57 protein-coding genes and 1 tRNA gene are annotated in these 54,534 nt (G+C 61.2%); 43 read left to right on the top strand and 15 right to left on the bottom strand.

Annotation, left to right across the window (positions count from 1 at the left end; genetic code table 11):
- Positions 1 to 191: 191 nt before the first annotated feature.
- Complete coding sequence (locus ABIB56_RS07790) at positions 192 to 452, bottom strand: hypothetical protein (RefSeq protein WP_354568576.1); 261 nt, start codon at positions 450 to 452, stop codon at positions 192 to 194.
- An 80-nt stretch (positions 453 to 532) separates the two neighbouring features.
- On the bottom strand, positions 533 to 1,255 hold the full coding sequence (locus tag ABIB56_RS07785; RefSeq protein ID WP_354568575.1) for a thioredoxin-like domain-containing protein: 723 nt from the start codon (positions 1,253 to 1,255) through the stop codon (positions 533 to 535).
- A gap of 151 nt (positions 1,256 to 1,406) precedes the next feature.
- On the opposite strand from ABIB56_RS07785, the gene ABIB56_RS07780 reads away from it, so the two are divergent.
- From ABIB56_RS07780 to ABIB56_RS07710, 15 genes are all read left to right on the top strand, one after another.
- Entirely contained in the window at positions 1,407 to 1,772 is a 366-nt protein-coding gene (locus ABIB56_RS07780) for a BlaI/MecI/CopY family transcriptional regulator (protein WP_354568574.1), read from the top strand.
- A complete protein-coding gene (locus ABIB56_RS07775) occupies positions 1,769 to 2,746 on the top strand; it encodes a M56 family metallopeptidase (protein WP_354568573.1) in 978 nt (325 codons plus the stop codon). The genes ABIB56_RS07780 and ABIB56_RS07775 overlap by 4 nt, the downstream gene beginning before the upstream one ends.
- A gap of 96 nt (positions 2,747 to 2,842) precedes the next feature.
- Positions 2,843 to 3,253: a hypothetical protein gene (locus ABIB56_RS07770; protein WP_354568572.1), complete on the top strand. Its 411-nt coding sequence runs from the start codon at positions 2,843 to 2,845 to the stop codon at positions 3,251 to 3,253.
- A gap of 21 nt (positions 3,254 to 3,274) precedes the next feature.
- Entirely contained in the window at positions 3,275 to 3,505 is a 231-nt protein-coding gene (locus ABIB56_RS07765; RefSeq protein WP_354568570.1) for a hypothetical protein, read from the top strand.
- Positions 3,502 to 3,792: a hypothetical protein gene (locus tag ABIB56_RS07760; RefSeq protein WP_354568568.1), complete on the top strand. Its 291-nt coding sequence runs from the start codon at positions 3,502 to 3,504 to the stop codon at positions 3,790 to 3,792. Before ABIB56_RS07765 ends, ABIB56_RS07760 begins: the two co-directional genes overlap by 4 nt.
- Entirely contained in the window at positions 3,789 to 4,715 is a 927-nt protein-coding gene (locus ABIB56_RS07755; RefSeq protein WP_354568567.1) for a F510_1955 family glycosylhydrolase, read from the top strand. Before ABIB56_RS07760 ends, ABIB56_RS07755 begins: the two co-directional genes overlap by 4 nt.
- Positions 4,712 to 5,311 (top strand): TlpA family protein disulfide reductase, encoded by a 600-nt coding sequence (locus ABIB56_RS07750; RefSeq protein WP_354568566.1) that lies wholly within the window; start codon positions 4,712 to 4,714, stop codon positions 5,309 to 5,311. The genes ABIB56_RS07755 and ABIB56_RS07750 overlap by 4 nt, the downstream gene beginning before the upstream one ends.
- Positions 5,312 to 5,372: 61 nt before the next feature.
- Complete coding sequence (gene resB, locus ABIB56_RS07745; RefSeq protein ID WP_354568565.1) at positions 5,373 to 7,046, top strand: cytochrome c biogenesis protein ResB; 1,674 nt, start codon at positions 5,373 to 5,375, stop codon at positions 7,044 to 7,046.
- Complete coding sequence (gene ccsB / locus ABIB56_RS07740; protein WP_354568564.1) at positions 7,043 to 8,062, top strand: c-type cytochrome biogenesis protein CcsB; 1,020 nt, start codon at positions 7,043 to 7,045, stop codon at positions 8,060 to 8,062. The genes resB and ccsB overlap by 4 nt, the downstream gene beginning before the upstream one ends.
- Positions 8,063 to 8,402: 340 nt before the next feature.
- Positions 8,403 to 9,146: a cytochrome c biogenesis CcdA family protein gene (locus ABIB56_RS07735; protein ID WP_354568563.1), complete on the top strand. Its 744-nt coding sequence runs from the start codon at positions 8,403 to 8,405 to the stop codon at positions 9,144 to 9,146.
- A 245-nt stretch (positions 9,147 to 9,391) separates the two neighbouring features.
- The gene (locus tag ABIB56_RS07730) at positions 9,392 to 10,426 is read left to right on the top strand and encodes a M23 family metallopeptidase (protein ID WP_354568562.1); all 1,035 of its coding nucleotides are present in this window, start codon (positions 9,392 to 9,394) and stop codon (positions 10,424 to 10,426) included.
- Between the two features lie 78 nt (positions 10,427 to 10,504).
- Positions 10,505 to 11,998, top strand: a complete 1,494-nt coding sequence (locus tag ABIB56_RS07725; protein WP_354568561.1) for a multicopper oxidase family protein — start codon at positions 10,505 to 10,507, stop codon at positions 11,996 to 11,998.
- A 179-nt stretch (positions 11,999 to 12,177) separates the two neighbouring features.
- Positions 12,178 to 12,504, top strand: a complete 327-nt coding sequence (locus tag ABIB56_RS07720) for a multicopper oxidase domain-containing protein (RefSeq protein ID WP_354568560.1) — start codon at positions 12,178 to 12,180, stop codon at positions 12,502 to 12,504.
- Positions 12,505 to 12,733: 229 nt separating this feature from the next.
- Entirely contained in the window at positions 12,734 to 13,570 is an 837-nt protein-coding gene (locus ABIB56_RS07715) for a M23 family metallopeptidase (protein WP_354568558.1), read from the top strand.
- A gap of 643 nt (positions 13,571 to 14,213) precedes the next feature.
- A complete protein-coding gene (locus tag ABIB56_RS07710) occupies positions 14,214 to 15,092 on the top strand; it encodes a hypothetical protein (protein ID WP_354568557.1) in 879 nt (292 codons plus the stop codon).
- 211 nt (positions 15,093 to 15,303) lie between these two features.
- On the opposite strand, the gene ABIB56_RS07705 is transcribed toward ABIB56_RS07710, so the two are convergent.
- From ABIB56_RS07705 to ABIB56_RS07695, 3 genes are all read right to left on the bottom strand, one after another.
- On the bottom strand, positions 15,304 to 15,600 hold the full coding sequence (locus tag ABIB56_RS07705) for a putative quinol monooxygenase (RefSeq protein ID WP_354568556.1): 297 nt from the start codon (positions 15,598 to 15,600) through the stop codon (positions 15,304 to 15,306).
- Positions 15,601 to 15,723: 123 nt separating this feature from the next.
- Complete coding sequence (locus tag ABIB56_RS07700; protein ID WP_354568555.1) at positions 15,724 to 16,683, bottom strand: NAD-dependent epimerase/dehydratase family protein; 960 nt, start codon at positions 16,681 to 16,683, stop codon at positions 15,724 to 15,726.
- The gene (locus ABIB56_RS07695) at positions 16,680 to 16,997 is read right to left on the bottom strand and encodes a DUF7882 family protein (RefSeq protein WP_354568554.1); all 318 of its coding nucleotides are present in this window, start codon (positions 16,995 to 16,997) and stop codon (positions 16,680 to 16,682) included. Before ABIB56_RS07695 ends, ABIB56_RS07700 begins: the two co-directional genes overlap by 4 nt.
- A gap of 184 nt (positions 16,998 to 17,181) precedes the next feature.
- On the opposite strand from ABIB56_RS07695, the gene ABIB56_RS07690 reads away from it, so the two are divergent.
- The 4 genes from ABIB56_RS07690 (at position 17,182) to ABIB56_RS07675 (ending at position 18,588) form a co-directional block, all read left to right on the top strand.
- Positions 17,182 to 17,472, top strand: a complete 291-nt coding sequence (locus tag ABIB56_RS07690; protein WP_354568553.1) for a hypothetical protein — start codon at positions 17,182 to 17,184, stop codon at positions 17,470 to 17,472.
- Positions 17,451 to 17,771 (top strand): hypothetical protein, encoded by a 321-nt coding sequence (locus ABIB56_RS07685; protein WP_354568552.1) that lies wholly within the window; start codon positions 17,451 to 17,453, stop codon positions 17,769 to 17,771. Before ABIB56_RS07690 ends, ABIB56_RS07685 begins: the two co-directional genes overlap by 22 nt.
- 75 nt (positions 17,772 to 17,846) lie before the next feature.
- The gene (locus ABIB56_RS07680) at positions 17,847 to 17,975 is read left to right on the top strand and encodes a hypothetical protein (RefSeq protein WP_354568551.1); all 129 of its coding nucleotides are present in this window, start codon (positions 17,847 to 17,849) and stop codon (positions 17,973 to 17,975) included.
- 178 nt (positions 17,976 to 18,153) lie between these two features.
- The gene (locus ABIB56_RS07675; RefSeq protein WP_354568550.1) at positions 18,154 to 18,588 is read left to right on the top strand and encodes a VOC family protein; all 435 of its coding nucleotides are present in this window, start codon (positions 18,154 to 18,156) and stop codon (positions 18,586 to 18,588) included.
- Between the two features lie 12 nt (positions 18,589 to 18,600).
- Here the strand turns inward: ABIB56_RS07675 and ABIB56_RS07670 are convergent, their stop codons facing one another.
- Positions 18,601 to 19,191 carry a GNAT family N-acetyltransferase gene (locus ABIB56_RS07670; protein ID WP_354568549.1) on the bottom strand — a complete coding sequence of 197 codons (591 nt, stop codon included), beginning with the start codon at positions 19,189 to 19,191 and terminating at the stop codon, positions 18,601 to 18,603.
- 146 nt (positions 19,192 to 19,337) lie between these two features.
- On the opposite strand from ABIB56_RS07670, the gene ABIB56_RS07665 reads away from it, so the two are divergent.
- From ABIB56_RS07665 to ABIB56_RS07655, 3 genes are read left to right on the top strand one after another with little or no spacing between them, the layout of a single operon-like run.
- Positions 19,338 to 20,396, top strand: coding sequence for a LolA family protein (locus tag ABIB56_RS07665; protein ID WP_354568548.1), 1,059 nt, complete (start codon positions 19,338 to 19,340; stop codon positions 20,394 to 20,396).
- A 13-nt stretch (positions 20,397 to 20,409) separates the two neighbouring features.
- Positions 20,410 to 21,363, top strand: a complete 954-nt coding sequence (locus ABIB56_RS07660) for an ABC transporter ATP-binding protein (RefSeq protein WP_354568546.1) — start codon at positions 20,410 to 20,412, stop codon at positions 21,361 to 21,363.
- Positions 21,353 to 22,219: an ABC transporter permease gene (locus ABIB56_RS07655; protein ID WP_354568545.1), complete on the top strand. Its 867-nt coding sequence runs from the start codon at positions 21,353 to 21,355 to the stop codon at positions 22,217 to 22,219. Before ABIB56_RS07660 ends, ABIB56_RS07655 begins: the two co-directional genes overlap by 11 nt.
- Positions 22,220 to 22,225: 6 nt before the next feature.
- On the opposite strand, the gene ABIB56_RS07650 is transcribed toward ABIB56_RS07655, so the two are convergent.
- Positions 22,226 to 22,864, bottom strand: coding sequence for an MBL fold metallo-hydrolase (locus ABIB56_RS07650; RefSeq protein ID WP_354568544.1), 639 nt, complete (start codon positions 22,862 to 22,864; stop codon positions 22,226 to 22,228).
- A 71-nt stretch (positions 22,865 to 22,935) separates the two neighbouring features.
- Between ABIB56_RS07650 and ABIB56_RS07645 the strand changes: the two genes are divergently transcribed.
- The 4 genes from ABIB56_RS07645 (at position 22,936) to ABIB56_RS07630 (ending at position 26,468) form a co-directional block, all read left to right on the top strand.
- Positions 22,936 to 23,223, top strand: coding sequence for a metal-sensitive transcriptional regulator (locus ABIB56_RS07645; protein WP_354568543.1), 288 nt, complete (start codon positions 22,936 to 22,938; stop codon positions 23,221 to 23,223).
- A complete protein-coding gene (locus tag ABIB56_RS07640; protein WP_354568541.1) occupies positions 23,220 to 25,373 on the top strand; it encodes a copper-translocating P-type ATPase in 2,154 nt (717 codons plus the stop codon). Before ABIB56_RS07645 ends, ABIB56_RS07640 begins: the two co-directional genes overlap by 4 nt.
- 40 nt (positions 25,374 to 25,413) lie before the next feature.
- Positions 25,414 to 26,328 carry a YegS/Rv2252/BmrU family lipid kinase gene (locus tag ABIB56_RS07635; protein WP_354568540.1) on the top strand — a complete coding sequence of 305 codons (915 nt, stop codon included), beginning with the start codon at positions 25,414 to 25,416 and terminating at the stop codon, positions 26,326 to 26,328.
- Positions 26,329 to 26,392: 64 nt separating this feature from the next.
- Positions 26,393 to 26,468: transfer RNA gene (locus ABIB56_RS07630), tRNA-Glu, on the top strand.
- A gap of 325 nt (positions 26,469 to 26,793) precedes the next feature.
- Here ABIB56_RS07630 and ABIB56_RS07625 read toward each other — a convergent pair.
- On the bottom strand, positions 26,794 to 27,156 hold the full coding sequence (locus ABIB56_RS07625) for a tyrosine-type recombinase/integrase (protein ID WP_354568677.1): 363 nt from the start codon (positions 27,154 to 27,156) through the stop codon (positions 26,794 to 26,796).
- Between the two features lie 468 nt (positions 27,157 to 27,624).
- On the opposite strand from ABIB56_RS07625, the gene ABIB56_RS07620 reads away from it, so the two are divergent.
- From ABIB56_RS07620 to ABIB56_RS07610, 3 genes are read left to right on the top strand one after another with little or no spacing between them, the layout of a single operon-like run.
- Positions 27,625 to 28,242: a flavin reductase family protein gene (locus ABIB56_RS07620; RefSeq protein WP_354568539.1), complete on the top strand. Its 618-nt coding sequence runs from the start codon at positions 27,625 to 27,627 to the stop codon at positions 28,240 to 28,242.
- The gene (locus ABIB56_RS07615; RefSeq protein WP_354568538.1) at positions 28,239 to 29,054 is read left to right on the top strand and encodes an alpha/beta hydrolase; all 816 of its coding nucleotides are present in this window, start codon (positions 28,239 to 28,241) and stop codon (positions 29,052 to 29,054) included. The genes ABIB56_RS07620 and ABIB56_RS07615 overlap by 4 nt, the downstream gene beginning before the upstream one ends.
- Entirely contained in the window at positions 29,051 to 30,553 is a 1,503-nt protein-coding gene (locus ABIB56_RS07610) for an FAD-dependent oxidoreductase (protein WP_354568537.1), read from the top strand. Before ABIB56_RS07615 ends, ABIB56_RS07610 begins: the two co-directional genes overlap by 4 nt.
- A 292-nt stretch (positions 30,554 to 30,845) precedes the next feature.
- Here the strand turns inward: ABIB56_RS07610 and ABIB56_RS07605 are convergent, their stop codons facing one another.
- Together ABIB56_RS07605 and ABIB56_RS07600 are read right to left on the bottom strand one after the other, a co-directional pair.
- Complete coding sequence (locus ABIB56_RS07605; RefSeq protein WP_354568536.1) at positions 30,846 to 31,604, bottom strand: SDR family NAD(P)-dependent oxidoreductase; 759 nt, start codon at positions 31,602 to 31,604, stop codon at positions 30,846 to 30,848.
- Between the two features lie 33 nt (positions 31,605 to 31,637).
- Positions 31,638 to 32,789: an acyl-CoA dehydrogenase family protein gene (locus tag ABIB56_RS07600; RefSeq protein ID WP_354568535.1), complete on the bottom strand. Its 1,152-nt coding sequence runs from the start codon at positions 32,787 to 32,789 to the stop codon at positions 31,638 to 31,640.
- 119 nt (positions 32,790 to 32,908) lie between these two features.
- Between ABIB56_RS07600 and ABIB56_RS07595 the strand changes: the two genes are divergently transcribed.
- Genes ABIB56_RS07595 through ABIB56_RS07585 form a run of 3 tightly spaced genes read left to right on the top strand, consistent with a single transcriptional unit; the run spans position 32,909 to position 35,198 of the window.
- Entirely contained in the window at positions 32,909 to 33,514 is a 606-nt protein-coding gene (locus tag ABIB56_RS07595) for a VOC family protein (RefSeq protein ID WP_354568534.1), read from the top strand.
- A gap of 44 nt (positions 33,515 to 33,558) precedes the next feature.
- Complete coding sequence (locus tag ABIB56_RS07590) at positions 33,559 to 34,434, top strand: fumarylacetoacetate hydrolase family protein (protein WP_354568533.1); 876 nt, start codon at positions 33,559 to 33,561, stop codon at positions 34,432 to 34,434.
- Entirely contained in the window at positions 34,431 to 35,198 is a 768-nt protein-coding gene (locus ABIB56_RS07585; RefSeq protein ID WP_354568532.1) for a GntR family transcriptional regulator, read from the top strand. Before ABIB56_RS07590 ends, ABIB56_RS07585 begins: the two co-directional genes overlap by 4 nt.
- Positions 35,199 to 35,209: 11 nt before the next feature.
- On the opposite strand, the gene ABIB56_RS07580 is transcribed toward ABIB56_RS07585, so the two are convergent.
- Complete coding sequence (locus ABIB56_RS07580; protein ID WP_354568531.1) at positions 35,210 to 36,298, bottom strand: quinone oxidoreductase family protein; 1,089 nt, start codon at positions 36,296 to 36,298, stop codon at positions 35,210 to 35,212.
- A 177-nt stretch (positions 36,299 to 36,475) separates the two neighbouring features.
- Here ABIB56_RS07580 and ABIB56_RS07575 point away from each other — a divergent pair, with 177 nt between their 5' ends.
- From ABIB56_RS07575 to ABIB56_RS07550, 6 genes are all read left to right on the top strand, one after another.
- Positions 36,476 to 37,387, top strand: coding sequence for a VOC family protein (locus ABIB56_RS07575; protein ID WP_354568529.1), 912 nt, complete (start codon positions 36,476 to 36,478; stop codon positions 37,385 to 37,387).
- A gap of 2 nt (positions 37,388 to 37,389) precedes the next feature.
- Complete coding sequence (locus tag ABIB56_RS07570) at positions 37,390 to 38,379, top strand: amidohydrolase family protein (RefSeq protein WP_354568528.1); 990 nt, start codon at positions 37,390 to 37,392, stop codon at positions 38,377 to 38,379.
- 35 nt (positions 38,380 to 38,414) lie between these two features.
- Complete coding sequence (locus ABIB56_RS07565) at positions 38,415 to 39,419, top strand: substrate-binding domain-containing protein (protein ID WP_354568527.1); 1,005 nt, start codon at positions 38,415 to 38,417, stop codon at positions 39,417 to 39,419.
- Between the two features lie 16 nt (positions 39,420 to 39,435).
- Positions 39,436 to 40,860 (top strand): FAD-binding oxidoreductase, encoded by a 1,425-nt coding sequence (locus ABIB56_RS07560; RefSeq protein ID WP_354568526.1) that lies wholly within the window; start codon positions 39,436 to 39,438, stop codon positions 40,858 to 40,860.
- A gap of 16 nt (positions 40,861 to 40,876) precedes the next feature.
- Positions 40,877 to 42,280, top strand: coding sequence for an amidohydrolase family protein (locus tag ABIB56_RS07555; protein ID WP_354568525.1), 1,404 nt, complete (start codon positions 40,877 to 40,879; stop codon positions 42,278 to 42,280).
- Positions 42,281 to 42,387: 107 nt separating this feature from the next.
- Positions 42,388 to 43,278, top strand: a complete 891-nt coding sequence (locus tag ABIB56_RS07550; RefSeq protein ID WP_354568524.1) for an MBL fold metallo-hydrolase — start codon at positions 42,388 to 42,390, stop codon at positions 43,276 to 43,278.
- Between the two features lie 3 nt (positions 43,279 to 43,281).
- Here ABIB56_RS07550 and ABIB56_RS07545 read toward each other — a convergent pair whose 3' ends face one another.
- Together ABIB56_RS07545 and ABIB56_RS07540 are read right to left on the bottom strand one after the other, a co-directional pair.
- Complete coding sequence (locus tag ABIB56_RS07545) at positions 43,282 to 44,184, bottom strand: MBL fold metallo-hydrolase (RefSeq protein WP_354568522.1); 903 nt, start codon at positions 44,182 to 44,184, stop codon at positions 43,282 to 43,284.
- 107 nt (positions 44,185 to 44,291) lie between these two features.
- Positions 44,292 to 45,152 (bottom strand): LysR family transcriptional regulator, encoded by an 861-nt coding sequence (locus ABIB56_RS07540; protein ID WP_354568520.1) that lies wholly within the window; start codon positions 45,150 to 45,152, stop codon positions 44,292 to 44,294.
- Between the two features lie 1,461 nt (positions 45,153 to 46,613).
- On the opposite strand from ABIB56_RS07540, the gene ABIB56_RS07535 reads away from it, so the two are divergent.
- From ABIB56_RS07535 to ABIB56_RS07520, 4 genes are all read left to right on the top strand, one after another.
- Positions 46,614 to 47,744, top strand: a complete 1,131-nt coding sequence (locus tag ABIB56_RS07535) for a sugar ABC transporter substrate-binding protein (RefSeq protein WP_354568519.1) — start codon at positions 46,614 to 46,616, stop codon at positions 47,742 to 47,744.
- A 118-nt stretch (positions 47,745 to 47,862) separates the two neighbouring features.
- Entirely contained in the window at positions 47,863 to 49,359 is a 1,497-nt protein-coding gene (locus ABIB56_RS07530; RefSeq protein ID WP_354568518.1) for a sugar ABC transporter ATP-binding protein, read from the top strand.
- A 27-nt stretch (positions 49,360 to 49,386) separates the two neighbouring features.
- On the top strand, positions 49,387 to 50,439 hold the full coding sequence (locus ABIB56_RS07525) for an ABC transporter permease (protein ID WP_354568517.1): 1,053 nt from the start codon (positions 49,387 to 49,389) through the stop codon (positions 50,437 to 50,439).
- Entirely contained in the window at positions 50,436 to 51,137 is a 702-nt protein-coding gene (locus ABIB56_RS07520; protein WP_354568516.1) for a dienelactone hydrolase family protein, read from the top strand. Before ABIB56_RS07525 ends, ABIB56_RS07520 begins: the two co-directional genes overlap by 4 nt.
- A gap of 215 nt (positions 51,138 to 51,352) precedes the next feature.
- Here ABIB56_RS07520 and ABIB56_RS07515 read toward each other — a convergent pair whose 3' ends face one another.
- Positions 51,353 to 51,901, bottom strand: coding sequence for a DoxX family protein (locus ABIB56_RS07515; RefSeq protein WP_354568515.1), 549 nt, complete (start codon positions 51,899 to 51,901; stop codon positions 51,353 to 51,355).
- A 60-nt stretch (positions 51,902 to 51,961) separates the two neighbouring features.
- Positions 51,962 to 53,221 carry an MFS transporter gene (locus tag ABIB56_RS07510; RefSeq protein WP_354568513.1) on the bottom strand — a complete coding sequence of 420 codons (1,260 nt, stop codon included), beginning with the start codon at positions 53,219 to 53,221 and terminating at the stop codon, positions 51,962 to 51,964.
- 81 nt (positions 53,222 to 53,302) lie between these two features.
- On the opposite strand from ABIB56_RS07510, the gene ABIB56_RS07505 reads away from it, so the two are divergent.
- The gene (locus ABIB56_RS07505; RefSeq protein ID WP_354568512.1) at positions 53,303 to 54,193 is read left to right on the top strand and encodes a LysR family transcriptional regulator; all 891 of its coding nucleotides are present in this window, start codon (positions 53,303 to 53,305) and stop codon (positions 54,191 to 54,193) included.
- Positions 54,194 to 54,534: the final 341 nt, after the last annotated feature.

Here is a 54,534-nt window from a genome sequence, read left to right as displayed (position 1 = left end):
TTCGCGCGCACAGTGCGGGTGTTTGCCGGGCTTCGCCACATTCGATCGGCATTCCCAATTTATAGCGCGGTCCACAGGCTTGGCCGTTGGATGGCCTGACCGCAGATCTGCAGCGCTGGCCGTTCCGCCCACGGAGATAGGGATTCGCCCGTTCTCTGAATTGTGGTGGCGCGACACGGCGGTTCCGGTACTCACCGGGCGTGCAACGACCTGCCCAATTTATAGATGAAGTAAGCCACGGCAAACAAACTCAGAATCCCCACAGCCCAGGCGCCCGCAATTCCGATGGCAGGCCCGCTCGAACAAATGCTTTCCGCTCCCGACCCCGCGGCGTAATCGATGCATTGGCCGCTTTGTGTACCGAGAGACAGCAGATTGACGAGGACCACGAACGCGATCGCGCCAATCCAACGCCATTTCGCGGGCGATCGGCGCGACACCGGGTTGGTCATTCGCCAAAGCCTACGACCCGGCGCCTGAATTCACTGTTAGGTCTGTCGCGGGCTGTATAGCGCGTAATTTGTTGGGAGTGCTATTGCAGTTTGCCGGGGCCGTCGATGCCGCCGGTGCAGGGGGCGCCGGGTTCGGGCGCGGTCTTCGCGAGCTTGTACTTCGCGACGAACTCGCTGATTCGCGGATCGGTCACCCTGTTGACTTTCAATTGTGCTCCCCATGCTGACGCGACGACAGGGGTGGGGAGCCCCGGGTAGGGGGAGAGAATCGCATAGGTAGCGGGGATCCGCTTCCGGAGCGTGTCGAGGTTGGCCCCGCTGATGACCGCGGGATCGTATGTGACCCAGACGGAACCGTGCTCGAGCGAATGGACAGCGTTCTCGTTGGGCACCGGGTCTGCGTACACGGCGCAGTTCAACGGCACGGAAGAGTGGTCGCCGCCGACCGGAGGTGTTTGTTGGTAGTTCACTGTCCCGTCCACGTGCTTGGCAGTGACACCAGTGAAAGTTTGAACCCCTTTAATCGAGGCGGTACTGGTCGGCCCGGCTGCGGTCCCGCCGAGGACCACAAACGCAATCACGGCAACAACGGCCGCTACAGCGACCGTCCCGCCCAGGACGATAGCGACACGGCGATTGCGATCGGCTTTGGCCTGCTGCCGTTTCAGAGCCGCGACTTTTCCCGCTCGCTTCATCTTGCGCTGCTCTTTGATGGTTGGCCGGGCAGTCGCGGAGGAACCGGCTTGGCGTTGCTCGGCCCGAGCCGGAGATCGACCCGCGCCCGTGCCGTTTGATCCGTCCATTCAGATCATTCCTCTCATCGCACCAGGACTGGAGTAGGCCATTGGCTTTCTGGTGAGAGTACACCTAACTTACTTAGGTGATTAGGTGCAAACGGTGCTTGGTGGCTTATCCTAAGGCTGCGAGGTGTTCCGATCGCGCGAAGGAGGAGACATGCCGAAGTTCGGTGATCTTGAAAACGCGATCATGACCACCGTTTGGCAAGCGGACCATTCTTTGCTAGTGCGCGAGGTGCTCGAGCGAGTAGACCGTGGCGCCGCCTACAACACCATCCAGACCGTGACCGAGATTCTGCGCCGCAAAGGCTGGTTGACCAAGGAACGGGATGGCCGGGCGTTCCGGTATAGTCCTGCCGCGAGTCGCGAAGACTATGTTGCAGGGCTGGTTCGTGAGGCCCTGTCTTCCACCGACGACCGTGCGGCCGCTCTGATCGGGTTTGTCGAGGGAATGCAACCGGAGGAAGCCGACGAACTCCATCGCCTTCTCAGCGCTGCGCGCGATCGGGGCGCTGACGCATGATCGTGGCCCTTGTGCTCATTGGTTATTCGGTTCTACTGGCTGTCGTTGGGCCACGCCTCCTGTTGCGGGCGGAATGGGTTGATCGGGCGCCACGGCTAGGCATTGCCGCTTGGCAAGCGCTCACCGTGACGGTGCTGGCCTCGGTCGTAATGGCGGGGCTTGCGCTGACCGTGCCGACGGTGCAGATCAGCGGCGACCTGGCGGCGCTATTGCGGTCCTGTGTCATGGCCCTTCGAGAGCAATATGCCTCTCCCTGGGGTGCGGCCGCGGGTGTCGCCGGAGCAATATTCGCCTTGGCGATCATCGGCCGGTTCCTCTGGTTTCTGGGCGCCGCGATTACTCGCATGGTGCGCGAGCGTACCCGGCACGGGAGCGTCCTGGACATGGTTGGTCGACGTGATGCCGGGCGGGGAATCGTCATTTTGGAGTGCGACGACCCGGCCGTGTATTGCCTTCCGGGACGCCATCGGCGCATCGTAGTCACCACCGCGGCGCTCCGCGCGCTCGACGAGGATCAGCTCGATGCTGTCTTGGCGCACGAACGTGCCCACCTTGGTGAGCGCCACGATCTGGTGTTGGCGCTCGCCACCGCCTTGGCGACAGCATTTTCTGGCCTGAAAGTGTTCGGGCAAGCCGCCGCGGAGACAGCACGGCTGGTAGAGCTGCGTGCGGACGACGTGGCAGCTGAACGCACCAACCGATTGACCGTCGCTGGTGCGCTTCTCGCCGTCGCAGCGACCGGAACGCTGCACCGGATACCGGCCGTCGCCCTGGCTGCCGGAGGCGCCGGGGCTGCAGCAAGGGTGCGCCGGCTTCTGCCACCGCACAACCCGCTGAGCCGGTTGCGAGCCGCTACGGGCTCCTTGGCAGTTGCCTTGCTCCTGGCCCTTCCTGTGCTCGTATTGGGTAGCCCGGCAGTGGCCTCAATGCAACACAGCATGTGCCCGGACGCGCCTATGTCCTCCCAAATGTAAGCCGCGCCCTTCGCGCCCGCTGGACATGCCTCTGCTTTTTACCTAATCTACTTAGGAGATTAGTTTTGGGAGTTCGCGGTAGCCGCGGCGTAACGAATGGCGAACAGGTCAAATGGCAAATCGGTTGTTCGGTGGGACGCTGCTCGCGGCGTTGCTCGCCTCGTGCTGAGTATCAGTGATGTCCCCGGCATATTTGGCGACAAGGTTCCGGCGCCACACCCGATCGCCGCACCTGCGATTCTGGCCGGGGGAGTGGCGATCTTATTGGGCTGGAAGCCACGCCCGTCGATGATCGGTCGCGCTCCGACCGGTCACGGCTTCGGTTCCGTATACGGGGTGGGCGCGTTTTCGGGTGCTGCCAATTCTCGCAGCGCACCCGTTCTCATCGGCGAAAACCATGTGCTTTCAGCCCCCTGCCGGATCACCGAAAACCGTCTGATCGCCGATAGCTGGCTGTCGAACCGTGCTCTCGGCCGCCACCTCCCTCGCCTCACCAATACGAACTGACCCTCGAAAAGAAATAACACAATGCAACAACTTCTCTACGTCCTACCCGTCGTGGTCTGCCCCATCGTGATGGGTCTGGTGATCTGGTTCATGATGCGCGGCACTGCCCAAGGCCACCAACAGAAACCAACGTCCGAACTGGAACAAGAGCTGGTCAAGCTGCGCGCGGAAGTGAACGCGCTGCGCCCGGTCGCGGCGCCGTTCGACGAACGGCACCCGGTATCCACCCTCGATGCGACTAAGCCGGCATGAGTGACTTGCTGATCCTTCTCGCAGCAGCCGCGCCGACCTGCTTCATCGGCGTCTACGTGGTCCTAGGTCATGTCATCGGTCGTCAGCGGGTAAGTGACCTTTACGGTCACGGGCTTCGCGGTTCGCTCAAGGTCTCCGTCGGTGAACACATAAAAAAGGTTCAGATCATTGGCAATGTCGAGCGCACCGGCGCGAGCTCTAGCGCACACCCGCACATCAGCATTTTCCTCGGAGGGGCTATCCCAATCGATCCGTCCGTCTACTTGAAAGCGAAGGTCGGCTTGTGAGTACGCCCTTTTTCAAACGTACCGGCTTTCACATTGTGGTTCTGGTCGGGAGCCTCCTGGGCGTTACGCTGCTCGCCGGCTGCGCTGCCAGCGGTCCCCCTCTTGTTCCGACGCCCTCCGCATCCGCGTCCTCTTTCGGCCACGTTCATGGCCTCGGAATTGATGGAACCACGGGCACGATCTACGTAGCCACCCACCGGGGGCTCTTCTCGGTTGCAGGCTCGACCACTTCTCCGCTCAGGCCCGAATCTTTGGGCGGACCTATTGCTGGTCTGCGCCAAGACACTATGGGTTTCACGATGGATGGTGGTCGCATGTACGCCTCCGGACATCCTGATCCCACAGTGTCGCCTGAAAGGAATCTCGGACTCATATCGAGCACAGACAATGGAAAGAATTGGGCGGTCATATCGCTAAACGGGACCTCCGACTTTCATGATGTTGAAGTCAGTCACATCAGCCCTGGCGAACCAACGATCTATGGATTCGACGGTGTTGACAATTCCATTCAGGTCAGCCGTGATGGCGGGGCAACCTGGACTTCGGGTGCCACATTGGAGCTTCGAGATTTGGCGGCAGATCGGGCAATTCCGGGGACAATTTACGCAACCACAAGCGGTGGGTTGAAAGTCAGCCACGACTTCGCCGCAACGTTTAATGCGATCTCCGACGCGCCATCGCTCTATCTTGTCGCCTCCGCGGGCACCATCGGACAGACAAAACTCGTCGGTGTCGACGTGTCTGGAGCAGTGTGGGTGAAATCCAACGACATGCCGTGGGAATCCACCGGAACAGTCGAAGGGGCGGCCGACGCGATCACCATATCTGCCACACCCATCCCAACGATTCTGGCGGCGGATCAGCGCGGAATTGTAGCCAGCTCCGATCTCGGGGCGACATGGCGAACCCTGGTGACCAAATGATGGGGCGCCTGATCGGTGTCGGCACCCTGTCGACGGCAATCGTCCTGCTCCTTTCGCTCTCGGGATGCACCTCCACCCTTACTCCTGGTGTCGGACCGTCGCCGAGCGACCCTCGGTACGTCACGAACGGTGCCGTGACAGAGATCGCTCCGGCAGATCGTGGGAAGGCAGTGACGTTGGCAGGGACCCTCGACACGGGGGAGGAGATCACCGCAGGCGAATGGACCGGCAAGGTCGTGGTGGCTAACTTTTGGTACGCAGGGTGCGGTCCTTGTCGGGCTGAAGCGCGCGACCTGGAAGCCGTGTACACCAAATATCAGAGCCAAGGGGTCATCTTTGTCGGCGTGAATGTTCGAGACCAGGCGGCAACGGCGAAAACATTCGCCGAGGAATTCGGTATCACCTATCCCACATTTCTCGACGTTGACAGTGGCGCCCAGCAACTCGCATTTGCCGGAAAAATCGCACCGAATGCCGTGCCAACCACCGTGGTCATCGACAAGAAGGGACGGGTCGCATCTCGTATTCTCGGCCAATTGGAGTCGCAGTCAATCCTTCAAACCCTCATCCGTGATGCTCTCGCGGAGGGATCATGAAAATGCTCTCGGTTAGCACCGGCACGCCTAGGCGCCCTGCCGCTGGTGAGGGAGCACTCTGATGGGGAAAGTTGATCTCACGCCCAGCCCGGCCACAAGTTCACGTCCCGAGGGTCACCTCGAAAACGTGGACCCCTCATCCGGTGCGGCGTCGATGCCCCGGCTTGGGCCACTCGAATGGGCGCGATGGGGATGGCGGCAATTAACCAGCATGCGAACTGCGTTGTTGCTGTTGCTGTTGCTTGCCCTTGGCGCGATTCCCGGCTCCCTGGTCCCGCAACGGACCGCAGATCCAAACGGAGTTACCCAGTATTTCACCGCGAACCCGGCGACCGCGAAAATTCTGGATACTTTCCAGTTCTTCGATGTCTACACCTCAGTGTGGTTTTCAGCGATTTACCTACTCCTGTTCGTGTCGCTCATCGGATGTGTGATTCCTCGAACCCGACATCATTGGCGCGCCTTAAGTCAACCACCCCCGCAGACGCCCAGCCGACTATCGCGTTTACCCGCCTACGAAAAACACGACATCGCTGCTGGCGAAGGGGACGCGACGCGCTCCACCCTTCTCATCGACGCGGAGCGACTTCTGAAAAAGCTCCGGTATCGGGTCCAACGATGCGACGATCCGGCAACATCGGGCACGTCGTCGTCGATCGCCGCGGAAAAAGGGTACCTGCGTGAAACCGGCAACCTGATTTTTCACATGTCGCTGATCGGAGTTCTGGCAACGATCCTTATCGGAGGCAGCTTCCAATACACCGGCCAACGGGTTGTCGTTGAAGGGCAAACGTTCGTCAACACGCGCTCAGCGTACGACTCCTTCAAGGCTGGACGTCTCTTCAGCGACGGGATGCTTGATCCTTACTCCCTCACCCTCAATAAATTTGCTGTCACCTATTCCCAGTCGGGAATGAAGGCTTTGGGGATGGTCACCGACTACAACGCGACCGTCACCACAGATCAGGCAAATCGACAAACACGATCCACCATTAAGGTCAACGACCCTCTCGGGGTCGGAGGAGAGACCGTCTATCTGCTCGGGAATGGTTACGCACCACAAATCACTGTTCGAAATCCGAAAGGCGTGGTGGTTTTCAACGACACGATTCCATTCCTTCCCCAGGATGCGAACCTGACCAGCCTGGGAGTGGTCAAGATTCCCGATGGGCTCTCTCGACAGGTCGGAATGATCGGCTTCTTCTATCCCACCCAGACTAAGCAGTCAACCGGTCTGCCTGCCTCGGTCTACCCTGACCTACTCAATCCCGTCCTAAGCCTGAACGTCTTTACTGGGGATCTCGGCATAAATTCCGGGGCAGCAAAGTCTGTCTACGTTCTCGACACGTCGCGGATGACACCGATTGCGGGACGTGGAACCAGCGAAAAAGCTCTCCAACTCACTCCCGGGGAGCGGGTGCCGCTGCCCAACGGGTTCGGCAGCGTGGAAATGACGGGAGTGAAAAGATTCGCTTCCTTCCAAGTCACTCATGACCCCACCCAAACGTGGATGCTCCTCTTCTCTCTCCTCATTTGGGGAGGGCTGTCCGCTGGTCTATTCGTTCCGCGACGCCGAGTGTGGGTACGGATCACCGACAACGGACACGGCGGGTGGGTCGTCGAATACGCGGGCCTTGCCCGTGGTGACGACCCACGACTCCAATCAATCATCGAGGCCCTAGCCCGACAGCATCGCACCGCGTCAAACATCGCAACGATTCAGGAACCAAAATGATCTTCTCTGCCTCAACCATCTCCATCGTGCTCATTTACTCGGCGATGGCTATATACGCGATCGCACTCGTGGCTTACACGCTCGATCTCGCGAAACGGGCCGCCCCCTTAAAAGCAACGGTGTCGGCCAAGGCGTCGCCTGCTTCTCGCGCGTCGGCGGGTGGTGATGCAGTCGGTTCATCATCGGGGACTGTGGATGTCCTGGTGGCCACCGAACCTCCCGCCTTGACTGTGCGCGAGTCCGGCAGTTCGCGGGCCGGACGAATAGCCCAAGCCCTCACAGTGCTTGCTTGGTTGATCCATCTCTGCGGAGTTGTGCTTCGTGGAGTGGCAGCTCACCGAGTCCCGTGGGCAAATATGTACGAGTTCTCAATCACATCGACCCTCATCATCGTCGGCGTTTTCTTGGTGATGCAAATCCGACTCAACATCCGCTACTTGGGCTCATTCGTTGTAGGACTTATGCTGGTGCTCCTCGGGGTCGGGTCCGTGGGCTTCTACGTGGACGTTGTGCCCTTGCCACCTGCGCTGCAGTCGGCCTGGCTAGTGATTCATGTTCTCGTCGCGATGACTGCAACTGCGTTCTTTGCCCTGAGCTTCGCGGTGTCAGCACTTCAGATCGCCCAGGGCCGTCCCGCTGCAAGTTCCAGTCGTGTGGGAGCCAGAGCCCGCGCGCAACTGCACCGACTAATGAAGACCGTACCGAACGCGGAAACGCTGGACACCATGGCGTACCGAATTATCATCGTCGCCTTCCTTCTGTGGACGTTCACCCTCATGGCGGGTGCGGTCTGGGCAAACCGGGCGTGGGGGCGCTACTGGGGCTGGGACGTTAAGGAAGTCTGGACCTTCATCATCTGGGTGATTTACGCGGCATACATTCACGCCAAAGCCACCCGGGGTTGGAACGGGACTCGCGCCGCGTGGCTGGCCATCGTCGGCTTTGCCGCGGTGATGTTCAACTTCGGTGTCGTCAACGTCTTCTTCAAAGGCTTGCACTCCTATTCCGGACTATGACGACCCCACGACAGCACAACGAGAGGAGAAGGCGATGACACCGACAGGTTCCCCAGCGGCGGGCGATTCACCCGACGAAAAGACGCGAAAATGGCGCCGACACCGGCGGTTCGTAAGAGCCGGCCAAGTGCTGATGATCGTCGGAGCTTTGGTGGCAATTGTGCATTGGTTGACTCACCTCGAAGCGTTCGGACCAGGTCAACCCCCCGGCTGGCTCGATCTCGTTGCCGGATACCCGGCTGCCGCGGTCCTCATTCTCGCGGGGGCAATCCTCACTGGCAAAAAATGACAGCACTCCCGAGACTCCTCTCCCATGCACTCCACGTGACCGGAGAACGAAATGGGCAATGATTTCGGGAACATCATCGCGAACGGACAATTTCTCATCGCGGTACCGATCGCGGTGCTCGCGGGCCTCGTTTCTTTTGCGTCGCCCTGCATCCTTCCTCTGGTGCCGGGCTACCTCGCCTACGTCGGGGGGATGGCGGGTTCCCACGGGAACCGGTCCCGAAGGCGAGTGATCGTCGGTGTCACCTTATTCATTCTCGGATTCGCGGCCGTCTTCATCGCCTACGGAGCAGCTTTCGGTTCGCTCGGATCTTGGCTGATCAGGTGGCAAGACCCGATCACGCGAATTATGGGAATTCTGCTCGTGGCGATGGGGCTGGTGTTTATCGGCGCGCTACCTCAATTGCAGCGGACAATTCGACTGCCCATCCGGCCGAACGTCGGACTTGCTGGAGCTCCGCTTCTCGGCCTCGTGTTCGGATTGGGTTGGACCCCATGCCTTGGCCCAACACTCGCTGCGATTTCGGCGCTCAGCCTCGGATCCGCGACCGTCGGCAGGGGAACCGCACTGGCGGCGTTTTACTGTATCGGCCTCGGCATTCCTTTTTTGCTCGTCGCCCTCGGATTCGAATGGGCATCTGGCGGGATCCGATGGCTCAAGGAGCATGTCCGCACCATTAACATTGCCGGTGGTGCCGCGCTTATCCTCATCGGCGTGCTCATGGTCAGCGGATTGTGGACCATGTGGCTTTACCAGCTGCAGGCGCTCATCGGTGGCGTTGTCCTTCCCATCTAATAACCGTTACACCAAGCAGGGGGAAAATAATGAGGGATGCGGTAGAAGAGGCCCGTCGGATCGACGGCCCGCAAAGGCACCGAATTCTCGCGACTCTGGGAATCGTGGTCCTTCTCACAACCTCGTTTGTTGTGCTACCAGGCGCGCGGGCTTCTGCGGTTGAATACCCGACCTGGGGCCAGGTGGCCGCAGCCCGTGCCTCGGAGGCTGCAGCACAAGCACTGGTCCTTCGAATCCAAGGACAATTGGCAACTCTTCGGACTCAATCGGAACAGACGGCCGCGCTGGCTGAGTCGCGCGGGGCAGAGTACGAGGCCGCCGACCAAAAATTCCAAGAGGCTGCGTTCAAGGCGACCGCTCTGGGGAAGCAGGCCGACACCGCCAATGCGCTTGCCGCTTCTTCTCGAGCGAAGGCCGGACAAACTGTGGCGCAACTTGCCCGAACTGGTGGGCAAAACCTCTCGATGAGGCTGTTTGCCGACAGTAAAGATTCTGGACAGCTACTCTCTCGGCTTGGATTTCAAACCAAGCTCGCACAACTCGCCGGCGGGGTGTATGCGAAAGCAACACGGGATCGCAACTCGGCGCAATCCCTTACAGACCAGGCGAATCGTGCCGCTAAGTCGCGCGAGCAGCTGAGAGCCGTTGCATCCCAAGCCTTAGACAGCGCCCGAATTGCGTCAGCGGCAGCCGATGCCGCTGTAGTGGAGCAGGTTCAGAACCAAGCCGACCTCCAGGCGCAATTGACCGTGTTGACCGAAAAACGGGCAGCGACCGAAACCGATTTCGCGGCAGGGGAGGCCGCCCGCGCGGCTGCGGCAGCTGCGGCAGCTGCGGCGAGGGTAGGTTCGGCAGGAAAGGTATCCCCGTCGGGCTGGGCAGATCCCACTTCAGGTCGCCTGGTCAGTCCCTATGGGTACCGTATCCATCCGATCTACAAGGACTGGAGACTCCACAACGGGGATGATCTCGCAGGCGGATGCAATGTGCCCATCTATGCTGCGACAAGCGGGCGGGTGAGCTTCTCCGGGCTGAACGGTGGGTATGGCAATTTCATCATTCTCGATCATCGTGACGGCATCCAGTCGGCCTATGCGCACATCATCGATGGCGGTCGCCTGGTGTCGAACGGGCAGACAGTCACCGCCGGCCAGCTGATCGCTCGGACCGGAAGCACGGGAGGCTCCACCGGGTGTCACCTTCATTTCGAACTCCGATCCGGAGGAGTGGCGTTCGACCCGGTTCCATTCATGCAACAGCGCGGAGTCAGGCTGGGATGAACGCCCAAGCCACCATCGGATCTGATGCTCACGCCTCCGGGGCCACCTCATCAGCACTACCTACGAAAGAGATCCACCATGAGCGAATTGCTTGCACGACGAACTTTTCTGGCGGCCGTCGCGGCAGCTGTCGCAGTATCGACCCTTGCGTCGTGTTCGTCGCCGGCCTCGGGTCGCCACCGAATATTGTCAACGGATCCCCTCGTCGCCACGAACGAAACACGACGTCACTGGAACGGAAACACCACCGCGGCGCAACTGGTTGCTGCACAATTCATGACCTCGGTTGCCGGGAAATCGATTTCAACCTGGGGATACAACGGGGCGCTCGTCGCCCCGACCCTCCGTGTGACGGCCGGCGACAAACTGAAAGTCGCGGTCACAAACTCGTTGACCGAGGCGACAAGTATCCATTGGCATGGAGTTGCTCTTCAGAACGCTGCCGACGGTGTTCCCGGGTTGACTCAGCAGGCAGTCAAGCCCGGTGCGGAATTCGCATATGAGTTTCGGGCGGCCACCCCGGGCACCTACTGGTATCACTCACACGTCGAGATGCAACGAGCCCGTGGCCTCTTTGGGGCACTCGTCATCGACGATCCCCAAGAGCCGCTCTCCTACGACCGGGAGTGGGTCGTGGTGCTCGACGATTGGCTCGACGGATTCGGCGGAACGCCCGACAGCGTTCTGACCGCGCTGACGGCGGGCATGGGAATGTCGGGGATGAAAATGGACAGTTCGTCGCCCGTACTCATGAATTCAACGAGCGCTTACCTTGGAGGCGATGCGGGCGATGTGAAGATACCCGTCCACCTGATGAACGGACGCTCCACCAGCGAACCGGAAACCTTTGCGGCCAAACCCGGTGACCGAATCCGTTTGAGAATCATCAACGCGGCCGCGGATACCGCCTACCGCATCGGCATCCCCGGGCAACAAATGCTTCTGACTCATGCGGACGGCTTTCCGACCACACCGAAAAGTGTTGATGCCGTAGTCCTGGGCATGGGCGAACGAATCGACGCACTCGTTACCGTGAAGGAGGGAACATCTGCGCTGCTGTCGTTGCCAGAGGGCAAGGTAGGCAACGCCGTCGGCTACATCTCCACCGGCCCGGCTTCCACTCCGCCGCTCAGTATGCCCACGCAGTTGACCGGGGTCGTCACGGACGGCGGTCGGCTGAAGGCCGACGCATCGGTCCTCCTTCCCGATGCCACAGTGGATCGCACACATCAGTTGGACCTCACCGGATCGATGGCGAAGTACAGCTGGGGCATCAACGGACGATCATTCGATATGAAGAATCCATTTGCGAGAGCGTTTGAGGTGCGGACCGGTGAACGAGTTCGAGTGGTCGTCACAAACTCGACCACCATGTGGCACCCCCTCCATCTGCACGGGCACAGTTTCCAACTGGCCAACGGAGGGGCACGTAAAGATACGGTCATCGTGCGTCCAAAGCAGCGAGTCACCTTCGAATTTGACGCCGACAATCCCGGGCAGTGGCTCACCCACTGTCACAACGCCTACCACGCGGCACGCGGAATGATGGGCGTCTTCTCCTATGTCTCCTGACCGGCGAAACTAAAACAGCAGGACTGCACCGCGACTGCAAAAAAATCCGTCGACCTAATCAGTGTCCCGAAGCGGGGAAACTTGCTCGACACCAGTGCCGGGTCCGAGAGGATGTTGTAGTCGTCTATTCGCGAGGCCCAATGTGTGTCCGCGTGATCGGCGGCTCGGGAATGGGCAGAATGATGCAATTCACTATCGATGGCCGGAGTTTCGATCTTGGCCGCGTCGACCAATCCGTTGCGGCGGGAAGCGTCGAGCAGCGGACCATCAGCAACACGAGCTCGATGGATCATCCCGTCCACCTGCATGTGTGGCCGATGCAGGTCATCGAGATCGGCAGTCGCGCAACCACCACTCCGATCTGGCAGGACGTCGTAAACGTCCCCGCTCGCAGTCGAACCCGCGGGCGCATCGCCTTCGACGAATTCATTAGCACGGCCGTCTATCACTGGCACATACTCGATCACGAAGACAACGGGATGATGGGCGTTGTCTCGGTCACCTGAGGAACGTTGACTTCTGCGCGGCTTGAGATAGGGCCCCTCGGGCCGCGAATCGTGTACACACGCAAGTTCGCAGGGGCGCGCGTTTACCAATTCGTTACTTTCCCGTCGCATCCAATACCATGGAGGTTGTAGGGACGGTTCCGATCACCCGACAAGAGCCCTTCCTTCTCCACCGCGATCGGTGTTGTGCAAACTAGAGAACCTTTAATGGTGGAACCACAAAATATCTATGACATATAAACACCCCCGAGTAATACCGTCGGCTCCTACGGGCGAGATGCGATCCTTGACGCGACGACAGTCTCGGCATGCCGAAAGATCGACGGCAAGTCTTGGGCTTCATCGATCGATTATCCGCAGCGCGACCTCGAAGCTCACCGCAGTAGCGGCCGTACTGGGAGTTTCCGCGCTAATCGTGTCAACCTCGTTGCCTGCTGCGGCCGTTTACAAGGTCCCTCCCGCAACGTCAGCCAGCCAAGACAGTCAAACGAGTTCACAGTCCTTTAGAGCCGTTGCGGCAGTCGCAATCTCCACCTCGGGACCGCTCGGCCGTGACGGTTATTCGGTGACATTGCCTCCTCCTACGGCCAAGCCAGTTCGGAGCTTTCGTTCCGTTGGCGCCTTCCTTTACACGAATAATCCGGCGGGGACGATTCAGTGGCCGTTTCCCAGCTACGTTCCAATTGCCAGTGGATTCGGACCGCGTATCGCGCCATGTGGTGCTTGCTCGTCCTTTCATGATGGGGTCGACTTTCTGCCTGGAGGCGGCGCTGCCATTGGTGCCATTGCCCCTGGCATCGTGAGCGCGGTAGTTGCAGACCGTGGCGGGTACGGCACTCATGTTGTAGTCGACCACGTGGTGAACGGGCAAAATGTGCAGAGTACCTATGCCCACATGATCGCCGGCTCGCCGACCGTGAAGGTCGGCCAGATCGTCACCGTGGCCCAGACTCTCGGATTGGTGGGGAACACCGGTGCCTCCACAGGCGCTCACCTCCACCTTGGTATTTCGATCCAAGGAACATTTGTGGATCCATTCGCGTGGTTGAAGGCGAACGCGAATTAGATACGAAGCAGACAGGTGTCTATCCGGTTCGCCAGCCCGCGGTCGCCCTGTGGGGATTTCATGTATCTGTAAAAATGGCACGGTATTGAAATCAGCCTCTCCCCGTCGGATTTCGGAACGCTGATGACAACCGATGGGGACTTCTGTGCTTCCGATGCTGACAATCAGTCGGCTGTGACCGCTCACTCGTTGGATGCCACAATCCCGCCGTTGGCGATTTGTGCTCTGGCGGACTGGTTGTCATCTCTTTGTGCAGATAGCAGAGGGTTTCGAGTTCGACAACGGTTCCAGGCGACGTGTGGCCAAGAACCTCTGACGGTGGCCAGAAACAGCCCGAAACCCTCGGAACCGTTCAGTACCGAGTGGTAAATTAGACCTTGACGGTGTCCTCTAAATAGCGAGAAATCAATAGTTTTAGATGCTGAGGTCAAGGGAAATCATATATTTCTTTTGTTCTTGGTTCGAGTCCAGGTACCCCAGCAACAATCTCGTCGCTCGCGTGAGTCCCGATTCCGCCGGACAAGGTCGTGGTCGGTCGCCTGATCTGCTGCGTCTAGCATGTCGGGATGGACCTGGATGAAGTCGACTTTCGCCCCTGACCTCGAAGCTTCCCAAACAACGGGTCGCGGCGTTGCGTGCGGAAGTGCTCGCCGGCGGTTTCGGCGCTAAGACCTCGACGATGCCGCACGAGCAGAAGCTCACGGCGATCGTTGTGACGGCGATAAGCGGCGGAGCGCTGACCCTGATATTCGCCATCACCACCATCGTGCAATGGGCGAGGGGCGAGAGCGCTGAAGACGTTCTCATCGATGTCCAAGCAACGGTAGTGATAGCTCTCGTCTCCGTCGGGATATATCTCATCGGGCGACGAGTCGTTCAACCTCGGGCCTGGCGCCATTTCACGCGCCGGATTACTTTCGCGCGTGCAAACGGCTTCACTGTGCGTCCGCTGGCAGACCCGAAGCGAACGCCCGGACCGCTCGGTCAACGAACGATCTCCTTTCGACGCGTTTCCGACTACCTGAGCGGGACACAGGATGGGGTGAACGCCGAAAGCGGTGTGTTCCAGGATCGTTCCGGTAACCGCTCGACCGTCGGGATCACTGTCCGGTACCTCGCGGTGCAGCTTCCTGAAAATCACGTCGCGGCATCGTTTCGAAGTGGGCGCAGTATTCCCTCGCCGCTCGACGTCTCGGCCGCGTGGATCAACATTCTGGATGCCAAACCTTTCGGTCGAGCGACGATCATGTGCGCTCGCGGGGACGCCGACCGCGTGCGCGCGATATATACCGACGGCCTCATCGCCGCACTGACCACACAGAAGCATCGGGCCGATGCCCAACTCGTCGATGGCTGGTTCATTGCTTACTATCCGCCGAAAGCATCGCTGGATCCGACTCTCTGGCGGAGTATGTTCAGCGTCGTCGGCACCATCGCCGCTCAACAAGAGACGGCGCGTCGGGCCTGGGTTCGTTGCGTGAACCGTGCGGCATCGCTCCGACTGACCGGAATCGACCGGTGAAAGGCGCGAGTCCGTGAGCCTGCGTGAGGCTTACCGGACTCGAGCAAGGATGGGAACGGGAACATTCGTGTCGACGTTGCTCACCAGACCTCGGGGAGGAAGATGTCCTCGGGAATCACCTCATGCTGCTCGAGGCGGCGGCGGCGGTCTCCCGCGAGCTCGGCGTCTCAGACGCCTCCACACGCTGAGGCAAGCCTTCCTCGTCAGCCGCCTACTTGACGGAGAGAATGTCGATAGGACGGATGTCGGGATCTTTCGCGAGCAACTCGGGTGTGACCTGGCCGAGTGCTTTCGGAATTTCACCGTTGATGTGGGCCTGGCGGGCATCCTCGGTCTCGAAAGTGTCGAAGATGCCGTAGCTGGTATCGCTCAATTTGAAGGCGTACCAGGTGACGGTTCCCTCCTCGGCGACAGCGAGAGCCCTGCCAGCTGCCAGGAAGGCGGCGAGTTCCTCGCCTTTGCCGGGCTTGGCCTCGAGAAGGGCGAGTAGTCCGAGTTTGACGGTCATGATGGTTCTCCATTCGTGTGGGTGTTGCAAATGATTGATCTTGCGGTGCATCTCTTATGGTTTGGCTTCGGGCAGTCCGCCCCGCAGCGCGACGATGATCACCCGGCCCCTGAAGCCGGAATATCACGCCAGCGTGAGCTGTCCATCCTGTCGCAGCCACTCCACAGCTTCGGCGACGGCCTCAAGCGACGTGTAGCGCGGTGAATAGCCGAGCAGCCGACGAGCCTTATCGATACTCGCCGACGGGCTGCGCGAGATGTGGTCCAGGGTGGCTGCGGCTGACTCGGCGGATGTCTGGTCTCGGAACTCGTCGAAAGGCACGAACCGCAGAGCGGCTTCCCGTCCGAACCAGCCCGCGACACCCTCCGCGAAACCGCGGAGGGTGAGCGCGCGGTCGGAGACCACGTGGAAGCTGTTTCCGACGGCTTCGCTCTGTCGCTCGATCGCCAGCTGGAAGGCCTGGGCCACGTCGTCGGCATGTACGTGGTGCACTGTCTCCAACCCGAAGTTGGGCAACACCACCTCCCGACCCGTGGCCAGTTTTTCCCAGACGTCGAGGTCGAGGTTGCCCGCCGGGTTGATCACCTTCCAGCCAGGGCCGCTGATGTGACCGGGATGCAGCACCACCGAACGCAGGCCACCGGCACGCCGGGACTCGTGCAGCAGCAATTCTTCGATCTCCGCCTTGCCGACGCCATACTCACCCCACGGCCGGCGGGCCGCATCCTCGGTGGTGGGCACTTCGGTCGCGGTGCCGTGCACCCAGATCGTGCCGCAGCTCACCAGCAGCTCCACGCGTCCACGCAGCGCCTCAACGAGTTGCTCCGCCGCCGACCGGGTAAAGCAGACGAGGTCGACGACCGCATCGGCGTTCAGGTCTGCGATGCGCGCCGCGAAGGTGCCTGCGGCATCCTCTGCGCTGCGATCCGCGGTGATGCGTTCGACGCTGTTCCAGGCTGGGTGTGGGCGGTAGGGCGCTCGCAGGCCGCGACTGATCGCCACCACCTCATGACCTGCCGCCACCAGCCGGGGAACCAGGTATCCGCCGATGTGTCCGGTGGCACCGATGACGACGATTTTCATGTGTGTTTCTCCTGGCCGAGAGGGTGAGAGCGGATAATCATGCGACCGCGATCGCTCGCCTGCCCGAGCAGATCATCCAGCGACTTCCTGTCGATCTTCGGATGCGCGGCAGAGCCGTAACGGAAGACGAACGGCATCGCGTCGTCGACCCAGATCACGTCTCGTCTGCCGCCTCTGCCCGCGTCGTGCACGAACTCGATCCAGAAACTCTCGCTACGCCGCAGTTTGCTGGCGATCACGGCCTGGATGTGTGCAAGGGTGCGGTCGTCGAGATCGATGTGTTCCGCCGAGATGCCATAAACCAGGTGACCCATGAACCCTCAATCGACAGTGCGGGCTGAATGTGCGCCGACGAATGTGCCTACGCCGGGACTTCTCATTGTGCCCCTCGACCATGATCGTTGTCGAACGATAGGCGCATCCACGCTAGCGGTTAAAGTCAATCCCTTGTCTAGAGCTTTCCTGCGGGGTTTTACTTACTGCATAGGGGAGAAGCAGATGAAAAGGGCCACTCGCACCCGCCAGCCAGCTGATGCCATCGAGATCGTCGCACTGTCGAATGGCGAATGGCGCGTCTGTGATTCACGCCTGCCCAACGACGACGCGCGGCGGGTGCTCGGTTTCATCGAGTCGAAGAACGGCGCCTATGAGGTGTTTCAGCTCGGGCGGGCTTTCGAATGGTTCGTGTTCGACTCCCTGGCTGAAGCGACGGCCCATTTCACCGGAGTATCGGCGAAGCAGGTCCGCCCCGAAGAGCACGTGCTGTCATGGACCAGGTCCGCGCGATGAGTCGGCGTCGGACGATGTACACGCGAACGGTCCGCCATGGTGGTCGCAACTACGCGGCAACAGAGGCGATGGCGGAGATCTTCGCCAGGCGGGCCTCGGAGGTAGTCGCGAGAGGCGCGACGGAACTGGTACCGCTCCTGCATAAGAACGGCGTCGACCTGCTGCTTGTCGGCCCCACGACACTCATCTCGATCGTCGAGATCGTCGGCGATAGAACAACAGTCGAACGCAGCGACTCCACGTCGGTGCGTCTCCTCGGCCGACGCCAGTCTGCCCCAGAGGCCAGATCGGCTTCCTGAGTCTGGTGGCGCGTGACTGTACGAAGCCGTCGAGGCGGACTAACGTTCGCAGCATCATTGAACAGAGGGGCAGATATGGCCGACAACGACCCGGTCAAGGCGGCGAAGAAGATTCTGAAGAAGGAACAGAAGACGATCGCGAAATCCCAGAAAACCCATGAGAAGCTGGAAGAGGCGAGGGCGGAGAAGTCGGGCGACAAGTGATTCAGCGCGGCGACGAGGACGAAGCCGTGCGGAGTGGCCAGGTCATCCATTGGTTCGGCTCCGAGGGCCAAGGCGACATCCGATTCCGGAGGCTCCTCACGAATCAGAATGGTGGAAGTCATGACCATCGATTCTAGGGACGCTTGATCGTGCCGGGTGCCGCTGCCAGACTTCGCGAATGGATCCTCGCCTTCACTTTATTACCTTCGCTACCACCGACCTGGATGCCGCGCGCTCCTTCTACCGGGACGGCTTCGGTTGGCAACCTCTCCTCGATGTACCGGGAGAGATCGTCTTCTTCCAGGTGGGACCGGGACTCGTTCTCGGGCTCTTCGATGCAGAGAAGTTCCGCGAGGACCTCGGCGTGGCGTCGGCCGAGGCGATTTCCGGGATCACGCTGTCTCACAATGTCGACGGTCCGGCCGCCGTCGATGAAGCCATCGCGGCGGCGATCACTGCCGGGGCGACGATCGTCAAGGAGCCGCAGGCGGCTGCTTTTGGCGGGTACCACGGTCATTTCCGCGACCCCAACGGCATCATCTGGGAGATCGCGCACAACCCGGGCTGGCGCGTCGACGAAATCGGGACCGTGAGCCTCGGCGAACTGCCTTAGCCGAACAACGAACTAGTCCAGGACCATCCTGACCACGGCTCTGCCGTGCAAGGGTCGAGACACGATCTCGAAGCCCGCATTCTGGAAGAGCGAGAGAGGGCCGTGATACAGGTCCGCCGAACTGGCCTTCCTCTCGGCGGTGTCGATTGGGTAGCCCTCGATCACCCGAGCTCCAAGACGCCTGGCCTGCGCGATGGCCGCATTCAGGAGTTCGACGCTCACTCCACGCCGACGGTAACCCGTGCGCACGACGAAGCAGCTGACCGCCCAGACCGTGCCGTCCTCTGGCGACTCCTGGCTGCCGCCGGTCACCACCTTCGAACGCAGGATGCGTGGATACTTCGAACGAGGCTCGACCGCACACCACCCGACCGGCTTGCCATCGAGATAGGCGATCACTCCCGGCGGAACATCCTGGTCTTTCACCTGGTTGCAGAGGAGCGCCTCCAGGTGTTGCGCTGGGCTGCCACTGAACTCGGCACTGCCGATCTTGAAGAACTGGCACCAGCACCCGGCAGGGTCACCGCGCGTTCCGAAGACAGCGCGGACATCAGCCCACGGCACATCGGAGACGGAGCGAGTGGTGATGGACTCGGTGGCCATGGCACGAAGATACCCGTGATGACCGACGAAATCAGCCCTTCGCGGTCACCCGGTGATCCGGTGTCAGAAAGTCCAGCAAACTGTGAGCATCGAGGCGTAGCGTCACACCATCGCGTTCCTCGTCGCGATGCTGGAGGCCAATAATCATGAATCGTTCCGTAGTCCGCTGGGTGCCAGCCGTCGTTGCAGCTGTGGCCATCGCATCCGTCGCGATCGCCGTACCCGTGGCCGCAAATGCCGCAGCCAACCTGCCGACCAAGACTCCGCAGCAGGTGCTCGAACTGGTCGGCCAGAGTTCCGTCAAGGACTTCTCCGGTACCCTCGAACAGTCGTCGAAGCTCGGCCTCCCCGAACTGCCGTCGACCGGGGCCGGATCGAGTTCCTCCGCCTCGTCCGCACTCAGTGTGCTCGTCGGCTCGTACACCGCTCGGGTGTATGTCGACGGCGCGACGAAGACGCGATTCCAGATCATGGACAAGCTTGCTGAGCGCGACGTTATCAAGAACGGCAGCGATGTCTGGCTTTACGACTCCAGCGCCAAGACGGCCACCCACGCGACGCTCCCGGCACACCAGGGATCGAAGCCCGGCGCCGCAACCCCCGGCACCGAACAGACTCCTGGTGAGTTGGCGAAGCGCTTCCTCGCCGCCGTCGATTCGTCCACCACAGTCAGCGTCGGCCCCGATGCCAGGATCGCTGGCCGCACCGCGTATGACCTCGTGCTCAAGCCGCGTGCATCCGACACCCTCATCTCGTCGGTGTCGATCGCCGTCGACTCGCAGACCGGTCTTCCTTTGAGCATCGACCTGTTCGCCCGTGGACAGAAGGATGCCGCGTTCAGCCTCGCCTTTTCCGCGCTGACCCTTCAGGCGCCATCCGCCAATCTCTTCGACTTCACGCCACCGAAGGGCGTCACGGTGAAACAGCAGGCTGTTCCGCAGCAGAGTGAGCTGAAGAAGCCGACGGGTTCCGCCCCGCAGCACGGCGTGGTCGGTACGGGATGGGACGCTGTGCTCGCGGTGCCCGCATCCACCGAGATCACCAAGCTCACGAGTTCATCGATGTTCGCCCAGCTCACTACGGCCACCGCCGGTGGTCGCCTGCTGCACACCGCGCTGGTGAACGTCTACTTCGCGAGTGACGGACGGGTGTTCGCAGGATCGGTTCCCGCCGCTCGACTCGAAGCCGTCGCAGCGGCCAAGTAGACACCGACGAACTGTGACCGATGATGCCGCGTCGGCCATCGAGACGCGTGGGCTGACCAAGCGTTTCGGCAGCCATGCGGCGGTGGAAGATATCGACATCACGGTGCCGAGGGGCTCCGTATTCGGATTCCTCGGCCCGAACGGTTCTGGCAAGACCACCACGATCCGCATGATGCTGGGACTCGCCACTCCCACCAGCGGCACGATCCGCCTGCTTGGCCGTGACATGCCGGGGGAGTTGCGCGCTGTCCTGCCACGAGTGGGTGCGCTCGTGGAGGGACCGGGTTTCTATCCCTACCTGTCCGGGGAGGCGAACCTGCGGAGGCTCGACACCGCTGACCGGTACGCGCCATCCGCCACCCGCGGTGCGAGGGTCGAGCGGGCGCTCGAGCGCGTCGGGCTCACCCACGCCGCCCGCAAGAAGGTGCACGCCTATTCGCTGGGCATGAAGCAGCGTCTCGGCATTGCCAACGCCCTGCTCACGCCGCGCGAACTTCTGGCGCTCGATGAGCCGACCAACGGACTCGACCCGCAGGGCACGCGCGAGGTGCGCAACCTCATTCGCTCACTGGCCGCCGAGGGCACGACGATCTTCGTCTCCAGCCACCTGCTGGCGGAGATCGAGCAGGTCTGCACGCACGCCGCCGTCATGAGCGCGGGACGACTGGTCGCGCAGGGCACCCTCAACGAACTGCGCGAGGTCGGCTTGCCGGAACTGCGACTGCTCACCCCGGATGCCGGCCTCGCCGTCGGTGTGCTGTCAGGTCTCGGGTTGTCGGCGCAGCAGGCGGCGGATGACTCCACCCTCGTCACCGCGACCCTCCATGATCACTCGGCAGAACCCGACACCATCGTCGCGGCGCTCGTCGGCGGAGGCGTACGCGTGCGTGGCTTCTCGGTGCAGCAGCCGAGCCTCGAGGATCGTTTCGTGCAGCTCACCGGGGACGGATTCGACGTTGTCCAGTAGCGCGACGCCCGAGGAGACGAACGCCGTGCGAAGCCGCCCGTCGCTCGGATGGGCGCTGCTCGGCTCGGAGATCTCGGTACTCTTCCGTCGGCGGCGCACCTGGGCGATGCTCGCAGTGCTCGCCCTCGTGCCGATCCTGATCGCGGTCGCCGTGCGGTTGTCGCGGTCACCGAGTGGCGGGCGCGGTCCGGCATTTCTCGACCAGGTCACTCAGAACGGACTCTTCGTCGGAGTGGTAGGCGTGCTCATCTCGATCCCGCTCTTCCTCCCGCTGACCGTGGGCGTCGTCGCGGGAGATGCGATCGCGGGCGAAGCCAGCGCCGGCACGCTGCGCTACCTGCTGATTGGCCCAGCAGGGCGAGTGCGCCTGCTCGTGGTCAAGTACCTGGCCTCGGCGGTGTTCTGTCTCGCGTCGACGCTTACGGTCGTCGTCGCCGGCACCCTGATCGGCGTGGCCCTCTTCCCTGTCGGCCCGACCACACTGCTCTCGGGTGATGTCATCGCGGTGCCGGAATCGCTGGTGCGATCACTCCTTGTCGCGGTCTACGTCACGATCTCGCTGCTCGGCCTGTCGGCGATCGGGCTGTTCATCTCCACCCTCACCGACGTGCCGGTGGGCGCGATGGCCGCCACCGTCGTGCTCTCGATCGTGTCGCAGGTGCTGGACTCGCTCCCGCAACTGGACTGGCTGCATCCGTGGCTGTTCACCCACTACTGGCTTGGCGTCGGCGACCTGCTGCGCCAACCGATCTCCTGGGACTCGTTCGGCAGCAACGCGATATTGCAGGCGGCCTACATTGTGCTGTTCGGTGCGCTGGCCTACGGGCGGTTCAGCACGAAAGACGTGCTCTCCTGAAGCTGATCAGAGGTCGATCGAATTTCCGGGCTCCAGCGGGAAGAACTCTCCGCCGTTCTGCTCTGTGGCCCACTGGATGCGAGCGTTGCCCATCGACTTTCCCGCTGTCGACAGCACCATCTCGTGGGTGGGGAAGCTGCGTCGGGGCTTGACCTCGAGCACGTAATCGATCGCTTCGCCGATCTTCATCCACGGAGCCCCCACCGGCACGGCAAGGGTGTCGACAACCACGCCCTCCGGCACAGTGAAGGAATCGCCGGGGTAGTAAAGGGTGTCGTTGATGAGCACGCCAACGTTATCGACGACGGGGATCGAGCCGTGGATGACGGCGTGCTTCTCGCCGAAGAATCGCAGGTCGAACGGCTCGACCTGCGTGCTGTCCCCGCCGTTCACCACGGTGATGTCATAGGACGGAGCGGCGGCGGCGACGCCTGCCGGGGCGAAGATCACGGCATCCGGATTGCGGTCGAGGATGCGGTCGAGCTGGTCGTCTGTCCAGTGGTCGGCATGCTCGTGGGTGATTACGATCGCGACCACGTTGCTGAGGCCAACGAGCGCCGTGGTGAAGGATCCGGGATCGATTACGAGGGTCTTGCCGGAGGCTTCGATAATGAGGCAGGCGTGCTCTTGTTTGGTTACTCGCATGCGATGAGCTTACTCCGCGGCGGATGTCGAGCCGACTGGTGATCAATACCCCTAGGGGGTATTACGGTTGCATGATCGAAGACCTGAAAAAGCGTGCCATGCATCGCAGTCGCATCCTGGAGGGCCAGATGCGCGGACTGCAGAAGATGATCGACAACGAGGACTACTGCATGGACATCATCACGCAGTCGCTCGCCATCCAGAAGTCGCTCGGCAGCCTCAACAAGCTGCTCGTGGAGAACCATCTGCGCACGCACGTCACCGACATGTTCGCGGCGGGCGGCGACCAGAAAGACCTGGCAGTCGCCGAACTTCTCAAGGTGTTCGAACTCAGCAACAACCGTGGAGGCAAGTCATGACCGACCACACGCACCTGTATCCTGCGGGCTCCGAAAACGCAGGAGATCATGCTGAAACGGATGCCTCGCGCACTGTCTCGACGGCGTCCAAGCACGATTCTCCTGCGTTTTCGGCGGAGCATTCGCACGAGATGCACGACCACGACGAGCGCGCGGGCCACGACCACGGCGGCCACGACCACTCCGGTCATGAGGGCCACGACCCGGCGATCTTCAAGCGCAAGTTCTGGCTGAGCCTGGCGCTCACCATCCCGACCCTGGTCTTCTCCACCGGTCTGCAGGACATCCTGGGCCTCACCGGCCCGCGCTTCGCCGGCAGCCAGTTCATTCCGGCTGTCTTCGGTATCGTGCTCTTCCTCTACGGTGGTCTCGTCTTCATCCGCGGTGGTGTGATGGAGTTGCGGTCCCGCCAGCCGGGCATGATGACCCTCATCTCGCTCGGTATCGTGGTTGCCCTCGGCTATAGCCTCGCCGTGACGCCCGGTCTCGACGGCATGGACTTCTGGTGGGAGCTCGCCACCCTCATCACGATCATGCTGCTCGGTCACTGGATCGAGATGTCGGCCGTCATGGGAGCGCAGAACGCGCTCGGCGAGCTGGCCAGGCTGCTCCCGGATGAGGCGGATGTCGTCCACGGCGACCAGGCGCTGACAATCCCCGTCGCCGACCTCTCCCTTGACGACCTCGTGCTGGTGCGCCCCGGGGCAGCGATCCCCGCGGACGGCGAGATTACGGATGGCGAGTCAGAGGTGAACGAGTCGCTGCTGACGGGGGAGTCGCGCCCGGTTGGCAAGACCGTTGGCGCGGAGGTGATCGCCGGCAGCATCAACGGCGGCGGCGCGCTCACCGTGCGGGTCACCAGGCTCGGCGGTGATACTGCGCTCGCCGGAATCATGAAACTGGTCGCCGATGCTCAGGCCAGCAAGTCCGGTGCGCAGGTGCTTGCCGACCGGGCCGCCGCCCTCCTCTTCTATGTCGCCCTCGGGGCTGCCGTGATCACCATGGTGGTCTGGTTCCTGCTGAAGCCCGACGACCCGGGCTTCGTGCTCGAGCGTGTGGTCAGCGTGCTCGTGATCGCCTGCCCGCACGCGCTCGGGCTCGCCATCCCGCTGGTGTCGCTCATCGCGACCACGAAGGGGGCCCATGCCGGAATTCTGGTCAAGGACAAGCTCGCCCTCGAAGACGCGCGTCGCATCGATGTGGTGCTCTTCGACAAGACCGGAACCCTCACCGAGGGGCGTCAGGGCGTCGCCGAGATCGTGCCGGCCGACGGCGTGAGTATCGACGAGGTGCTGGGGCTCGCGGCATCCGTCGAGGCGAGGTCGGAGCATTCGATCGCCAGGGCCATCGTCGACCGTGCCGACGAATTGACTGTGACGCCAGCGAGCGGATTCCAGTCGCTGGCCGGTCGCGGCGCGGAGGCGACGGTCGACGGCCGGGTCGTCACGGTCGCGAGCCAGCGCGTGGTAACCGAACGGGGAATCTCGCTGCCGGTGCAACTGGTGCACGCCAACCGTGAGCGGAGCGCCGAGGGCAAGACCGTCGTCTTCGTGCTGGCCGGCGGCGAGGTGCTCGGCCTGATCGCTCTCGCCGACGTGATCCGCCCCGAATCTCGCGGAGCCGTGGAGGCCCTCAGCAAGCGTGGGGTGCGCGTGGCCATGCTCACCGGTGATTCGCACGAGGTCGGCAACTGGGTCGCCGGCCAGTTGGGCATCGAGACCGTCTTCGCCGAGGTGCTCCCCGGCCAGAAGTCGGAGGTGGTGCGTGGCCTGCAGAAGGACGGCAGCCGCGTCGCGATGGTGGGCGACGGCGTCAACGACGCTCCCGCCCTCACCCAGGCGGATGTGGGCATCGCCATCGGCGCGGGATCGGATGTCGCGATCGAGTCGGCCGGCATCGTGCTGGCCTCCAGCGACCCTCGCGCCGTCGCACATGTTCTCACACTGAGCCGCGCCACCTACCGCAAAGAGTTGCAGAACCTGTGGTGGGCGGCCGGATACAACGTGCTCGGCATTCCTCTCGCGGCTGGCGTGCTCGTCGGTGTCGGTATCCTGATGCCCCCGGCGCTCGCGGCGGTGTTCATGTCTGTCTCCACCATCGTCGTGGCGCTCAATGCGCAACTGCTGCGTCGCGTGCGCCTTGCCGCCTGAGCGATCGTCGCGGTGAGCCCTGACCCGTCATAATGAGCGGATGACGACGAAGCCGAAGCGAATCATCGTCGCCATCAACCCCACAGCCTCGTTCGGCAAGGGAAGCACGGTGGGGCCTGCCGTCGTGCAGACTCTGCGGGCAGCGGGGCACGAGGTTACCGCGCTCACCGAACCGACCTACCAGGATCTCATCGACGCGGCGAGACGTGCACTGGCCACCAAGCCCGACGCGTTGGTGGTCGTCGGCGGCGACGGAATGGTCAACCTCGGCACCAACCTGGTGGCCGGCACGAAGGTGCCGCTCGGTATCGTGCCGTCGGGAACGGGCAACGATATGGCCCGCGCGCTCGGCATCCCGCATGACAACACCGAGGGTGCCATCCGTGCACTGCTCGAGGCTCTCACGCGGTCCGCTCGGGTCATCGATGCCGGCAGAGTCACCCGCTCCGACGGCGGTATGACCTGGTTCGCCTGCATGGTCTCCGCCGGCTTCGATGCCGTGGTCAACGAGCGCGCGAACCGTATGAGCTGGCCGAAAGGCCCCAGCCGCTACAACCTGGCGATGCTCATCGAACTGACGGTGCTGAGGCCCATCACCTACCGGCTGACACTCGACGGCGTCGAGTCGATGACGACGGGCGTGCTCATCTCGGTCGGCAACGGCGTCTCACTCGGGGGCGGCATGAAAGTCACACCTAACGCACTCCTCGACGACGGGATGCTGGACGTACTGGTCGTGCAGCGGCTCACCCGCGTGCGGTTTCTGCGCATCTTCCCGCGCGTCTTCAAGGGCACGCATCTCAGTGATCCGCGCGTCGCTGTGCACCGGGTTCGCCGAGTGACGATCGATGCGGATGACGTGGTCGCCTACGCGGACGGCGAGCGGGTTGGGCCTCTCCCGGTCGACATCGAGGTCGTTCCGGGTGCTCTTCGGGTTCTGGCACCGCTGCCCTGACAGCTGGGAGGCTACGTTTGGCTACCCTTGCTGCGGTGTGGCATACTCGATGAGTTGTCCATACGGCCCCATCGTATAGCGGCCTAGTACGCTGCCCTCTCACGGCGGTAACACCGGTTCGAATCCGGTTGGGGTCACCAAAACAAAACCCCCGGTCAGCCGGGGGTTTTGCGTTTCTACCGAACGGTGCCGTAAGGCCTGAAATCGGGTTTTGGCTACACAATGGCTACAAACGGTGCAGCCGAACTGCCGCCCGGACACCCGCCGCGGGTTTCTAGGACTCCTGAACCGTGCCCGATGATGCCCAGAGTGGAGACCCCTTGAGAGTCGCCCAGAGTGCAGAGGTTCAGAGACCGGGTCCGGGTGTGTTCATTTGCAAACTCGGCAGCGCGGGCAGATGGTCCCAGGAGGGGCTTCGCTGATCGGCGAGTACATCCGCGATGGAGGTCTGCATTGCGACGCGGTTCAGTGATTCCCCGACCGTGTCGAGGGCCACGTCGAACAGGTCCGCGTAGACGTCGAGGTCACCGCGGAGGAGGCGTGCCCGAGGATCCTCTGCACCGCTTTCGCGTGAGCGCCCGCCGAGACTGCGAGGCTTGCGGCGGTGTGCCGCAGCTCGTGAGGGGTGAGACCCTTGAGGGCGACTTCGGTCGCGGCTCGGTCGAACCAGCCGACGCGGAAAAGGTGGTTGCGCAGCCAGGTCTTGGTGCGGATGCCGTAGAACACCGGCGCGTCGGGCTGGCGGCCCGCGATCTGGCGGCCGAGTGGCTCGCAGAGGAACTGCGGGAACGGGACCGAACGCTGCTCGTAGTCCTTCGGCGGCTCGATGCGTTACGACACCACCACACAGCAGCAACTACGCGACAGCAGCAACAACTTCCTCGACGGCGCGTGACCGCAGTAACTTCGTGAATCAGCATCGTTCAACTGGCCACGTACCGGGGCGGTGTTGTTGCTGCCAGGTAGACAACGTGCTCGGCCTAGTCGTGCAGTGGAGAAATCGATCTCGAACATAAATGGTTCGATCAATCCGCCGATTCGGCGATTGGTGAGCCGGCTCCTCTGCATTTGGCACGGCTAAGTGGTGTGCGACTGGTCGCGAGCGAATTAACGGGCACTCTCCTCCCGCTATGCGCCAGTGGCACGGATTCACGGCCTCTTCGGTTTCGGCTGCTCGCCGAGGCGGCCTGAATCAATTTGAACGATATTCCACGAATATGTAGACAGAACCAAATATTCTGTCTACAGTTTGTAAATCGCCTCGAGCGATCACTGACCTCCAAAGAAGGAAGAATCATGGAGAGCTTCGGCAACAGGAGCACCAAGTCGCCCGAGACGCGGAACTTTGGGGTCCAGTCTGGTGACACCAGCTCCCTCATATCAGGTTTCACGCCCGCGAGCAGCGTCACCCCTGACGAGTTCAAGTCAGCGTTTCGCAACCACCCTGGGGGCGTAGCAGTCATCACCGCAGATGCAGGGCACGGGCCGGTGGGCCTCACCGCCACCTCGGTCATCTCGGTCAGCGCGGTGCCCCCACTATTGGTCTTCTCCGTATCCGACCTATCGTCGAGTACTCCGACAATCCTTGCCGCCGAAACCGTCGTCGTCCACCTTCTAAGCGCCGATCAAATTGACATCGCCAAGCTCTGCGCGACCAGCGGCATCGATCGTTTCTCGGACACGTCCCGGTGGACTCGTACCCCGACGGGTGAACCATACTTCCCCTCCGCCCCGGTCTGGATCCGGGGCAGGATCGTGAACCGGATGAACGCCGGAGCTTCAACAGTGATCGCCGTCGAAGCGCTTGAAGCCATCTCGCCAGACCAGAACAATCTCCAGCAAGAAATTGCCCCTCCTCTCGTTTACCACAATCGCACCTGGCACACTCTCGGCGAACATTCCAAGATCCAATGACCACAACTGCGGAATTTGTCATCCACGGCGACACGCACCTTGCCCTCGACGTGCACAGCGCCTCACCGGGGGCGCCAGTGGTCTTGTACCTGCACGGGGGAGCCTGGGTGGTCGGTTCACGCGCCGACCACCAAGAACGCCTTGCTGGCCTGGTGGCACAAGGGATCACCGTTGTCTCGGCCGACTACCGCCTAGTCTCCGAGACACCGTATCCGGGGCAGCGTGATGACATCGAGGCTGCTGTTGATTGGATTATTCGGGAGGGGCTCGCGCCCGATTCGCGACACATTGTCATCATGGGGGCCTCCGCGGGCGCGCATCTCGGGGCCCTCGTCTGCTTCACATCCGACTTCCAGTTCGCCGGCTTCGTCGGCCTGTTCGGCCGCTACGACCTCTCCTCGTCCGTCGACCATCTTCGGCCACCGGCCGGTCTAACGATTCCGGATGAGATTATCGCGAATGTCCTTCCCAAGGGGCTCGAGTCGCCACGAGCTCGCGCCGCAGCACTCGCAGGAGTGCCGCAGGAGCGACTCACCGAGGAGGCGTTGCTGGCATTGAGCCCGGTGAGTTACCTCGCGCCGACGACGCCGCCACTACTGCTTCTACACGGACTCTCCGATGCTCTCGCTCACCATGATCACGCGCAGACGTTCGCGGAACGAGCGAGGAACATCGGGATTCGCTGCGAGGTAGTCCTTATTCCCGAGGCCAACCATGAGGACCCACTCTTCGATGACCCGCGGTATCTCAGTCAAATCGCTCGCTTCGTCGAAAGAGTCACCTCCACCTCTGAAAGGGAGGAATCGAAATGAGTAAGGATGCGCAAGTTATCGTGGTCGGCGCCGGACCTGCCGGTCTGACGTTAGCGACGGAACTAGCGCTTGCTGGATGTGACGTTCTCGTCATTGAGCGACGTGAAGAGGGGGTGCAATCCCGAGCTGGAACTGTACTGCCGAGGGTATTGGAACTGCTCGACTACCGGGGGCTCGCCCAAAAATTCATTGCGCGTGCTCGCCAGATCCGTGACAACCCCCTCATTCCGTTCCATATCTGGGCGGGCCTACAGCCGATCCACTGGTCGAACCTGCGGTCAGCGTTCGGGTACCGGTTGGTACTTCAACAAAACGTCACCGAAGAACTTCTGATGGAGCGCGCACAGGGACTCGGCGCGCGCATCATTCGCGGCCGGACCGTGGTAGGCCTCGATCAAAATGCGAGCCAAGTCACCGTGAATGCGGAAACGCCCGACGGGGTACGGGAGAGTTACACCGCAGACTATGTCGTCGGAGCCGACGGCGGTCGCAGCGCGGTCCGCAAACTCGCGGAGATCCCCTTCCCCGGTCACGATGGCACCTTCACTGGAATCATCGCTGACGTTCCGGTCAATATGCACTGGGAACACGGGCGGGCGATGGTCGACAACGAGAAGGGCTGGGCAGCCTCATTCCCCTTCAGCGACGGTGGCGAGATCACACGATTCAACTTCGTACACGCCGACCGGCGATTCGCCGACAAGTCCGAGCCGGTGACAGCTGCCGAAGTTCGACAATGTCTAAAAGACATCTTTCAGTTGGACATCGAGTTCGACGAATTGGTGTGGGCGTCACGTTTCACCGATGCAATGCGGCTGGCCGATAGTCTGCGCTCGGGTCGCGTGTTCCTGGTGGGCGAGAGCGCCCGAATCCACTACCCAGCGTCGGGTGTAGGAATGAACTTCTGCATCCAGGATGCATTCAACCTCGGATGGAAACTCGCTCTCGTGGTTCAGGGGCGCGCAAGCGATCGCATCCTAGACAGCTACCAGTCAGAACGAATGCCCGTCGCGGTCGATCTTCTGGAAAGCGTCCGCGCGCAATGCGCGGTGCAGTTCGACTTCTCCTCTGAGGGCATTGCGTTCAAACGGATGTTTAGTCGTGAGATTCTGCCATTGCCCGAAGTCAACAGAGCCATCGGATTGCAACTCAATGGACTGACCAACCCTTACCCCGCGGCGTCAGGAAACCACCCACTGCTCGGGCGGCCGGTACCCGAAGCGACCCTGCAGACGCGTGACGGACTGGTGCGAATTGCCGAACTGCTCGCAAGCGGACGCTTCCTCCTTCTCGACATGACCGGGGACGAAGCGTTCTCTGAACTTGCGTCGGACGCAGTCGTCGTGACCTCGGGAGTCGTCAGTGGGGCACGCGCGGAATTTTCCGGGGTTCGCGCAATACTTGTGCGCCCCGACGGTTATGTCCACTGGGTGAGCACCGACGCCTCCTCCTCTATCGCCGAGGCGGAGGGAGCTATTCTCGACTGGCTTATCGCCTAGTCTCGCACCCCACAGCGTCTCATCCTCGGGCGAGCCCGGGCGAGCTCCAGTCAATCAAAATCGGGGACAAGGTTGTCGGTCTCGCCCTGGACACACCCGGTGTTCGCGTGGACTTCGTCTTGACCAGTGCACGCCAGATAGCGGGGGACAAGTTTAGCGGCGCCCACCTGCTGGAATCCCCGTCCAGCAGTTCGCACCCGTCGCACGAGCGCGAACCGGCACTCCGCATCGATCACAAGAGAGCGAAGTAAGAAAGAGGGGCGGCACAGATTGGCGTGGCCCCCTCACGAGGTCAGTGACGAACCTGGCCACCATCGACGACGATCGACTGGCCCGTAATCCAGGCGGCGTCGTCCGTTGCGAGAAACGAGATCGTACCCTCAATGTCCGACGGTACCGCGATCCGCTTGATGGCCTGCATCGACGCCACCTGATCAAGGACCGGGGTGCCTTCCCACTGCGCCGCGATTGAGGCTGTTTTGGTGAGGCCCGGCAGCACGGCGTTGACAGTCACCCCGTAAGGGCCAAGTTCGGTGGCGAGAGCCCGGGTGAAGCCCACCACACCTGCTTTGCTGGCAATGTAGTGCACGAAACCAGGCTGCACAAGGTCCACCGTCGTGGATGAAATGTTGATGATGCGGCCAAATTCCTTCGATTGCATGCCCGGCGCGAAAGCCTTGGATGCGATGAACATGCTGTCGAGGTTTATTGTCATCACCCGCCTCCACTCGTCAAAATCGAGTTCGTCCCAAGTGACATGGGGATGAACTCCCGCATTGTTGACGAGAATGTCGCACCGTCCAAACTCACTGTAGGTGAAGTCGCGAAGCGCGGTCATCGACTCAACCGACGTCACGTCTCCCGGGGCGTACACGGCAAGCCCGCCGGCCGCGGTAATTGTGTCAACAGTGGCCGCACCATCGCTGACGTCCGCAACGACGACTTGGGCGCCGTCGCGAGCTAAACGCTCCGCGTAGGCGCGCCCGAGTCCGGCGGCAGCCCCGGTGACTAGGGCAACACGACCTGCGTGCGCTCCGGGAAATCCCGACATGGTTTTACTCCTGTTCCTCGGTTGTGCGATGGCCTACTTGAGCGAGTGATGGACCCAGCGCTTACCCTCTGCGAGACCCGCGAGCTCCTGCCCAGCCGACTGCATAATGAGACGCGACGAAGAGATGTGCTGGGTTCCGCCGTGAGTGTCTCGGAAGAACCGCTGGATCGTCCCGCGCCGCAGTGCGGTGGTGCCGCTCGACGCGTACACGAAGGTGGCAATCTCCTGGGTTCGCCAGGTGGCGTTGTTCAGGGCGGCTCGTGTGAGGGTCTCGAGCCGCACCGGAATGGGATCTCCGGATTCCAGCACCTCTTCGATTTCACCCCAGGATTCATAGAGGAACGCCTTCGCGGCGCGCAGTTTGACCTCGGCGTTCCCGAAGTCTTCGATGAAGGCGTCGTTCGACGCCAGAGATCCGGGCTGGCCCGCCTTGGCGCGGATCGACGCCGCTAGTTCGTCGAGCAACCGGCGGCCGACTCCGAGCACCCAGCCTCCATGGTTAATTGTCGCGAAGTTGCCGACCCCAATGCGGTAGAGGTGACCGCCGGTGATCGGAGTCGTACTTGCCACCGAGAAACTGTAGTTAGAAGGGACGAAGATATCGCTGAGGGTGTAGTCGATACTCCCGGTTCCTCTCAGGCCCATCACGTCCCAGTTGTCGTCAAAGGTGACCTGGTCGACTGGGAGGACGAAGCCCCTGACCTCGCCTGTTTCAGTGTCCAGCGCTGTGGTGAGCAAATGCGTGGAGTGCTTGATTCCGGAAGCAAAACTCCACGCACCGCTAAGGAGATACCCGCCCTTGGTGGGTGCAGCTTTTCCGGGCCGGGTGCCCTGTCCCGCGACTGCGAGGCGAGGAGTCGCGAAGAGCTCGTCCGCGGTGTCGCGATCCAGAAACGCGCCAGGAAGCCCCGTACCGAACCCAATCGCAAATGATACCCAGCCGGCGGCAGCATCCGCGTAAGCGAGCGTACTGAAGAGATCCATCGCCTCGCGTGGCGTCAACTCGGAGCCCCCAAGGTCACGAGGAACGAATGCGCCGAATGCACCGATGTCGTGAAGTGCATCGACTACCGGGTCAGCCAGCCGTCCCTCGCGATCGTGCTGGTCGCCGTGAGTCGCGAGCAGCTCATAGAGGCCCTGTGCATCAGTGACGACCTTCGGGACGCTGAGGGTTCCTCTGGACATGTGAGTGACACTCCTTCGTGTAATGTTGCACTGTCCATCGAGTGTAGACAGACTTGCAAAATCTGTCTACAGTTTATTTGACCGCAAGACGCAGACCTACCTCCAACGAAGGAGACAACATGGCTAGCGACCGCCGACCTCGCCCCATCGTCCGCCCGAAGTTCCATCACACAACTTTTGCCACTCTCAAGCTCGATGAGATGGTGTCTTTCTACGAGAAGATCGCTGGGCTCGAGCCGGTGTATTACTCCGAGAACGGCGCATGGCTCACCAACGATGAAGCCAATCACCGCATCGCGCTCCTAGCGCTTCCCGGCCTCAAAGCGCCTAGCGACAAAGGCCATACCGCTGGCTTGCACCACACGGCGTTTGAATACGCAAACTTCGACCAGTGGCTCGACAACTACCTTCGTCTTAAGGATGAGGGCATCGTGCCCTTCCTGAACCTCGACCATGGCATGACGATGTCGATGTACTACCAGGATCCAGAAGGAAATGGGGTCGAGATCCAAGTCGACGCCTTTGGCGATTGGGCTGCAGGGCGCGAATGGATGTGGGCTTCCGACGAATTCGGCGCGAATCCGATCGGTGTGTACTTCGATCCAGACAAAATCGTTGCAGCACGCACCGCCGGTCTTGGGTTCTCCGAGATTCACAAGCGCACCCGCAACGCGGAGTACGAGCCCGCCGTCAAACCCGAGGTTTTCCTGCCCGAAATGTGGTGATCCGCATGGACTCGCCTATCGCTTACTGAAACTGGAGCACCACCTTGCGCATTGCAAACCTGTCCGGTCGAGCCGTCTTGCTTGGCGCGACCAAAGCCCTAGATATCGCTGTGGCGAGCGAAGGAGCATTCGGCCCCGACTCCCAATCGGTCTGGGATTCATGGTCCGCTTTCATCGCGTGGGCGATGCCGATCGAGGTCGACTCCAATCCAGCGGCGGAGGGCTACTCCCAGTCAGACCTTGCCGCCCCCGTTGCGAGACCGTCGCAGATCTTCGCTGTGGGACTCAACTATGCCGACCACGCCTCAGAGGCAGACATGGTTCTTCCCGAGAACCCGTTGGTCTTCACCAAGTTCCCGTCGAGCCTCACCGGTCCAAACGCAACCGTGACGCTCTCCAGCGACCACGTCGACTGGGAGGCCGAACTTGTCGTTGTCATCGGCAACGGCGGCCGAAACATCCCCAAGTCCGACGGCTGGTCTGCGGTCGCAGGACTCACGGTCGGACAAGATCTCTCCGACCGGACAGTGCAGAGCTGGGGGGCGCCGGCCGCACAGTTCGCGCTCGGAAAGTCGTTCGCCGGGTATTCGCCCACCGGACCCGCCGTCGTAACCACTGATGAGATCGGCGCGACAGGCCACCTGAACTCTCTCGATATCACGTGTTCGGTCGTCGACCCCGAAGGCGGCGAGCCCCGCATCCTGCAGAACGGAAACACCCGAGACCTGATCTTCTCCGTACCCGACCTTGTGGCGCGACTTTCGGCCGTCGTCGAGCTACGACCCGGCGACCTTATCTTCACCGGAACTCCCTCTGGCGTGGGGATGGGGCACAAACCGCCACAGTTCCTGAAGGTGGGCCAGCGACTGACGACTACAATCGAGGGCGTGGGCACGATCACTCAGACCCTGAAGGCATGAGCTTGCCCGGCTCGACTTCAGAAACCGCCGCCGCTGACCGGCTTGAAGACAGCGTCGAGTTCGCCTATCGCGCTCTCCGGGCAGAGATCCTTTCCGGCGCGCTTGCGCCCGGCGCCATCCTCTCGCAGGTGCAGCTCGCATCCCGTTTCGACATCAGTCGTACACCGTTGCGCGAGGCCCTCCGTCGTCTTCTAGCCGAGAATCTCGTCGTCGGGGACTTCAACCGACGAATGCGCGTTTCTGAGTTGAACCTCGATGACTTCGACCAAATCTACGCGATCCGGATCGCGCTCGAGCCAGTCGCCATCGCATCAACAATTGCTCACCTGACAGCACCGTCACGAGCGGTGCTAGAGAACCACGTCACGGCGATGGACGAAGCGATCGCCGTGCTCGATATCGACCGGTTCCGCGACGAGCACAGGGCGTTTCATCTCGGGTTGACCGTCGGTGGGGGAGCGCGGGTGGCGCGACTCCTCGAGGATCTCTGGGATAACAGCGAACGGTATCGCCTCACCTACCTTCATCACGACTACAACGACCCGGCGAGCGAGGCGACAAGAGCTCTCACCATCTCGCAGGTGGAGCATCGAAACATGTTGAATGCGGCGCTTGCCGGCGACGCCACGACGTGTATCGCGGCCCTCCTTCATCACCTGCAGCGTGCGCTGGACATTGTGTACGCGGAGGCCGCTGCGCAGCCGCGGGCACGAGTCACTGCTGAGGCGCTGCGTTTCGCACCTCAGCAGAGCATGCCGGCGTGAGACGATTCGCGTCAGATTTCGGGCGATACGCGCAGAATAGTGTGTCCGATGGACGTGCCTTCGAGGATTGCCTGGTGCGTCGCCGATGCCCGCTCGAGTGGATATTCGTGGATGAGATAGCCGGGTAGCCGGAATCCGTCCAGGACAAGCTGCCAGAATTCTGCCGTAATCGGTACCGTATGGCTGCGAACCCCCATCAGGGCAATGCTCTTGCTGTAGAGCGTTCGAGCAGGCACCGGCAGAACCGGCATCTCGGGAGTGCCAATAGCACCTGAGACTACAATTCGGGCACCGTTGGCGAGCGTCGGAAAATAGCTCTCGAAGACGTCAGGAGCGCATACGTTGTCAATGACGGCGGTGGGCTTTCGGCCCCCCGAGGCCGTGAGAATCGCTTCGGCAAGATCGGGACGTGCGGAGTCCAGCACAATATGACCACCGCGGGGAGCGTTGGAGGCCCGCCGGCTGAGACCGATCATCGTCGCGCCAAGTGTCGATCCGAGGGAAGCGACGACGCTTGCAAGAGCGCCCGTCATTCCGGTCACGAGAATCACCGAATCGGGGCCGGCCAATGCCGTGCGCAATTGTGTGAGCCCGATCGGGCCGGTCGCCGCTAGCGCCGCTGCTTCGGCGAGGTCGATGCCGGCCGGGAGACGGTGAACCTGGTCAGCGTGCACCGATGTGTACTCAGCGTATGAGCCCCAGCGATGGATACCAATCATCTCCAGCTCCGCGCACTCGTTGTCGTTACCCGATCGGCACGCCGCGCACACCCCGCACACATGGTGGTTCATCACGGCAACGCGTGCGCCGACGAGAGATCCGGCGACTCCGTCCCCCACCGCAACGATCACGCCCCCGAAGTCTCCACCGAGAACATGAGGCAAGGTCACTTCTCGTGAAAACGGGTGCTTGCCTGACCGAGTGCCGCCGTCGCGCGTGCGCGACACCTCAACCGCTCCAACTCGAACCACAACCTCACCAGGCAACACGGCCGGGGACGCGACCGTCTCAAGCTGCATCACATCGGGGCCCCCAAAATCACGGATGACGATTGCGCTCATCGTGGGCGGAAGCAGGGTTCGTTCTGTGTCGATTGTCACGGCATTCTCCATTGACTGCGTTCCGCTCGCACGAGGGTGGATAGGGGATTTAGAAGGCGCGGTCAAACTTAGTGTAGACAGATCGAAATCTTCTGTCTACAGTTTGCAGAACGGCTCCCCACACGCGGGGAGCTGGTCACCGCGCAACGAGGCACAGTAAAGAGGAAGAGGTCAGTGATGACTACCGCCCCAGACCAGGCTCCCGCGATGGTGTCGAAGATCGGATATGTCGGCTTCGAAACCACCGATGTCGACCGGATGGTGGATCACTATACGAACACCCTCGATTTCGTACTTGTGGAGGGCGACAGTAAGCGTGCCTTTCTCACGACGTCGTTCGATCACCATTCGATGGTGATCGAGAAAGCACCCGATGCCAAGGCTCGCAGTTTTGTCGGTTTCCAGATCCAGGGCGACCTCGACAGCGCAGAGAACGGCTTGAAAGACAAGGGATACGCGGTCGAACGTCGCAGCGACATCGGGCCCGCGACGCCGGACGTCCTCGTCGTGCTCGAGCCGATGACGGGCACACCCATCCATCTATACGACGAACAGTCAGGCAGTAGGGTCAGTGCCTTCGACGCCCTGACCCCTACCAAGCTGGGCCACGTCGCTGCTTTCACTCCGGATCTGGCCCCTATGCAGGCTTTCTATCAGGACCTTCTCGGTTTCAAGTGGTCAGACACAGTGAGCGACTTTTTCGTGTTCATGAGGTGCAACTCTGACCATCACGCCGCCAACTTTATGGCCTCAACTAAGTTCAGCGGAATGCACCATGTCGCGTTCGAGACTCGGGACTCGACTCATCTCCAACTGCTACTTGACCACATGGCGAGCCGCGACGTTCGACTGGAGTGGGGCCCCGGTCGTCACGGGCCAGGCCATAACATCTTCACCTACCACCGTGACCCTGACGGCAACAATATCGAGCTATTCACCCAGCTCGACACGATCGTAAGCGAGGAGCTCGGCTATTTCGAGCCGCGACCGTGGCATTCCGATTTCCCGCAGCGACCCAAGACCTGGGAGGCCGACCTGGCGACGATGAACAGCTGGGGCCCGATCAACTTTGAACATTTGGAGCGATAGCGATGAAACTCATCGGCCTTGAGGAGCATGTGGTGACGGCCGACGTTCTCGCCGCCTGGCAGGCACTTGAGCCGCAGTGGCAGGATCTGGCGCTGGCCCCGTCGTCCGTCGGCGACAATGCCCGACGTCTCGCCGAAGTCGGACCTGAGCGTATCGCGGCGATGGACGCCACGGGCCTCGATGTGCAGGTGCTGTCTCTAAGCACTCCCGGTGTGCAGAATCTCGAAAGCGGGGACGCGGTGCGCCTTCAGTCCGCTACCAACGACACCATTGCCGAGGCCGTGCGCCGCAATCCTGACCGCTTCCAGGGGTTCGCGACACTTGCGACGTCGTCGCCGGCCGACGCAGCCCGCGAGCTCGAACGCGCCATCACCCAGCTTGGGCTGAACGGCGCGATGGTTTTCGGGCGAACACGCGAGAAGTCGATTGACCATCCAGACTTCCTCCCGATTTTCGAGACCGCTGCTGCCCTTCATGCTCCGCTCTATCTGCACCCGCAGTCGCCACTCCCCAGTGTGCGCGAAGCGTACTACAGCGGTTTCACACCTCCGGTCGAGGCGGCTTTCGCATCTCACCGGATTGGGTGGCACTATGACGCGGGAGTGCAGCTGCTGCGTCTGATTCTGAGCGGTGTCTTCGACAGGTTCCCCGAGCTTCAGGTGGTCGTGGGTCACTGGGGCGAGGTTGTCATGTTCTATCTCGAACGAATCGACCTCCTCTCTCAGTTCGCTAACCTCCCACGACCACTGTCGGACTATCTGCGCACTAACGTGTACGTCACCGCGAGCGGGATGCTCAGCCAGCGCTACCTCGGTTGGTCGAAAGAGATTATCGGCGTCGACCGGATCCTGTTCTCTACGGACTATCCCTTCGAGCCCGCCTCCCGGGGCGGTGCACGTCAATTCCTTGAGGACGCAGATCTCAGCCCTGAGGAGAAGGAGGGCATCGCCTCAGGGAATTGGGATCGCCTCTGCTCAGGCATCCTCAGGTAGAAATCGCTTCATCCAACCCCAGAAAGGAACCCCTCATGAGCAATCTAGAGTTGAGCGTAGGCCTATGGCACTACGACCACGCGCGTTCACTCTTCGATGGCACCGTCGCCATCGAGGGCGCGGATGCCACATTCGAGAGCGGACGAATCGTCTCTGACATCTTCGAGAACATGGTGCGAAACCGCAAATACGACGTGTCTGAACTCGGCCTCACGTTCTACCTCCGTACGCTCGAGTGGGGCAAGGAATCCCCGTTCGTGGCGATCCCGGTATTTCCCAACCGCCGATTCCGTCACACCGCGATCTACGTCAACACGAACAGCGGGATTACGAAGCCCGAGGACCTCGCAGGAAAGACGATCGGCGAGTTCGCCACCTACGGCCACGATGCGGGAATCTGGCCCAAAGGCATCCTTTCCGACGACTACGGGGTGACACCCGAGCAGTCCAAATGGGTCATCGGCGGTGTTGACTGGCCAATGAAACCGTTCGACTTCATCCCATTCATCCATCCTGACAGCGTCGACGTGAAACTCGCACCGGACGGTAAGGGTCTTGGTCCCATGCTCGAAGCCGGTGAGATCGATGCACTCATCACAGCTCTCGTCCCGAGAGCGTTCACCGACGGTTCTCCGAATGTGGCGCGCCTGTTCCCGAACGCCGAAGAGGTTGAGCGCGAGTATTTCAAACGCACCGGGATATACCCGATCATGCACACCGTGGTGATCCGTCGTGACCTCCTCGACACGCACCCCGGTTTGGCTCGCCGCGTCTTCGACGCATTCTGCGCCTCACGGGATGTGGAGATGGCTCGCCTCGAGCACGGACTGATGGACCACCACATCGATGTCACCTCACCCTGGTTCGACCACCTCTACGAACGCAACCGGAAGCTACTCGGTGACAACTGGTGGCCCTACGGGATAGACGCGAACCGTAAAAACATCGATACATTCCTGCGTTACACGTATGAACAGGGGCTGTCCAAGCGTCGTCTTACTGTCGACGAGATTTTCGCCCCCGAGCTTCTTGACACCTGATCGCCTCGGAGAAACCATGAGCACTGACACTATCCCCATCCGCTTCACCGATTTCCCGCCGACGTTCCGAGGCCCCACCCTGCGCCCTGGGGATCACGATTACCCTGAGGCGCGGCAGATCTGGAACATGCGCCGCGACGACGAGTTGCCGGCACTGATCGTGCAACCACTCGACGTCGACGACGTCGTCACCGCGATGAAATATGCGGCAAGTCACAACATTCCGGTCGCGGTCTGCGGTGGTGGGCATGGTATCGACGGCAATGCCATGCCCGAGGGTGCCCTAGTTGTCGATACCGCCAAGCTTCAGGACGTCACGATCGATCCGTCGACGAACCGAGTGACAATTCAATCGGGCGTCAAGCTTGGGCGGATGGACGCCGCCACCCAGGAGTACGGACTGATCGTCCCTGCTGGCGTCGTTTCCGACACCGGCGCGGCGGGCCTCACCCTAGGCGGAGGAATCGGACACAACGCCCGACGCTTCGGAGCGACAGTCGACAACCTAATCTCAATCGAGCTCGTCACCGCAGATGGGAGCGCCATCACAGCGTCTGCCGACAGCAACGCAGAATTGTTTTGGGGCATGAAGGGAGCGGGCCATAACCTCGGCATCGCTACTTCGTTGACGTATCAAGGGCACGAAGTGGGTCCGAAGGTAGTCAGCGGTCTCATCATTTTTTCGGCCGACGACGCGCCCCGTATCTTCGATGGTATCGATTCGGTAATGGCGGATGCTCCCCGTTCGCTCTCCTGCAACTTCCTAGTTCTGTTGGCCCCACCGCTACCTGGACTTCCCGACTTCATCGTCGGCACACCTATCCTTGTCGCGCTCGTGGTCTACACGGGGAGTGTGGAGAGCTATCCGGCCGCGATCAGCGGCCTAATCGGGTTGGCTTCTCCGATGGCGGATATGGTCGCTCCATCAACCTGGCTGGAAGCGAACTCGATCGTCGATGCGTTCGAGCCGCCCGGGCGCCGACAGTACATGGTAGGGGGCTACCTCTCCGGGTTGAATGGCGATATTGCTCGCAAGGCTGTGGCTGCGATCACAAACTCTCCACGCCCCAAATCCCCATTGCCCAGCTGTTTGATCACCTTCCCAGTGCTGGGCGGTGCGCTGCTTGACGCCGATGAGGATTCCGCCGCGTTCTCACGAATCGGCGCGCAATGGTTATTGGAAGTTGCGTCGGAGTGGGACGACGGTTCCGACGACTCAGAATATTCGCCGTGGGTCGACGTCACCATCGCCGAATTCTCCACCGATCTCGCAACCAACGCCTACACCAACCTGACCGCCGACCGTGGTCCCGAGTGGCTTCGCGGGGCGTATGGCTCGCAGGACAAATGGGACCGCATTGTTGAGTTGAAACGTGTGTGGGATCCGAATAACCGATTCGCCTACAACAAGAACGTGACACGCGCTGTCGAATCGGCGTGAGAAGGAGGCTGCAATAATGCACGTTCTCGTCCAAGGCGGACATGTTCTGAGCATGGATCCGGAGATCGGTGACATTCCCAGTGGGGACGTGCTCATCGTCGATGGTCGCGTCTCGGCCGTCGGAGTGGGGCTGGACCCTGGCGACGCTGTGGTCGTCGATGCGAGGGGAGCGGTCGTTCTGCCCGGTCTGGTTGACGGCCACCGGCACCTCTGGCAGTCCCTGCTTCGCGGGGCCGCGGCGGACTGGACATTGCCCGAATACATGGTCGAAGCAAGATCGATGTACTGCGCTTGCTTTGATCCAGATGCCGCTTACTTTGCCAACTATCTCGGAGGTGTGGAGTCACTCGCGGCGGGAATTACTACGGTTGTTGACCACAGTCATCTGCAGACGTCACCAGAGATTACCGATGCCCTCGCTCGAGGGTTGTTGGATAGTCGCGTTGGCGGGGTCTTCTGTTACGCACTCCAAAACGTCCCAGTTTTCGCTTCAGGGGACGTTGTCGACCCCGATGAGGTCCGAGAACTGATCACGCGCGCGCCGGACGAATGGCACGACTCCAATTTCGTCCGCATCCGAGAGTTGCTGTTCGCTAAACCTAATCAGCGTCTTCGACTCGGCATTGCACTTCCCGAGTCGGCAGCGTACATGCCCTTGATCGCTGTCAGAGAGCTGCTCGAAAGAGTTGCCGCGCTGGATCCCTACCTCCTCACGGGCCATTGGGACGCGGGCACCTCTGAACCAGTTGCGCGTGAACTTGCGGATCACGGCGAGTGGCCCGAGCACACGTCACTCACGCACTGCAATCACCTGAGCGACGACGACCTCACAGCTCTGGCCGCCGCGCGAGTGGGGATCTGCACTACTCCCGACATCGAATGCGGGATGGGAACCGGTCCACTCATTGCGCGGCGCTACGTCGAAATCGGCGGCAGCGCGAGCCTCGGAACCGACCTTTCGAGCTACTCGCGGGCCGACATCATCCAGCAGGCCCGTCTGCTGCTGCAGGTAGAGCGGATGACCGCAGCGCAGCGGACCGGTGCCCTGCCCACCAAGATCGATTGGCGGGCGCGTGACGTTCTTGAACTCGCAACGCGGATCGCTGCGGAATCTCTCGGAATGGGTGACGAAATCGGCACGCTAACTCCCGGTAAACGCGGCGACGTCATCATCGTGCGTCCGGATACTCTCGCCTCGGGCGGCGATGCTATCGCGACTGTGCTTTTTTCCACCTCGCCAGCGGAAGTTGACACCGTCATCGTCGAGGGCGAGATAGTCAAGCGCGATGGGATGATGGTCGATATTGACCTCGATCGCCTCCGGCGGCAGGTATCAGGCGCCGCCGATCGAGTGCGTGCCCGGTACGCGGCTTTGCCGCGAGATGCTGTGCAGCAGGTCTGGGCGGGAATGTTCGGGTAGCCATACTCCGTCGGTATCAAGAGTCTTCAGCGGGTGTTGGACGTCCGGGAGATCAGCGGGTCTACTGGACTTACCCCTAAAAGTGCACGTCGAAGGAGCTCAGCACCATGTCAGACAACGCCACACCCGAACCAATCGTCACCATTTCGGAAGTGACCGAGTTGGCTCCCGGCTTGCTCGTCATCCCGAACCGCAACGTCGACCTCGTTCCAAATATTGGCATTATCTCCGGGTCGGACGGCGTCCTCGTCATCGACACCGGGATGGGGCCTGTCAATGCCCAACGGGTTTTGGACTACGCCCTCGAAGTCGCCGCCGGGCGTCGGCTGTACCTCACGACCACACATTTCCACCCCGAACACGCCTTCGGCGCGCAAGTCTTCGTTGACAAGGCGACGTACATCGCGAATGCTGCGCAGGCACAGGACCTTGCCAACAAAGGCGGCCCCTACCTCCAGATGTTTCGCGGACTCGGCGAGGCCGTCGCAAAGCAACTGGAGGGCGTAGAGGTCGTCCAGCCTGACGTCGTGTATGAGACGGATTCATACACCCTCGATTTGGGAGGACGCACCGTTGAGTTGCGGCCGACGGGTCGCGGCCATAGCAAGGGTGACCAGGTGGTTGTCGTCGACGAAGTTATGTTCACCGGCGACCTAGTCGAAGCGAGTCAATTCGCGATATTCCCTTGGTTTCCGCCACACGACGTGGATGTGTCTGGCGTTCTCTGGCTCGATGTCATGGATGGCCTGGTCGCGAGCGCACCCAGTGTGGTTGTGCCGGGGCACGGCGACGTCGGTGGACCTGAGCTCTTGTTGCAGGTGCGCGACTACATCAGGGAGCTGCGTGACGAGACCTGGAGCAGGGCGGAGGCGGGTCTCTCTGACGACCAAGTAAAGGACGAGGTCACCGCGGTGCTCATCGAACGCCACCCGAATTGGGCCGGTCGTGAATGGATTGGCACAGGCGTCGCCTGCCTTCTGGCTGAGCGGGCTGCCTGATGATCATGCCCCGGTGTAGAAGGCCTTCACCAGAGACCTGACCCATCGGGGCGCTCCCCATGTTGGCCACTGAGTCATCGAGTATTCCTCGATACGCGTACCCGCCTCCTCAAGCGAGACTCCCTCGCTTCGCAGCCGGCGAGAGGCGGTACGCACGTAGTCAAGATAGTCACGAACCCCCCGGATCTGATCGGTGTCGGTTACTTCGCCGTGTCCCGGCACGACGACCGGAATGTCGAGGGCGACAAGTTCGTCGAGCGCATCGATCCATCGGTCGCCGTCAAAGTGGGTGTCGAAGGGGGGGACGTAGGGGATGATGGGGAACATTCGGGTTTGAAAAAGGTCGCCGCCGAATAGGACACGACTGTCGATCGTGATGGTCTGGTCGTCGGCTGTGTGTGACACTCCCCAGTCACGAAGAACGGCTCGTGTTCCGCCGAGGTCGATCTCGAGAGACCCCGAGTAGGTCAGGGTCGAGTCGACAAGTTCTAGTCCTTCGAACTCCGCTGCGACCTCTGTGCCCAGTCCGATAAAAGGTTCCGCGTACGAAGGGGCGTTCTCGCGGAGGCGCGTTCGTTGCGATGTGCTGTAGATGATGGTGGCCTCCCCTGCGAAGGACTGCGCGCCGAAGCCATGGCCAGGGTCGAGCTGGGTGACGGCGAGATAGAGGGGTCGTGATCCTGTAAGCCGCTTTGCCTGATCGAGCACGTAGGCTCCGTTTCGACGACCGACCCCGGTGTCGATGACCAATGAGGCGCTGTCGCCCACGACAATTCCGATATTCGGTACCAGGGAGACACGGTGGTCGGGGATGACGTAGACGTTGGTTGAGATCTCGACCGGATCGCCTTTCACGATCGGAGGCGTGTACGTTCCTGCGAGCTCCGACTGCCGGGTGTCATTCATGCGCGTGCACGTCCTTATTTGAGGGAGTTTGGCTTCTTCCACTCCAATGCCCAGGGTGAGTGGCGTCCAACACTTCTTCGTCACCGTCCATACCTCGCGGGTATCGCTTAGCGGTACACGGCGCGTGCGATCTCAACCAGCGATTGAATGAGTGGGTTGGAGGTCCCAGTGTTCCAGGCGACAACCGTTCGACTGGGGGGCATGTCAACGAGCCTGACCGCAGTGAGCCCTTCCGGGAGTGCGTGCACGAGTGGGGTGAGGCCAATGGTCCCGTTCCACAGAACCGCCTGGAGACATTCGGTGACGGTTCGGACGACGGGTCCCTCTCGCCGTGTTTCCAACGGAGCGTCACCATTCCAGTAGGCGCACCATATCGGGTCGGTGCCGGTGGGAAACTGGAACCAGCGACGTTCAGAAACGTCGCTGAGTGTGAGGCTTTCGCGACCTGCGAGCGGGTCATCCGCGCGAAGCACGACACCGACCGGGTCTGATCGGAGGGTCTGGTAGCTGATGCCGGCGAGCGTAAACGGTACCCGGGTGAGGGCGACGTCGACGAGCCCCGCGCGGAGTCCAGTGGTCGGATCGGCGAGGTCGGCCTCCCGGATTCGGATGTCGATGCCCGGATGTCGTGCACGGAATCTCTCGGCCAGCCGACCCCCGGTCTGTTCGGCGCTGTCGACAAGGGTTCCGATTGTGAGCGAGGCTGCCCCTCCCGCGGCAGAAACCCGTGACCGCGCCCGGTCCGCTCGCTCTAAGAGAGCCCGCGCCTCATCCAGGAGAACCGTTCCCGCTGGCGTAAGCGACACGCCGTTTGATGTACGTTCAAGCAAGGCGACGCCGAGGTCCGTCTCAAGTTCCTTAATGGCACGACTGAGAGGCGGCTGGGTCATTCGGAGCCGCACCGCGGCTCGGCCAATGTTTCGTTCTTCAGCGACGGCAACGAAGTAGCGGAGCAAGCGCGGATCCACGAGACTAGGTTAGCTCGACATCAATCCTGCAGACAGAAAACCTTCAACACTCTTGATCTTCAGCATATCGACCAGGGTCAAGTGGAAGCATGACCATAACCCCACGCAGCACCCTCGCACTAGACACGTCAGGCGGCGTCTCAGACGTCGTTCTCGTACACGTCTCAGGAGCCTCGCTTTCAAGTTGAAGTAATGATTCCGCCACGTCATCTGACGGTAATACGTTCCGCGGAGTGGCGGCTACTCTCCTGGCGGTCAGCCGAGCACGTTCCCGGTTTCTACCCGATAGAAACTCTCCTCGCCGGCGCTACTGTCTGTTTTTCATGCACTGCAGGACCCCGTGTTTGAACTGATCTACTAGTAATCCGTGCCGCGGCCGAGTTGAGGTTTCATTTGTCTGGGGACTGGTCAGACCAGGTCTTTGACCGTTCACCGAGGTAAACGGTTGCGCGACCGTCATGGTCGCGTCCCCGGAAATTACTGGCGAGATGTGGAAGAAACTGCAGAGCGCTGATATCACGGTCGTCGTCAGCGCGACGACAGGTCGCGCAAAATGCGACATCGCGGCGCCGAGCCGCTGAGTAATACACCAAGAGCTCTGATGCTCTGAACATCGCCCAGGGAGACGGGCAATCAGGCAGAAGATCCAGGGCCATTCGAGTCGCACGCTCACGAAACTCGAGGGGATATTTCTTGGGCATAAACGAATCCTTTCAAAGAAAAAAAATGGCACGAAACCCGGGACGGTTCATCTAGACGCGTACCCGACCTCCGCACAACTCCAGAACTACGCGGGCATTACCACCGCAGCCTTGTGTGCCACACCGAATATTGAGTAGGTGCAAGGAGGCGACTCACCCTGATAGCCATTTGAGCTACTGATTCCCTTGAACATGTAGACAGATGCGGCATTTCTGTCTACAGTTTTATGATCGTCCCATGATGGCGCGGTACTCCACCTAAGGAAAAGCAGATGGCCGGTCCGAGCATGTATAGACCGCTTCCGCATGAGTCGGGCAGGGGCGAGAATCCGGTATTGGATCGCCCGTTTCTCGACGGGATGCTACAGAAGTGGGATGGCCGGCAACGGATCGCTGACCTGCTGTCCGAGGGGCAGTTGGTGTGCTCGATCTCCCAGGCGATGTTGCGTGTGAAGAACTCTAAGGACTGGGGGGTAATTACTGCTACAGGCGTGCTCCGTACGCGGCCCATAGAACTTCCGAAATCGGCGACAGTTCTCTTTAGGCCAGCCCGATACGTCCCTTGGGTGATCGCTGAAGTGCCGCTCTCACTGCGGAAACTAAGGAGGCAATCGCAGATTGGCTCTTCGAATTTAGATGTTCGGGATGGCCAACTGACCAATCAGCGCCGATCTGGTTCACAGCAAATCGGTTCATGAAATATCGGCGATCGGGAGCACCCCGATTGCTATTGCTCAATCAACGGAGATATGAGGAAGAAATGATTCGACCCAAGAGAATTGGTCTTGCACTCACTGCTGCCCTCGCGGCTAGCCTGAGCGTGGCGGGATGCACATCCGCTCCCGTTCAGAGTGGTTCGCCGGCAAACGCTGCAGCTACGGCGGCAGGCCAGAAGGCGGCCGAGGCCGCGATCGCTCCTTACATCGGGCATCCATCGCCGTTCCCCAAGTTCGACCCGCTGAAAACCCTGCCCACTGGCAAGACGGTTGCGTTCATCGGCACTCCCACACCTTTCACGTCCGTGCTCTACGGTCTCGTTCAGGGGGCCGGCAAGACTATGGGTGTCAAAATTACGCAGGTGAATGCCGGATTCGCCGCAGACTCCATTGCATCAGCCTTCAACACTGTTGTTGCGCAGAAACCGGACGCCGTGATTGTCTCGGGAATCGACATGCAACTGTGGAAGACCCAGCTCGCGGAGCTTCAAAAAGCGGGTATCCCGGTTGCTGTGGCTGGCGCCACAGGGACTGCTGCCTTCGGTATAAAGGGAGCGCAGGCTGCCGAGTCGTACTCGAACGTGGCGGGTGCATTGGTGGCGGATTACGTGACGGCCAAGCTGAGCACAAAGTCGCAGGCGGTGATCTACACAAACCCGGAGCTAGGGTTTACTACCGACGAAGCCAAGGCAGCGTCGGCGGAGTTGGCCAAAGTCTGCCCCGGCTGTTCGGTCCGAAGCGTCAGTATCCCACTCGCCACAGTGGGCAACAAAGCTCCGAGCACCATAGTGGCGGACGTCCAGTCGCACCCCGGCACAACGGTAGCAATCTTCCCCAACAACGAAGTGACTACCGGTCTGCACGCGGCCCTATCAGCAGCGGGACTCAAACTGGCTCTCGTCGGCGTGGCGTCAGCCCCCGGACAACTTCAAGATATTAAAGACGGGACTCAGACCGTCGGCCTAGCCTTCGACTCGCCGGTTCTCGCGTGGAACCTCGTCGACGAAGTCGCCCGGGAGATGGCCGGTCAGAAGCTCACCGACTATGAACTCGCTGGCAGCGCAGTCCAACAATTTCTCACAAGCAAAGAGATCACCTTTGACCCGTCTCGCGGGTGGACGGGATATCAGGACTTTGCCGCGCGCTATTCCCTCGCTTGGGGCGTCAAAAACTAGCTGCGTATGGCTTGTCGCCAGATTCGAGCTACTCCTCGGATCCGGGGACTGGCCGCGAAGCTCCTGATTAGCCGGCGCCGAAGGCGCTTTATTCTCAAACGCGAAAGGTCACAATTCGATGGATACGGCGCTGCTTAAGGTGGCAAACCTTTCGATGACGTTTCCAGGCCTCAAGGCGCTCGACGATGTCTCACTAACGGTTCGGGTCGGCGAAATTGTCGGGCTCCTTGGGCAAAACGGTTCGGGGAAGTCCACGCTGGTGAAAGTTCTCGCAGGACTTTATGTCGCCGACGCCGGGTCCCAGATCCAACTTACGGAAGGGAAAGAGGGGATCTCTGAGATTCACTTCATTCACCAGGACCTTGGCCTTATTGAGTCGCTATCGACAGTCGAGAATCTCGACCTTACACGTCCACTCGGATCCCGGGGGTTCAGACCAAACCCCGTGAGGGCAGAGCGGAACGAAGCCCGTGAACTAATCGCCGAGTTCGGTGGCAGATTCGATGTCGACCTGCCGCTCTCGTCGCTTTCCCCTGCCGAACGCACTATCGTCGCGATTGCCCGGGCATTGTCCGGGTGGACCCATAGCTCGAACGTTCTCGTGCTCGACGAGCCGACCGCGTCGCTCCATGGTGAGGAGGTCAACCTTCTATTCACAGCGGTACGTCGCGTGGCGGAACGTGGTGCGGGTGTCGTATTCATCTCGCATCGGCTCGATGAGGTTATGGGTCTCGTTGACCGGGTTGTGATCCTGAGAGACGGGCGACTCATCGCGGACGTGCCTCGAGCCGACCTCCACCACGACGACCTTGTCAAGCTGATTGCCGGAGCCATGATCGATGTCGACACCGGTCGCGGACAGTCGAGCGTCGGTGCGCCAGCACTCGAAATAAACGGAGCATCGGGCGCGGTGCTTCGAAACCTCGACCTGACGGTAGGTTCTGGCGAGATAGTCGGTGTTTCCGGCAGCCTTGGCTCCGGACGCGAAGAGCTTGCCTCAATTATCTTCGGGGCTAGCCCAGGGTCGATTGTGTCTCTCGCAGTGCGTTCTCGACCGCTGACGCGTCTCGGTCCGCGCGCTGCAATACGCGCGGGAGTCGCGTTCGTGCCGGGTGATCGGCATCGCTTCGGTGCCATCGTTCAGATGTCTGCGCGTGAGAATCTGACTTTGCCACGGCTTCGACCACTTACGCGTGCCCTTGGCTGGCTTGATGCGCGTGCGGAAGTTCGTGAAGCACGTTCCTGGGCCGCACAGGTCGGCTTGCGGCCGGAAAATCCGGAGTATCGGTTTGGCCAATTCAGCGGGGGTAATCAGCAAAAGGTTGTACTGGCGAAGTGGCTGCGGAACGAGCCTGCCGTGCTGTTGCTTGACGAGCCCACCCAGGGTGTCGACGTGGGTTCGAAAGCCGTCATCTTCCGGCTCATTGCGGAGGCGGCCGAGGCGGGAGCCGGTGTCCTGATCTGTTCGTCTGATACTCGCGAACTTGCCCAGACCTGCGATCGCGTCATTGTGCTCCGTGACGGTGTCGTTGTTGCGGAAGTGCGTCGGCCCGATCTAACCGAAGCGGCACTGGTGAGCGCCTCCCTTGGGAGACCCCGCACGACTGATTTTTGACTCGAACACAGAAAGGCAAGACCCGAAATGACCCAAACCGACCGTTTAAGCACCGACGCACCAACCCGACGCGGGCGTCTGCTGCGAACATTGTCGTTTAAGCGTATCAGTGCGATCTATGTGTTCGTCATACTGTTCGTCGTCTTTTCGATCTGGGTACCTCAAACGTTCCTGCGAATCGAGACGTGGACCGCGTTACTCGACAGCCAAGCAGTCACGGTAATAGTCGCGATTGGGCTGGTTATCGCGCTGTCCGCTGGCGCGTTTGACCTCGCGATCGGGGCCGAGGTGGGCTTCGGGTCAATCATGCTTGCGTGGCTGTTGGTCCGCGCTGGTGTCCCCGATTTTCTCGCATTGATTCTTGCGGTGGGAATCGGGGCCATGGTCGGCTTGGTCAATGGGCTGCTCATCGTGAAAGTGCGAATTGACTCCTTCATCGCGACTCTGGCAATGAGTTCCATACTTCTTGCTCTCATTGCCTGGGTCTCGAGCAGTCAACAGATTTTAGGGTTACCTCAGACGCTCGTGTCCATATCGCTTGCTCAGGTGTTTGGCATCACCGTCCCAGTACTGGTTATGTTGATTGTCGCCATCATCGTTTGGTACGTGCTCGAGAAGACGCCTGTCGGGCGCAGGATTTACGCGACAGGGGGGAACATCGAAGCCGCGAGGCTCGCTGGTGTCAATGTGTCAGCGGTCGTAGTCGGCTCGCTCGTCGTCTGTGGCGCAATCTCGGCGCTCGGTGGTTCCATTGTTAGTTCCCGTTTGGGGACCGGCGATCCGTCGATCGGACCCGCTTATCTACTCCCAGCCTTCTCAGCAGCATTCCTTGGGTCGACACAGTTCAAGGGCGGCCGCTTCAACGTCTGGGGCACGGTCGTGGCTGTGTACGTTCTGGCCACGGGAGTCCAAGGCCTTCAACTCGCCGGAGCTCCTATCTGGATCCCCGACCTTTTCAACGGGGTTGCGCTTCTGATTGCGGTCGGCCTAGCAAAGTTTCAAGGTCGTAGTGGCCGTACGAGTGCCATCCGCAAGATCATGCGAATGGATCGACGACGAACCATCAAGGAGATAAAATGAGAGGTCAGGACTTCGAACTTGTCGGGGACAACGGGCAGCGAATCGGCGCGTACGTCGCGCGGCCGTCCCGATTGCCTGCGCCTGGCGTAATTGTGCTGCAAGAGATCTTCGGCGTGAACCCCTTCATACGGTCCGTCGTCGATAAATTCGCGAGCCAGGGATTCATCGCCATCGCCCCGCAACTCTATTGGCGCCAGCAAAAGGATGTTCAACTCGACAGCGAGAAGGACGTGGACCAGGCACTGGGGTTTCTCCGCAATCTCGACGAAGGGGAGGCGCTTCATGATGCTCAGATTGCACTCGAGTTTCTTCGATCATCGCCAGATTGCACCGGAAAGGTTGCCGCCGTCGGCTACTGTCTTGGCGGCAAACTCTCCTATCTTTTGGCGGCTCGTTCGACTATCGATGCTGGCGTGTCCTACTACGGAACGGGCGTGCATACCGTCTTGGACGAGGCGACCGCTCTAAAGGCCCCAGTCATGCTTCACGTGGCGAGCGAGGACTACCTGTGCCCGCCCGCCGCCCAGAAACGGATCGTTGAAGTTTTGGAGCCGCTCGCTAACGCAACAGTTCATCTATATAAAGGTGCCCCGCACGGCTTTGTGCGAATAGGGAAACCATATTACGACTCCGCAGCGGCAGAACTAGCCGACAGCCGAACAGGGGATTTTCTCAGAACGGAGCTCGATTTGAACTAAAGGTCTAGGGAGCCAACACCAGGGAGAGCGCCCCCTTAAGGCTGAGCCGTTTCCCGGACAGATGGTTGGTTGTCAGGTTCAAGGAGACACGATGGATCTTTTTCTCCGCGGAAGATCGTCGGTGGACGACACATAACCTTCAGACCTTCCGACAGGAGTGTCGCATCAGCGACTAGCTTCCCCTGCCAAACATTCTGACGCGCGACAGTCGGCGTTCAGTTCGTGGCGGAGTCCTCGTCGTGGGCAAGCTCGAGTTCGTTTTTTAGGGTCGCGTGCCTCCGGCCGAGTTGAACTGCAATCGCGATCGGTATAGCGATGAGGCCAAGTGCACGCATCCACCCCTTGTCCAAGAGTCTCCCGGTGGCAGCGTCGAGGGAGAAATGTCCGGCGCCGCCGAGTGCGAATGATGCCGCTGCGAGGCCGAGTACCGCCGGGTATTCGAGCCCGTTCTTCGAGGCGAAGAAGCCATTGGATGCTTGCGCGCCTGCCGCGACGCCCATCGCGATAGCAGTGCTCGCCCCCGCGGCGGGCGTGGCGAGGCCTAGCGCGAGCGCGGCACCCCCGCCGGTCTCGATCAGCCCGGCTATGGTGGCGTGGCGTTCGCCGGGCCGGAAGCCCATCATGTGCATGCCGCGACCGACGCCGGCGATGCCTCCGCCGCCGAACCAACCAAACAGCTTTTGGCTGCCATGTGCGATGAAAACGGCGCCGACCGCGACACGAAGTAGGCCCGTGGCGAGGTTGATCGGGACATTGCTGCTCATTGAGTTCATTCCATTTCTGTTGGTGTTACGGCTCCGCAGACGGTCTGAGGCCGCTCTACGTCATGAGCCAGGCGAGGAAGATGTGTCGTTGGCCTGTTTGCGCGCGGCCATGGCCAGGCTTGACCAGTCGACGAGCACCAGCACGATGGCGGAGAAGCCAACGAGGACGGCGGTCGCGGGGAACACCCCGACGGCGAGGCCGACAAGAACCACTGGAATGGCCATCCCCGCGTACCCGATCAGGAAGATCACCGCGAGCAGTTCGCCGCGTGACTGCGGCGGCGCCAAAGAGGCCGCGACGCCTACGGCGGATCGGAACGCGATTCCGCCGCCAGCTCCCGCGACGATTCCCGCGACGAGGAACAGCGGCAGGCTCACCACCAATACTGACGTTGCAAGCCCGATCTGGCCTGCCGTCATCAGAATCGCGGCGAGCCAAAGCTGCCTTTTAATGCTCAGCTTTCCGGTGAGCACTTGTGCGACCGCCGCGGATCCGAATACAGCGAACACCACCAATCCGGCGATAAAGCGAGACGTCTCGTGCAGGGTGCCGACAATGAAGCTGGGGGCGAGCGAAGTGAAGATTCCAAAAAGCGCGAACGCGGAGAAGACGAGTGCAGCCGCCGAGGAGAAGGTCCCGCGAGCATCCTCAGGCAGACCGAGTCGCTGGGGGCGATAGGCTCGGCGCTCTTCCTGTCGCTCGACTGTTTCGGGAACGAACGCGACGGCGATTGCCGCGAGGCCTAGCAGAACGATGAACACGACAAACGGGGTCACCAGGGGTGCAACGACCCATTGGGAGAGGATCCCGCCAAGGAGAGGGCCCACCCCAATACCACCAATGTTCACGAGCGTGGACACGATTCCGGCCCTCCGCATGTCGCCTCCGGGATTCGCGGCAAGGCGGAGTTCACTGAGATGGGCCGTGGCGGTTGCGGTGAGAATGCCAACTCCAATGCCGGAGATGAAGCGAGCGACCAGCAAGCCGGGAACTTCAGGCCATACCAAGAACAGAACTGCCGACAAAAGCTCGATGACAATCGCCGCGAGGATTACGCGCCGTCTGCCGAGCCAATCGCTTACATGTCCTGCCAGGTAGAGGCTAAGCATCACGCCGGCCGCATAGGCCGCGAAGATGATAGTGATAGTGAATGTCGAGAACCCGTCACGTGCCTGGTAGATCGCATAAAGGGGAGTCGGCACCGACGCGTAGGCAACGACGATCAAGAACGCCGCGGCGATCACCCAGAATCCCGCGCTGTGATGCATGTTGCGAGCAGGGCGTCTCGTTGGCGCGGCGAGTGAACTGGTATTTGACATGGTTCAATGTTGCCCCCGGCCGGTAATCGAGTCCAACGAATATATTCGTTAGCAACGATCGGCATCCTCGATACTTGCTGAATGGATACACGTCAGTTGGAATACTTCGTCGCTGTCGCCGAAGAGCTCAGCTTCAGCCACGCCGCGGTGCGTCTGTTCGTCGCGCAGTCGACGGTGTCCGCTGGCGTCGGCTCACTTGAGCGGGAGCTGGGTGCTCGTCTGTTCGATCGTTCGAGTAAAGCGGTGGCGCTCACAGCAGCCGGCTCGGCCCTACTGCCGGAGGCACGTCACGCCATCGAGAGCATGGATCGAGTGCGAAACGCTGTAGCTCTGTCGGAAGCCGAGATCCGAGGTCGACTGCGGATCGGAACTTTCATCTCCCTCGACTCGATCGATCTCCCCCAGCTGCTCGGGGAGTTTCATCAACGGCATCCCCTGGTCGACATGCAACTGATCGCTTCCCCCTCGGGGTCCACCGGACTATTGGACGAAGTCCGTCAAGGTCGGGCCGACGTCGCGTTTATGGGCCTGCCCTCCCGGGAATTGACGGGCCTCCATGTCGTTGAGCTGGCCCGCTCATCTTTCGTAGCCGTGCTGCCGATGTCGCATCCGCTCGCTGCAGCAACTTCAGTGGATGTGGCCGATCTGGCCGGTGAGCGGTGGATCGACGCTCCCCGCGGGTATGCCAGCCGCGCTGTGCTCGATGGGCTTTTCAGAAATCGCGGCCTTGAGCGAATAATTTCCGCTGAGGTTGCCGACGCTGGAGAGATCCCGCGACTGGTAGCCGCCGGGCTCGGCGTTGCGGTGATCCCCGAGCTCATCTATCGGGCTGCGCCCGGTGTCGATATTCGACGCGTGAAACAGTACGGGCTTGAATTCGTAGTGAGCGTCATCAGCCGAGTCAATCCGACGCCAGCTGCGTCTGCTTTTCTGAATCTCATAGGCGAGCGAGGTGAAAATTCTCTGAAGTAAATAGGCGACTGAACCGCCCCATGAGAAGCAACCCCCGAGGGCGGAATACCGAAGCAACATCGATTCGCGTGCCAAAGCTATCGGCGGTAGTGGAGCATCCATCGCCCAGTAGTCCTAGCGTCACGTAATCGCGGATCTCGCCAACATCGACGCCGCGAGCCAATAGGCAACGTGCGACTGAGGCGACTTCCGTAGTTTCTCTCTATCGTCCGCCGCCGCTGCGCATATCGATCCCTGCCAAAGGCCGGCGAATTCAGGTGGTGAGTGCAACACCCTGAGTTCTGTGGGGTGTTGTCGATGGGCAGACCGTGGTCGCCATTGAGTGTTCGTTTGTCGTTCTG

Origin of the sequence: Glaciihabitans sp. UYNi722 (assembly GCF_040549465.1) — a bacterium.
GTDB lineage: Bacteria > Actinomycetota > Actinomycetes > Actinomycetales > Microbacteriaceae > Lacisediminihabitans.
The sequence above is the reverse complement of the archived record's forward strand: the minus strand, read 5'-3'. Positions and strand labels throughout refer to the sequence as shown.

What these genes read in the sequence shown, in the direction of transcription:
- ABIB56_RS07790 (WP_354568576.1), bottom strand. Translation starts at nt 452, where the DNA reads ATGACCAACCCGGTGTCGCGCCGATCGCCCGCGAAATGGCGTTGGATT.
- ABIB56_RS07785 (WP_354568575.1), bottom strand. Translation starts at nt 1,255, where the DNA reads ATGGACGGATCAAACGGCACGGGCGCGGGTCGATCTCCGGCTCGGGCC.
- ABIB56_RS07780 (WP_354568574.1), top strand. Translation starts at nt 1,407, where the DNA reads ATGCCGAAGTTCGGTGATCTTGAAAACGCGATCATGACCACCGTTTGG.
- ABIB56_RS07775 (WP_354568573.1), top strand. Translation starts at nt 1,769, where the DNA reads ATGATCGTGGCCCTTGTGCTCATTGGTTATTCGGTTCTACTGGCTGTC.
- ABIB56_RS07770 (WP_354568572.1), top strand. Translation starts at nt 2,843, where the DNA reads ATGGCGAACAGGTCAAATGGCAAATCGGTTGTTCGGTGGGACGCTGCT.
- ABIB56_RS07765 (WP_354568570.1), top strand. Translation starts at nt 3,275, where the DNA reads ATGCAACAACTTCTCTACGTCCTACCCGTCGTGGTCTGCCCCATCGTG.
- ABIB56_RS07760 (WP_354568568.1), top strand. Translation starts at nt 3,502, where the DNA reads ATGAGTGACTTGCTGATCCTTCTCGCAGCAGCCGCGCCGACCTGCTTC.
- ABIB56_RS07750 (WP_354568566.1), top strand. Translation starts at nt 4,712, where the DNA reads ATGATGGGGCGCCTGATCGGTGTCGGCACCCTGTCGACGGCAATCGTC.
- resB (WP_354568565.1), top strand. Translation starts at nt 5,373, where the DNA reads ATGGGGAAAGTTGATCTCACGCCCAGCCCGGCCACAAGTTCACGTCCC.
- ccsB (WP_354568564.1), top strand. Translation starts at nt 7,043, where the DNA reads ATGATCTTCTCTGCCTCAACCATCTCCATCGTGCTCATTTACTCGGCG.
- ABIB56_RS07735 (WP_354568563.1), top strand. Translation starts at nt 8,403, where the DNA reads ATGGGCAATGATTTCGGGAACATCATCGCGAACGGACAATTTCTCATC.
- ABIB56_RS07725 (WP_354568561.1), top strand. Translation starts at nt 10,505, where the DNA reads ATGAGCGAATTGCTTGCACGACGAACTTTTCTGGCGGCCGTCGCGGCA.
- ABIB56_RS07720 (WP_354568560.1), top strand. Translation starts at nt 12,178, where the DNA reads ATGATGCAATTCACTATCGATGGCCGGAGTTTCGATCTTGGCCGCGTC.
- ABIB56_RS07715 (WP_354568558.1), top strand. Translation starts at nt 12,734, where the DNA reads ATGACATATAAACACCCCCGAGTAATACCGTCGGCTCCTACGGGCGAG.
- ABIB56_RS07705 (WP_354568556.1), bottom strand. Translation starts at nt 15,600, where the DNA reads ATGACCGTCAAACTCGGACTACTCGCCCTTCTCGAGGCCAAGCCCGGC.
- ABIB56_RS07700 (WP_354568555.1), bottom strand. Translation starts at nt 16,683, where the DNA reads ATGAAAATCGTCGTCATCGGTGCCACCGGACACATCGGCGGATACCTG.
- ABIB56_RS07695 (WP_354568554.1), bottom strand. Translation starts at nt 16,997, where the DNA reads ATGGGTCACCTGGTTTATGGCATCTCGGCGGAACACATCGATCTCGAC.
- ABIB56_RS07690 (WP_354568553.1), top strand. Translation starts at nt 17,182, where the DNA reads ATGAAAAGGGCCACTCGCACCCGCCAGCCAGCTGATGCCATCGAGATC.
- ABIB56_RS07685 (WP_354568552.1), top strand. Translation starts at nt 17,451, where the DNA reads ATGGACCAGGTCCGCGCGATGAGTCGGCGTCGGACGATGTACACGCGA.
- ABIB56_RS07680 (WP_354568551.1), top strand. Translation starts at nt 17,847, where the DNA reads ATGGCCGACAACGACCCGGTCAAGGCGGCGAAGAAGATTCTGAAGAAG.
- ABIB56_RS07675 (WP_354568550.1), top strand. Translation starts at nt 18,154, where the DNA reads ATGGATCCTCGCCTTCACTTTATTACCTTCGCTACCACCGACCTGGAT.
- ABIB56_RS07670 (WP_354568549.1), bottom strand. Translation starts at nt 19,191, where the DNA reads ATGGCCACCGAGTCCATCACCACTCGCTCCGTCTCCGATGTGCCGTGG.
- ABIB56_RS07665 (WP_354568548.1), top strand. Translation starts at nt 19,338, where the DNA reads ATGAATCGTTCCGTAGTCCGCTGGGTGCCAGCCGTCGTTGCAGCTGTG.
- ABIB56_RS07650 (WP_354568544.1), bottom strand. Translation starts at nt 22,864, where the DNA reads ATGCGAGTAACCAAACAAGAGCACGCCTGCCTCATTATCGAAGCCTCC.
- ABIB56_RS07645 (WP_354568543.1), top strand. Translation starts at nt 22,936, where the DNA reads ATGATCGAAGACCTGAAAAAGCGTGCCATGCATCGCAGTCGCATCCTG.
- ABIB56_RS07640 (WP_354568541.1), top strand. Translation starts at nt 23,220, where the DNA reads ATGACCGACCACACGCACCTGTATCCTGCGGGCTCCGAAAACGCAGGA.
- ABIB56_RS07635 (WP_354568540.1), top strand. Translation starts at nt 25,414, where the DNA reads ATGACGACGAAGCCGAAGCGAATCATCGTCGCCATCAACCCCACAGCC.
- ABIB56_RS07620 (WP_354568539.1), top strand. Translation starts at nt 27,625, where the DNA reads ATGGAGAGCTTCGGCAACAGGAGCACCAAGTCGCCCGAGACGCGGAAC.
- ABIB56_RS07615 (WP_354568538.1), top strand. Translation starts at nt 28,239, where the DNA reads ATGACCACAACTGCGGAATTTGTCATCCACGGCGACACGCACCTTGCC.
- ABIB56_RS07610 (WP_354568537.1), top strand. Translation starts at nt 29,051, where the DNA reads ATGAGTAAGGATGCGCAAGTTATCGTGGTCGGCGCCGGACCTGCCGGT.
- ABIB56_RS07605 (WP_354568536.1), bottom strand. Translation starts at nt 31,604, where the DNA reads ATGTCGGGATTTCCCGGAGCGCACGCAGGTCGTGTTGCCCTAGTCACC.
- ABIB56_RS07600 (WP_354568535.1), bottom strand. Translation starts at nt 32,789, where the DNA reads ATGTCCAGAGGAACCCTCAGCGTCCCGAAGGTCGTCACTGATGCACAG.
- ABIB56_RS07595 (WP_354568534.1), top strand. Translation starts at nt 32,909, where the DNA reads ATGGCTAGCGACCGCCGACCTCGCCCCATCGTCCGCCCGAAGTTCCAT.
- ABIB56_RS07585 (WP_354568532.1), top strand. Translation starts at nt 34,431, where the DNA reads ATGAGCTTGCCCGGCTCGACTTCAGAAACCGCCGCCGCTGACCGGCTT.
- ABIB56_RS07575 (WP_354568529.1), top strand. Translation starts at nt 36,476, where the DNA reads ATGACTACCGCCCCAGACCAGGCTCCCGCGATGGTGTCGAAGATCGGA.
- ABIB56_RS07570 (WP_354568528.1), top strand. Translation starts at nt 37,390, where the DNA reads ATGAAACTCATCGGCCTTGAGGAGCATGTGGTGACGGCCGACGTTCTC.
- ABIB56_RS07565 (WP_354568527.1), top strand. Translation starts at nt 38,415, where the DNA reads ATGAGCAATCTAGAGTTGAGCGTAGGCCTATGGCACTACGACCACGCG.
- ABIB56_RS07560 (WP_354568526.1), top strand. Translation starts at nt 39,436, where the DNA reads ATGAGCACTGACACTATCCCCATCCGCTTCACCGATTTCCCGCCGACG.
- ABIB56_RS07555 (WP_354568525.1), top strand. Translation starts at nt 40,877, where the DNA reads ATGCACGTTCTCGTCCAAGGCGGACATGTTCTGAGCATGGATCCGGAG.
- ABIB56_RS07550 (WP_354568524.1), top strand. Translation starts at nt 42,388, where the DNA reads ATGTCAGACAACGCCACACCCGAACCAATCGTCACCATTTCGGAAGTG.
- ABIB56_RS07545 (WP_354568522.1), bottom strand. Translation starts at nt 44,184, where the DNA reads ATGAATGACACCCGGCAGTCGGAGCTCGCAGGAACGTACACGCCTCCG.
- ABIB56_RS07535 (WP_354568519.1), top strand. Translation starts at nt 46,614, where the DNA reads ATGATTCGACCCAAGAGAATTGGTCTTGCACTCACTGCTGCCCTCGCG.
- ABIB56_RS07530 (WP_354568518.1), top strand. Translation starts at nt 47,863, where the DNA reads ATGGATACGGCGCTGCTTAAGGTGGCAAACCTTTCGATGACGTTTCCA.
- ABIB56_RS07525 (WP_354568517.1), top strand. Translation starts at nt 49,387, where the DNA reads ATGACCCAAACCGACCGTTTAAGCACCGACGCACCAACCCGACGCGGG.
- ABIB56_RS07520 (WP_354568516.1), top strand. Translation starts at nt 50,436, where the DNA reads ATGAGAGGTCAGGACTTCGAACTTGTCGGGGACAACGGGCAGCGAATC.
- ABIB56_RS07515 (WP_354568515.1), bottom strand. Translation starts at nt 51,901, where the DNA reads ATGAGCAGCAATGTCCCGATCAACCTCGCCACGGGCCTACTTCGTGTC.
- ABIB56_RS07510 (WP_354568513.1), bottom strand. Translation starts at nt 53,221, where the DNA reads ATGTCAAATACCAGTTCACTCGCCGCGCCAACGAGACGCCCTGCTCGC.
- ABIB56_RS07505 (WP_354568512.1), top strand. Translation starts at nt 53,303, where the DNA reads ATGGATACACGTCAGTTGGAATACTTCGTCGCTGTCGCCGAAGAGCTC.